The organism is Streptomyces sp. NPDC002092, from assembly GCF_053593775.1.
This window is the reverse complement of record NZ_JBSFDG010000007.1, coordinates 168420-225224: the sequence shown is the minus strand read 5'-3', so window position 1 is coordinate 225224 and position 56805 is coordinate 168420. Positions and strand designations below refer to the sequence as shown.

The window sequence follows — 56805 nt, the reverse complement described above, 5'->3', positions numbered from 1 at the left end:
CTTCCTGGTCCAGCACTTCCGTGGAGGGATGGACAACTGGGACCCGCTGCTCACCGACGGCTTGGCGGAAGGCCGTGAGGTCATCCTGTTCAACGGCCGCGGCGTCGCCTCGTCATCGGGCACGCCCCGTAATCGGATCGAGGACATGGCCGACGACATCGCCGCGGTCATCCGGGCACTGGGGCTGGAGCAGGTCGACCTGCTCGGCTTCTCGCTCGGCGGTTTCCAGGCGCAGGAAGTCACGCTGCGCCACCCCCAGCTGGTGCGCAAGCTCCTCCTGCTCGGCACCGGCCTCCGAGGCGGGGACCCGACAAGTGACCCCCAGGTGCCTCAGTACGCCCTGAACCCGGTCCCCACCCTGGAGGACTTCCTCTTCCTGTTCTTCGGCCGCTCGGAAGCCGCGAAGCAAGCGGGCAAGGCCTTCTGGGAGCGCCGTCACCAGCGGGTCGACCAGGACCCGCCGAGCTCGCCCGCGGTCGCACAGGCGCAGTTCGAAGCGACTATGGCCTACGCGGAACCGCTGCCGGGCGAGAACCCCTACGCCCACCTGAACGCGATCACCCAGCCGACGCTGGTCCTCAACGGCGAGAACGACGTGATGATCGCCTCGATCAACTCCTGGCACCTCGCCCAGAACATCCCCAACGCTCAGCTGCTGATCTACCCCGATGCCGGGCATGGAGCGCAGTTCCAGTATCCCGAGCGGTTTCTGAAGCACGCCATTCAGTTCCTCGACGAGTAACGCCTGCAGGGCTTCGGTGCAGTCGCTGACGCCTGGTCCGTGCGCGAGAATCCGGCAGGCCGGACCCCGGCCGCGGGAGCGGCTGGCTGAGGTAGGCGCATCCTTCGTGAGCGAGGCGGGGTGCGCCGTCGCCCGGCTGCCCTGCCCGCTCCCACGGTGTCCACCGCCGCGACCCTCCGGCCGGGACGGCTGATACGTGCCGCACGGGCGTCGAAGACGTGGGCGCCGGCCGCGCCGTCGGTGACCGCGACGAGGAGCGCCTGAGGTCCGGCCACTGGGCGGCGATCCGCTCGATCGTGGTATTCGGGCAGAGCCACTCGACGCCCTCGCTGCTGGCCTTGACGACGTGGGCGCCGCCGCTCCTTCCAGCGTGCCCCGGGCCGGTCCGCTGAGCGAGTCGGCCCCGGGGGCGGCAGGGAGAGCCGCCGGACCAGTCCCTGAGGCTCCGCTCGCCGAGACGAGGGCCGTACAGGGCCCGACCGCCGCCGCCGAACTGCCCGAGCTCGGTCATCAGCGCAACGCCGGTCTGGATCTCGTCCGCTGTCCAGCAGGTGATTCCTTGATCATCGGTAGTCGGCTGCGCGCTACGCCCGACGTCCTTTCGCACGCCAGGCGCCTGGGAGTGTCGGATTCAGGAGGGCCCGGGCGGCGCGGTCCTGCTGCGGTTGGCAGTGGAAGAACGGTGCCGCCGCTGTGCAGTGCGCCGATTTCGAGAGCCGGCCGGCGGATGGCCTCCTCATACAGAGCCAGAGTGCGCGCAGGTCGGGGTTCTCCTTCCGTGGTCGGCTCAGGTTGGCTTCCGTACGTACGTCGGGTCCGGAGGGTTGCGTCGGCGTCGCAGGCCGGCCCGGCGCCGGGATGCGGAGCCGGAAGCGCACGTCGACCAGGGCCGCGTAGTGCCGCGGCCGGCACTTGCCGCACCGTCGTGCCGCCAGCCCTGTCCCGCCACGGCGACCACACCGAAGCCCGCGCGCTGACGGATGGGATCGGCCCTGACGACGTCCTGCCCACAGGTAGAAGTCGTTGACCGTGGACACCTCCCGGTCCCAACTCGCCTTTCCGAACGAGGGCCACGCTCATCACGACGCCGCCGTCACTCGAACGCCGCTCGGTGGTCCATGGACGCGTCACGCCGGTCCCGCCTGCGTCGCGTGAACCACAGGAAGGCCACGTATGTGCGCAGGTCCCGGGCATGAGCGTGTCGGCGAACGTTCAGCTCGTCGCGCGCAGCAGATCGGGACTCGGCGCGGCGAGGTTGTCCTCGGCGAGGGCGTGCGGGCGCACTGGCAGGTGCGGTCATCGCGCTGACGTCCTTCGGGCTTCGACACCTCGAAGATCAGCCGATGGCCGTTCATCTGTGCGGGCACCGACCCGATGCCGGAGCAAACCCCGGATCAGATCGAACCCGTACACCACTTCCCTGGATGCAATCCAAGGCACTCGGGGCACGGGGCTCCGCAGACTGTTGCGGCCGCCGGCAGCCCTCGGATTCGGGGCCGGAGCAGAGGACGCCGTTGGACAACTCCCGTGTCCGTCATGAGCGTCGGGACACGCGAGCCGTCGATGGTGTTCCGCCCGACGCGGCGAGCGCCTCTCGCCCCTGCCGTCGTCGGCCCCGCGTGATCATGCCAGGAGGATGCCGTGTGACCGGCCTGATCTCAGTTGCTGTCGGGCGTCATCGAGACCACGACCTTGCCGGCCGTGGTGCGACCCTGCTCGACGTAAGCCATCGCCTCGAGCGTCTGATCGAACGGGAAGGTGCTGTCGATGACCGGGCGGAGCTTCCCGCTGTCGTAGAGGGCGCCGAGCTCGCGCAACTGGGAGCCATTGGCCTGCATGAAGAAGAACTGGTAGCGAACGCCCAGGGCCTTCGCCTGCTTGCGGATCTTGCGACTGAGCACGTTCATGACCAGCCCCAGGAAGGAGGGAGCGCCGAGCTGCCCGGCGAACCCGGCGTCCGGCGGGCCCACGACGCTGACAGCCAGGCCGCCGGGCTTCAGCACGGTCAGCGACTTCTCCAGGTTCGCCCCGCCCACGGCGTCCAGCACCAGGTCGTAGCCGGACAGCACCTTGGAGAAGTCCTCCGTCTTGTAGTCGACGACGATGTCGGCACCGAGGCTTCTGACCAGCTTCTCGGAATGAGCGCTCGCGGTCGTCGCCACGGTGGCACCGAGGTGTTTGGCGAGCTGGATGACCGTCGATCCGAGACCGCCGGCACCGGCGTGGACGAGCACTTTCTGACCCGGCTTCACATGGGCCTGGTCCACGAGGACCTGCCAGGCGGCCAGGGCCACCAGTGGGACCGCGGCCGCCTCCTGCGGGGTGAGCGAGACCGGCTTGGGCGCGGCGTCGTCCATGTCGATCGCGATGTACTCCGCGAAGCCTCCGATCCGCAGGTCGCGCGGACGGGCGTAGACCTCGTCGCCGACTTCGAGGCCGCGTACGGCGGAACCGACCCGCGTCACGACGCCGGCCACGTCATGACCGAGCACGAACGGAGGCTTGTACTTCAGCAGCTGTTTGAACTCCCCGTTGCGGACCATCTTGTCCAGCGGGTTGATGCTCGCGGCGCTCACCCTGACCAGAACATCGCGGTCACCGACGCTGGGCTCGGGTACCTCGGCGGCGCGTACGCCGTCCTTGCCGTACTTCTGGACGACGAATGCCTTCATGCCGGCCGCCTTTCCCTGTGATCTTCTCGGTCGCCTGCGTGCGGTCATGACGCTACTTGTTGAGTATGGAAAAGTAAACTCAGGTCGGGTTAGAATCACCCCCATGGATGCGAGGACGGAAGCTCTTCAGGACGCCGGCATGGACACCCGACTCGACCGGGACATGTCGAACTGCTCGATCGCCCGGACCCTTGAGGTCGTGGGGGAGAAGTGGACGATCCTGATCCTGCGCGAGGTCTGGTACGGCTCGTCCCGCTTCAGTGACTTCGAACGGGTCCTCGGCTGTCCCCGCAACCTTCTCGCTGCCCGGCTCCGGATGCTTGTCGAGGAAGGGATCCTTGCCACCGAGACCTACAAGGAGCCGGGTTCGCGCAGTCGGCCGAAGTACGTGATCACACCCAAGGGCGTGGACCTTGTCCCGGCCGTGATGGGGCTCCTGCAGTGGGGTGACCGCTACCGCGCCGACCCGGAGGGCCCGGCCGTGCTGACGCGACACCGCGGATGCGGTGCGCACGTCGATGCCCAGATCCGCTGCGAACGCGGCCACGCCGTGCAGGCGGAGGACATCGAGAGTGTCCCCGGCCCCGCATTTCGTCTGAGGCCCGCGGAGTGAGCTGAGCGCGGTGGCGGCAGGAGTCCAGGTGGGCTCAGTCCGCCGGGGTGCGCTCACTCCGTCTGGCTCGGGCCTGGTGGAGGCGGACTTTGGTGCGGTTGCCGCAGCGGGACATCGAGCACCAGCGGCGGTTGTGGGCGGGCGAGCGGGTCCAGGAAGCGCAGGGCGCACATGTCCGCGCTGCACACGCGTACGCGCCGGATCTCGGTCGACAGGAGCAGCTCTACGGCGTCCTGCGCGATCAGTGCCAGCGCGGTCGCGGAATCAGGTGCCATGGTCATGGTGCCGGCGGGCTCCAAGTGACCGCCTTTGATGGTGATTTGCGGCGCCGGCCGGGGCGCCTGTGCTGCCGATTCGTTGAGCAGCACGACGTCGCTGGAGGAGGGCAGTCGGCCGTCGGAGACCGCGAGTACGGCCCGGTCGACCGCCTCGCGCAGCCGTCGGCCCGATGCCAGGACGGCGGCATCCACGGGATCCGGGATGCCCGGTGTGAGCAGTCCGGCCCGCTGAAGCCAGAGGGTGAGATCACCCGGGTTCCGGAGCGTCTCCCCCGGCGTGGGCCGCCACCGGTGGCGGAGGGTGTTGGTGAAGTCCAGACAGACCCGCCCGCCGTCCCAGATCCACGTGTCGTCCGTTGCCACGGCCGCGGGGGACGCATCGGCGGGTGACCCGGTGCCTGGGCATCCAGGTTGGGCCCGCGGTGAATCTCAGGAAGCCGCGACGTGGGCAGCGCGCAAGGAGGCCTTGTCGATCTTCCCGACCGCGTTCTTCGCTATGGCCTCCACCACGAAGAACTCGGTCGGACGCTTGAAGCCGGTGAGGTTGCGCGCACAGAGCTCCCGCAGGGCCGTCGGATCCACGGTCATGCCTGGTCGCGGCTGTATGTAGGCCACGACCACCTCTCCCCACTTCTCGTCGGGTACGCCGATCACGGCAGCTTCGAGCACCGATGGGTCGCCTGTGAGGACGTCCTCGATTTCCTTGGGGTAGATGTTCTCCCCGCCGCGGATGATCATGTCTTTCGAGCGCCCGACCAGGGTCAGATAGCCCTCGGCGTCGAGGTGACCCACATCGCCCGTGTGCAACCAGCCGTCGACGATGACTCTGGCCGTTTCCTCGGGGCGGCCGAGGTAGCCACGCATGACGTTGGGGCCCTTCACGAGAACCTCACCGTCCGTGCCCGGCCCCACCTCGGTACCTTCGGCGTCGACGATCCGAATCTGCTGGCCGGGGAAGGGAAGTCCCACGGTGCCGGCACGTCGCGGGCCCGCGACGGGGTTGACGGTGGACCCGCAGGTTCCTTCGGACAGGCCGTACCCCTCGACAAGAGGGAACCCGTAGCGGGCTTCGAACCGGTTCAGCAGCTCGGCGGAGGCAGGTGCGGCGCCACAGACTCCGAACCTCAGCGACGATGTGTCGGGCCGCACGTCGTCCGGGAGTGCAGCGAGCATGCCGTAGATCGTCGGCACGGCGCTGAAGAAGGTGGGGCGCTCCTGCTCGACGAGGTCGAAGAAGCTGTGTGGGTCGAACCGGCCGCCCGCGATGACGACGCTCGCCCCCGCGAGAAGAGGCGTGAGAATGCTGACCACGATGCCGTTGACGTGGAAGAGCGGCAGGATCAGCAGGCACCGGTCGGCGGGCCCGATGTCCAGGGACAGGCGGCCCATCTCCGTCATGGCGTCGATGTTGGCGTGGTCCAGCATCACGCCCTTGGGCGTCCCGGTGGTGCCGCTGGTGTATATGAGGAGAGCCAGCGCGGACGGGTCCACATGCGGTGCGTGATCCGAACTCGCCCCTTCCTTGTGCAGTGCGCCGACGGCGAGTACGGCAGTACCGTCCGTGACGGGCGCCTCGCGGTCTTCGACCACCAGCAGACGCGCACCGGAGTCCTTGACCTGCCGGTCCACCTCGACGTCGGTCATGCTCGGGTTGACCGGCGTGATGGTGGCGCCGATCCGCCAGGCGGCGAACAACAGCAGCACGAACTCGATGCGGTTCGTCAGCTTGAGGGCCACGACATCGCCGGGACCGATGCCGAGGTCCTGGAGCTGAAGCGCTGCGGCACGGACGCGGTCCAGCAACTGGGCGTTGGTGAGTGACTGGCGCCCGTCCGAGACCGCTGCCCCATCGGGGTCGTGAGCGGCGCGGCGGTCGGGCAGTGAAGCGAAGTTCATGGCGGGCGTACCTGTCTCGGTGTTGTGCGGTCCGGTCAAGGAGTCGATGCCGACGCGGGGCGCAGCTGCCGGGTGAGGAACTCGATCTGGTCGCGGACCAGGGCCTCGAAGGTCTCGCCGGTGTAGAAGTCGAAGTGGCCGGCGTCGTACCTCTTGATCTCTCCCCGGGGTGCGGTGCGCGCGTACCTGAGGGTCTGGGCGGGAGGCGTGACGGAGTCGGTGTTGCTGACGCAGAAGAGGATCGGCATGGCGACCTTCTTCGCCGCACGCCCGGGCCGGTAGGTGGCGATGGTCGGAATGACCCGTGCCGCCACCTCGTTGCGGAACGTCCTCCCCGGCGGTTGCAGCGCCTGATATCCGGGCAGGGCGTCCGGAGCGTTCATGAGGGCCGGCGAACCGGGGGCGGAGGCGATGGGAACCATCGCGGGTGCCTTGCCGCGCAGTCTGGCCGCCGTGTCCCGGGCGAGCACGGGGGTCATCCTGAGCGAGGCGACCGGGCCGAGTGCGAGCGCGGAGGCGAGGCCATCGGTGAACGGGCACTGGGACACGGCCGCGCGCAGTTCGGGATGCCGAGAGGCGACGGTGATGGCGTGGCCTCCGCCGAAGGAGCTGCCCCACACCGCGATGCGGGAGCGGTCGATGTCAGGGCGGGCCTTGACGTAGGCGATGGCGGAGTCCCAGTCGGCGAGCTGACGCTTGATCGACAGGAGCTGGCGCGGGTGGCCGCCGCTGTCGCCGAAGTGCCGGTAGGTGAAGGCCACGGCGGCGATGCCGGCCTGGGCGAAACGCTCGGCGAAGGCGTCCAGGCGCATCTCGCGGGTGGCGCCGAGGCCGTGCCCGAGGATGACGACGGGAGGGGAGGTGACGCCGGTCGGGAGGTAGAGCCATCCGGCACAGGTGCTGTCGCCGGAGGGGAAGGTGATGTCGTGGCGGGTGACGGGGTGCGCAGTGGTCATCGTCGGCTCACCGCCGCGTCGTCTTCGTCGAGCGGTGCCCGGGCACGCTGCCCGAGGCGAGCGCCTGGGCGTAGGTGTCCGGGGCGTAGAGCGGGAGCTCGCCGGTGGCGTCCGTCGTCTTCATGTAGTCGAGCATCAGTTCCTGACCGTCCTTCGACATGACTCTGGTGAAGAACTCGGCGCGTTCGACGTGGAGTCCGTCCTCCAGGGACATCGAGCCGCCGAAGTACACCGACCTCTTGGCGGCCGCGACCGACCCCTTCGACCGCCGGCCGAAGTGCTCCGCGAGTTCGACCGCCTGCGCGACGACCTTGTCCTGGGGTACGACCTTGTCGACCGCCCCGTTGGCGAGCGCCTCCGCGGGCGTGAACGGCTTGCCTTCGAGGATCGCGGCCAGGGACCGGTGGGTGCCGATCAGGCGGGTCAGCCGCTGGGTGCCGCCTCCGCCCGGGATGATGCCGAGGAGGATTTCGGGCTGGCCGATGAAGAAGTCCCCGTCGGCCATGACCCGCAAATCGCAGGCCCAGGCGAACTCGGCGCCGAGGCCGAGAGCCGAACCGTTGAGGGCGGCGACGAAGAGGACACCGCTGGCGTTCATCCGCAGGAAGGTCGTGTGCAGGCGCTCCAGCTGGAGGGCTCCGCGCATCGGAGTCCTGCGCATCACGGGCCCGAGGAGACGGGACCGGTCCACGTGCTTGGCCATGCGTACGACGGCGGCGGCACCGCGCCGGCCGACCGTAGGGCTCGCGGCGCCCTCTTCCTGCAGCCACTGGACCGCGGCATGGCTGACGAACCGCTCGGGATGTGCCCCGGTGAAGACGACGGCACGGACGCTCGGATCGCGGTCGACCCGGGTCACCAGCTTGTCCAGCTGCCGGGCGATGTCGAGGCCGAACAACTGGTGCGGGCCGCCGTCGACCCGGACGACGAGGACGGCTCCGCGGTCCTCGATCTCCAGATGACCCTTGTCTTTGTATGGCATGGATTCTGCTCCCGTGCTGGGTTCATGGGGGAGTGCAAAGCGAGTGAGGGAGGGGCTGCCGGCGCCAGGAATCTGGGACAGTGCGTGAAAGCCCGTCCGGGGAGGCGCGCCCCGTGTCCGAAACGGCACGTCGCTCGAGATGTGTACTATTGCCGTGACGAGTTACATAACCAAGTTATTTCAAGAGTGTCAATGGTGGAGGCGCGAGAGGCATGGCAGGGCGGCCGAAGCTCGATGACGCACCGGAGCGGCTGGTGCGAGCCGCTGTCGGTCTGCTGGCCGAACAGGGGCCGTCGGCCATCAAGGCGCGTACGGTGGCGTCCGCGAGCGGGCTGTCGACGATGGTCGTCTACGGCCACTTCGGTGGGATCCCCGAGCTGATGCGCGCCGTCGCCGACCACGGCTTCAGGGAGCTCGCCGGGGCGTTCGCCGAGGTGCCGGTGACGGATGATCCGATCGCGGATCTCTTCGCCATGGCTTTGACCTGCCGCCGAGTGGCCCACGAGAACCCTCACCTGTACGACCTGATGTTCGGCCTGTCCACTCGTGCGACGTACCGGCCGCTGTCGGAAGCGGACCTTCGCTTGAGCGGACATTCGCCGGCCTTCCGGGATGCCCACGTCCATATCACCGCGGCATGTCGACGGCTCGTGGACTCGGGCAGGGCCGAGCGGCAGGAACCTGAAGTCATAGCCGCCCAGTTGTGGAGCCTGGTCCACGGGTACATCACCCTTGAACTGGCAGAGCACTTCGGAGAGTTCGAGGACCCCGTGACGCAGGTGATGCGGCCGATGGGCGTGAACTTCTCTGTCGGTCTGGGCGACGAGCGGGAACGGGCCGAAGCCTCGCACGAGGCGGGCGCGCGCCTTTACGACTCGATCGTTCAAGGTCGATGAGATTCGGTACGGCAGGTCGCTGTCTCGCGCGGGACACCTCATCTGCGGCTAGCGCGACTTGGTCTCGGCGGCAGAGGTACCGGTGCCCGGCGTGAGCTGGTCATGCCTCCCCAGCGCCGCGACCTCCCGTTCGAGGGACGGAACGGCACGGGCCGCGAAGCGCCTCGCCCATGGCCAGGCCAGTGGCGAATTCAGCGCTGCCTTGGCCCAGTTGGCCACGACGACCGCGCGCGGGACGTACACACGGCTGCGGCGGCGCACGAGCCCGTCGACGATCGCGGCAGCCGCCCGGTCGGCACTCGTGGTGACATTGCCCGGGTAGGGAAGCCGGTTGCGCAGGCCCTGGAACGAGGGGAGGTCCGCCTCGGCGCCCCGGACGAGATCCGTGTCGATCCAGGAGGGGTGCACCAGGCCGACCGTGACGCCGAGGTGCGCCACCTCCTGGCGGTAGGTCAGGGCGAGCAGCTCGGCCGCGGCCTTGCTGGCGCCGTAGGAGGCCATCGCCGCCAGCGGCATGAAGGACAGCGCGGACGCCACGACCAGTACGTGTCCCCGGCTGCGCTCCAGATGGGGCGTCACGTACTTGAGGGTCCGGAAGACACCGTTCAGATTGATGTCCAGGACCCGCTCGAACGACGCCTCGTCCGTCTGTCGCACGGTCCCGTACGCCACGACGCCGGCATTGGCGACGACCAGATCGATGCCGCCCATGACCCCCGCGGCCTCGTCGATCGCTGACCGCAGGACGGTGCCGTCGCGCACATCGGCCTCACGCCAGGAAGCGGCGGGGCCCAGCTCGCGGGCGAGGTCACGGAGCCGATCGGGTTCCAGTCCGATCAAGGCCACCTGAGCGCCTCGGGCGATGGCCAGGCGGGCCACCTTCTCGCCGATGCCGCGCGCCGCTCCGGTGACAACCAGTTTTCTGCCCAGCAAGTCACGTTTCATGGCCGCAACATAACTTCGTTATTTATTGAGCGCAAGATGTCGCGCGGATGAATTGTCACCGCTCCACCTGCTGGGTCTTACGACTGGACGAACCTATGCTGACGGTCATGAGGCGGACATCCTTTGCGCACTGGCCCTGTTCGATCGCGCGCACCATGGACCTGCTCGGGGACTGGTGGACGCCGTTGGTGCTGCGTGAGGCGTTCTACGGGATCCGGCGGTTCGACGCGTTCCAGGTGTCACTGGGGGTCGCGCGCAACACATTGACGGACCGGTTGCGTCGGCTGGTGGACGAGGGGCTGCTGGAGAAACGGCCGTACCAGACGGAGCCGGTTCGGTACGACTACGTGCTCACGGAGAAGGGGCGCGACTTCTACGGTGCGCTGCTGGTGATGAACCGGTGGGGGGACCGCTGGCTGTCCGGTGAACAGGGCCCGCCGGTGGCCATGCGTCACGAGATCTGCGGACAGGAAGCCCACGCCGAGGTGGTGTGTTCTTCCTGCGGTGAGCAGATGACCGCGGAGAACACCAGTCCTCGGATGGGCCCCGGCTATCCGCCACACCTGGCCGAACGGCCGGATGTGCGGGAGCGTTTCGCCGGCTGACTCAGCGGCTCTGCCGGGGCTGCGCTTTCCCTTGACAGGTGAGTCCATCTACGCAACTTTACTGGTCACGTCAGGTCATGGGAGTTCTCGGATCGGCATGGAGGCTGCAGGAAACATGGAGTGGACAGGCGCGCGCTATGCGGACAAGCCGACGGTGGAGGTCCGCACCTGGATCGCTGCTCCGCCCGAACAGGTGTGGACGCTCGTGTCCGACATCGAGTTGATGCCGCGGATGAGCTCCGAACTGCAGTCCGTCGAATGGCTGGACGGCAGGACCGCCCCTGCCCTGGGAGCCCGGTTCATCGGCCGGAGCAAGCACGAGGCACTCGGGGAGTGGGCCACCACCTCCCACATCGTCGAGTGCGAGCCGCCGAGGCTGCTTGCCTGGGCCGTCGAGAACCCGCAGAACCCGACGGCGATCTGGCGGTTCACGTTGGAGCCGCAGGGCGGTGGCACTCTGCTGAGCGAATGGATGCAGATGGGGCCGGCCCGTTCGGGCCTCTCCTTCGCCATCGATCGCATGCCGGAGAAGGAGCAGAAGATCGTCTTCGTGCGCATGCGGGAGTTCGAGGCCAACATGACCATCACCCTCGAAGACATCAAGAAGCTGGCCGAGAGGGCCCGGCCCGCGGGCGAGGCGAGGCTCTGATGCGTACCTCCACCACGATCGAGGCTTCCGGGGGCGACTGGCGGGAGAACGTCGCCTATGTCACCGAGGCGGAGAAGCTCGGTCTTGACATCTGCTGGGTGGCGGAGGCGTGGGGCTCCGAGGCCCCCTCGCCGTTGGGCTACCTCGCGGCGAAGACCGAGCGCATGCTCCTCGGATCCGGAATCATCCAACTCGGCACCCGCACGCCGATGGCCATCGCCCGCGCCGCGATCACACTGTCGCAGATCTCCGAGGGGCGCTTCCTTCTCGGCCTGGGCCCCTCCGGGCCGCAGGTGATCGAGGGCCTGCACGGCGTGCCCTTCGCCCGGCCGCTGGTGCGGATGCGGGAGACCGTCGAGATCGTGCGGGAGGCCGCCGCGGGCGGCAAAGTCTCCTACTCAGGAAAGGAGTTCCGGATTCCGCTGCCGGGCGGGCAGGCGAAGCCCATGCGTCTGTCGATGCGTGCCGAGCATGACATTCCGGTCTACCTCGCCACTCTCTCGCCGAAGATGCTGCACCTGACCGGTGAGATCGCCGATGGGTGGCTGGGCACCAGTTTCGTGCCCGAGGGCGCCAAGGAGGCGTACTTCGACCACCTGGACCAGGGCCTTGCCGCCGCCGGTCGCGCCCGTGCCGACCTCGACATCTGCCAAGGCGCCGAGGTCGCCTTCGCGGACGACGAGGACGCGCTGAGCGCGATGGTGGCCGGACGCAAGAAGGAACTTGCCTTCAGCCTCGGCGGCATGGGCTCCGCGACCACGAACTTCTACAACAACGCCTACAGCCGCCAGGGTTGGGCCGAAGTGGCGGCCGAAGTCCGCACACGTTGGCAGGCCGGGGACCGGGACGGCGCGGCCGGCCTGGTCACCGACGAAATGGTGCTGGCGACCACTCTGATCGGAACCGAGGGCATGGTGCGCCAACGGCTGCGTGTGTGGCGCGACGCCGGTGTGGACACCGTACGTTTCTATCCGGCCGGAGAGACCCTCGACGCTCGGCTCACCACTATCGGCCGGGCCATCGACCTGGTCCGTGACATCGAGGACGAGGCGGCACGGTAGCGGCACGGCCGGGTGCGGTCGAGGAGTGCTGTTGCAGGCGTTGGTCGACGTCAACCGTGCGCGCTGACGCCGTCCGCCGCCAGGCCCGACATCAGCAGGGTGATCGTGTGGAACGTCCTGGCCAGGGCGTCCTCCCGGTCCGCCGCGGCGGCGATGATCTGGTTGCCCTCGCACAGGACGGCCAACAGCAGGCGGGCGACGGTGGCGACCGGAACATCCGATTCCACGTCACCGCGTTCGGCCAGGACAGTCAAGAGCCGTTCGATCGGCGGCTGGGCCACCGTGTCGTTGATGTGCCGGTACTGCTCCACCAGCACCGAGGGCGCCTGTGCCATGAGCTCTCGATGCAGGGGATCGTCGATGGTCCGCCGCAAGAAGGCGTGCGTGAGGTTCGACACGGCGGTCAACGCAGGCTTGCCCGGTGTCGCACGGATCGCCTCGGACGCCGCGTCGGCGAGCGCTCCGACCGGCTGGAGCAACTCCGTGTAGAGCTCGGCGAACATCGCCTTCTTGTCCGGGAAGTGGTGGTAGAAGGTGCCCTTGCTCACTTGCGCCGCCGCGGTGATGGCCTCCACCGACGTGTCCGCGAACCCGTTGTCGACGAAGAGTTTGCGCGCGGCCGCCACCAGGTCCGCCCGGGTCTGCTCCGCATACAGCTGTCGTCGGTTTGGCCCTCTCATGTTGACCATCGTATATTCAATGACCTGAAGTCAGTGAATGACTCGTGGTCGGTCAGTGGTCGTCGTGACAGTGCCCTCCGGAAGGCAGACGTAGCCGTGGAAAAGCGCAGAATCCTGTTGCTGGGTGCGACGGGCTACACGGGGCGGCGGGTTCTCAGGGAACTGCTCGCACGAGGTGAGAAGCCGACCTTGGTCGGGCGAAGCCGAACGAAGATGCTGACCCTGGCCGACCGCTTCGAGGCGGAACTGCCGGTGGCGGAAGTGGACGTCACCTCTTCCGCCCGCCTCACGCGCCTTCTGGGCCCCAGCGATGTGGTCGTCTCCACGGTCGGGCCGTTCATGCAACTGGGCATGGCCACGGTCACGGCCGCCGCGCGGGCGGGAGCGCGCTACTGCGACTCCACGGGGGAGGGCCCCTTCGCCCGCCGGGTCCTCCTTGAACTGGACTCCGTCGCGGCCGCCCGGGGAGCGACTCTCGTGCCCGCGTTCGGCTACGACTACGTGCCCGGCAACCTCGCCGGCGCCCTGGCCCTGGAACAGGCGGGCGAGCGCGCATGCCATGTCGAGATCGGCTACTTCATCACCCGTTCGGGGCGCGGGAGTGAGCTGCATTACCGGAGCACCCTGCGCGACTCCTGGGACCTGACCACGGGTGGCACGCGCCAGACGCTGGTCGCCGCGGCGGCCGAGGACGGGTTCGCCTACCGCTCCCCACGTCCTGGAGCCTCTTCCCGACTGGTCGACGAGCGGGCCGCCAAGCGTGTCCTCACCTTCCGCTACGCCGGTGTGCGACGCCCGGCCATGACCGTCCCGGGCACGGAGCATCTCGGCCTGCCCGAGGTCTTCCCTCGGCTGGAGAGCGTCGAGGTGGGGATGGGCTGGCTCGGGCGGTGGACGCGTCCGGTACAGATCGCCGCCATGCTCCAGGCGCCCTTGCTGAGGTCGGCGAAGGTGCGGGCTGCTCTGACGCGGTGGTCCGGGCGGCTCCCGGGAGCACATCGTGAGCCGGACACCGACGGCCGTTCCCTGGTGATCGCGGTCGCCCGCGACGGCCACGGTCGTCCCCTGGCCACGACGGCCCTCACCGGACCCGATCCCTACGAGATGACGGGCTCCCTCCTGGCGTGGGGTGCAGTCCATGCGGCGGCGCCGGATGCCGTCCTGAAGCCCGGTGTGCACGGTCCGGTCGCGGCCTTCGGGCTCGACACCCTCAGGCTCGGCGCCGCCGAGGCGGGAGTACACGAAGTCGACGGGGCCTCGGCACGTCGGTGATCGCTGCGCGGGCATGGATCACGGCATCGGGGCGTTGAACCACAGCGACTGAGTTGACGAACAAGTTGTGCGATCGGGAGCGAGTCGGCCACCGACGTGGAGTCGACCGTCCCAGTGGAAAGGAATGGTCCATGGACGAGCAGGGTGAGCACTTCGACGTCGTCGTACTCGGCGCGGGCCCGGGCGGGTACGTAGCCGCCATCAGGGCCGCCCAACTGGGCAAGCGCGTAGCAGTCGTCGAGGAGAAGTACTGGGGCGGCGTCTGCCTGAACGTGGGCTGCATCCCCACCAAGGCCCTGCTGCGCAACGCCGAACTGGCGCACGTCTTCACGCGCGAGGCGAAGACCTTCGGCATCAAGGTCGACGGTGAGGTCTCCTTCGACTACGGGGAGGCGTTCCGCCGTAGCCGTAAGGTCGCGGACGGCCGGGTCAAGGGCGTCCACTACCTGATGAAGAAGAACAAGATCACCGAAATCAGCGGACGCGGCTCGTTCCTCGACCCGCACACACTCCAGGTGGCCGACTACGACGGCAACACCCGCACCATCGGCTTCGAGAACTGCATCATCGCCGCCGGGGCGACACCCAAGCTGCTGCCCGGCACCAAGCGCAGCGCGCGCGTGGTGACGTACGAGGAGCAGATCCTCGCCGAGGACCTGCCGCAGTCGATCGTGATCGCCGGCGCCGGGGCCATCGGCGTCGAGTTCGCCTATGTGCTGCACAACTACGGCGTCAAGGTCACCGTCGTCGAGTTCCTGGACCGTATCGCCCCGCTGGAGGACGCCGAGGTCTCCGCCGAACTGGCCAAGCAGTACCGGAAGTTGGGCATCGACGTGCTCACCTCGACCCGCGTCGAGTCCATTGACGAGTCCGGCCCGCAGGTCCGGGTCACCGTCACCGGCAAGGACGGCACCCAGCAGGTGCTGGCGGCCGACAAGGTTCTGCAGGCCATCGGCTTCGCCCCGAACGTCACCGGATACGGCCTGGAGAACACCGGCGTCCGCGTCACCGAGCGCGGCGCGATCGACGTGGACGGCCGCTGCCGCACCTCCGTACCGCACATCTACGCCATCGGCGACGTCACCGCGAAGCTGATGCTCGCGCACGCCGCCGAGGCGATGGGCGTGGTCGCCGCCGAGACGATCGCGGACGCGGAGACCATGGAGCTGGACTACGTGATGATCCCGCGATCCACCTTCTGCCAGCCGCAGATCGCCAGCTTCGGCTACACCGAGGCGCAGGCGAGGGAGAAGGGGTACGACGTCCAGGTCGCCAAGTTCCCGTTCACCGCGAACGCCAAGGCCCACGGCCTGGGCGACGCGGGCGGCTTCGTGAAGCTGATCAGCGACGGCAAGTACGGCGAACTCCTCGGCGGCCACCTCATCGGCCCCGACGTCACCGAACTCCTTCCCGAGCTGACCCTGGCCCAGCAGTGGGACCTCACCGTCCATGAGGTCGCCCGCAACGTCCACGCCCACCCCACCCTGGGCGAGGCGGTCAAGGAAGCCGTCCACGGCCTCGCGGGCCACATGATCAACATGTAACAGGGCGCTGCCCCCTCGAAACGAACAGGTAGATGCCGGCGAGCGCGTTGTCATACACGTTGCGGTGACGCAGCTCTGCGCTTGGGGTGGCCGGTGGTGCCGGACGTGTAGGGGACCACCGCTGTGTCGTCTTCGTCGCGTTCGACCGTCCGGAACGTCAGGGGCTGCTCGGCTACGACCGAGGTGTAGGATTCCGGCGTCTCGTTCCCGGACTACAGCGCGCCGCCGCTCTCGATCAGGAAGAACTGGGTGCAGTCCGCCCTCTCGCGGAATCCCTTCCAGGCGGCCTTTCCGATCGGCAGCTCCGGGGGGCCCTCGAAGGCGAAGTACGCCCTTCGCGTCGGAGTCGGTGAGGTGGTAGGCGACCTCGCGGCCCTGCAACAGCGCGTTCAGCGGCACGACCGCGGTGCCGGCCTTGAGGATGCCGAAGTAGATGCCGGAGAATCGGGGCAGGACAGCGCGACCTTGTCCCCGGGCTGGATCCCGCGCGAGACGAGCAGGTTCGCCCCCCGGTTGGCCGCGGCGTCGAGGGCCTCGTACGTGATGCGGTCGTCGCCGAAGACGATCGCGGTGCGTTCCGGGTAGCGGGACGCGAATCCGTCAGCAGTCGTGACGCGTTGCGGCTCAAGCCGTGCATCGTCGTTCTTCGGGGTCTTCGGGCGGGTGGTCAGGGTCCAGTGGTGGGGGTCTGGACGAAGGCCGGAGGCGGCACGAAGCCGTCTACTTCCCGGCCCAGCAGGGCGGCGAACTCGATGGTGGTGAGATCGCCCCCGCTCGGGCCCATGGCCTGCAGACCGATGGGCAGTCCGCTCCTGCCTCGGCGCACCGGGATGGTCGTCGCCGGCCCCCCGGAGACGTTGGCGACGGCGCTCCACTTGACCTGGTCCCAGTAAGGGCGTCGCACACCTTCGACTTCGAATGGCCGCCCGAACCAGTCGATCAGCTTGTTGTGGTGGGCGGGGGCGGCCGTCGGGGTGACCGGCATGAGCACGATGTCGAAGTCCTGGAAGAACTCGAACCATCGCTGCCGGATCTCGTTGCGCACCATGTGGGCCTGCAGCCAGTGATAGTGGGACTGGAAGGTTCCGAGCAGGGCGGGACCGGCGTCACCCCGCGGGTGCTGGACGAACCGGGCCAGCACCGCGGCGCTGGAGGCAGGAGCGAGGCCGGTGCGGTCGCCCGCGCCGAAGAGCAGGGGCTGGAAAGCCTTCCCGTGATTCGTCGCGATGTCGACAGGGAGGCCGGCGGGCTGGACCGTGATCTTCGCGCCGGCCGCCCGCAGCACAGTGACTGCATCGTCCACGGCTGCCGCGACGTCGCTGTCGACGGGACACGCGGGATCCTCACTCCAGACGGCTACCCGGAAGTCGGCGAGCTTGGTCGCGCGCGGCGGTGCGAGTGTGTAGCTGAAACCGCCGTCGTAGTCGGCGGGCCCGACCGTTGCCCGCAAGATCGGGACGAGGTCACGGGCGTCGCGGACCTGCGCGCCGCCGCAGCCCATGTCGGCCTCGGTCCATCGTCCCGGGCCCGGGCCGTAGGGCACATGCCCGATGAGGGGTATGGACCGCCAGGTCGACTTGTGCCCGTACAGGCCGTTGAAGTGGGACGGGATCCTGGTCGATCCGCCGATTTCCGAGCCGAAGTCGAACGCCGTGAGGCCCGCGGCGGTGGCGACGGCGCCGCCCCCGGCGGATCCGCCCGAGGTACGGGTCGTGTCCCACGGGTTCGATGTAGGACCGAACACCGGGTTGTCGGCCTGGACGTCCTGGTTGCCCGGAGGCATGTTGCTCTTCCCCATGATCACGGCACCGGCCGAACGCAGCCGTTTGACCGCCTCGGCGTCGTGGTCGGGCACGTAGTCCTTGAGGTCTGTTCGCCCGCAGACGGTGCGCATCCCGGCTGTCTCGAAGCTGTCCTTGACCGTGATCGGCACACCGTGCAGAGGACCGAGGTCTTGCCCGGCCGCCCGCGCGGCGTCCGCTTCCGCGGCCTCGCGACGGGCCCGCTCGGGGTCAAGGGTCACCACCGCGTTCAACGCGGTGTTATGGGTGGCGATCCGCTCAAGATAGAGCTCGACGAGTTCCCGGCTCGAGATCTCACCCGCGGCCAGCGCGCGTGACTGCTCCACTGCGGGCTGGAAGGGGACGTCACTCACGGCATGCCTCATCTCTGACTCTGACGGCGCCATCAAATGTGAGTCATAGCATTACATTCGACAGACCATAGGCTCGGGATGACGTGCAAGGCAATGGCCCTGCGGAATGAACGGAGGATCCTGTGGCGTCAGAGGATCCTGTGGCGTCAGAGGATCCTGTGGCATCAAGGGGCCGACCTCGTCGCCAACGTCGTCGTAGAGGAGCTACGCATGCAGGCGGCGCGGCACGGCACTCTGCGGCCCGGCGGCCCGGCGGCCCGGCTGCCCAGCTTCGAGGATCTCGTTCTCGGCTATCTGTCGCCCGAGCACCGGGACCAGTGCGGCGTCGGATGTCCCTCCGCGCCCTGATCGACTAGTTCGACCGCTGCGAAGGCCTGGGTCGCTGCAGCTGTCCCGCGCCGCCTTCGACTCGAAGCTCGCCGATGAGGTCCTCGAGAAGGGCATCGAGAACGCCCTCGCGTTCATCGACTGAGCAGTGTGGGATCAGGCCGGATCGACGAATATGTCGAGCGCGAGATCGCCTTCGAAGTCGGCAGGGCTGTAGACGGACAGGTCGGTGACGCCCTCGTCCGACAGGACCTCGTCGTCGATGAACAGGTTGGCGGTGCACTTCCGCGCGTCACGCGTGAGGATGGCGTACGCGGCGTCCGCCATGATCCGCGGACTACGGGCTTGTCCGGCGCCGCCGACCACGTTGCGCACGGCGGCCGTGTCGATCAGGGTCCGCGGCCACAACGAGTTGGCGGCGATGCCGTCGGCGGCGAGCTCCTCGGCGAGCCCGATGGTGCACAGACTCATGCCGTACTTCGACAGCGTGTAACCGAGGTGCTTCCCCACCCAGTGCGGCGCGAGGTTCAACGGCGGGGAGAGCGTGAGGATATGCGGGTTGCCCGCTTTGCGCAGGTGCGGGACAGCGGCCTTGCTCAGTAGGAACGTGCCGCGCGTGTTGATGTCCTGCATCAGGTCGTACCGCTTCATCTCCAGCTGCTCCGACGACGACAGGTCGATGGCGCTGGCGTTGTTCACCACGATGTCGATGCCACCGAAGGCGCTGACCGCCGCGTTGACAGCGGTGCGCACATCGTCCTCGTCGCGGACGTCACCGACGACGGCCAGCCCCTTGCCGCCCGCGCGCTCAATCTCGTCAACGGCGGTGTGGACCGTGCCTTCGAGCTTCGGATGCGGCACGGCGGTCTTGGCGAGCATCACCACGTTCGCACCGTCGCGAGCCGCGCGCAGAGCGATGGCGAGTCCGATGCCGCGGCTGCCTCCCGACATCAGGATGGTCTTGTCGGCCAGCGTCTGTGTCATGGTCGAACCTCCAAAATAGATTGTCGGACTAATGGTACGTGGTGCTAATGGTATCTTCCCCGTATGACTTCCACTCCCACACGCCAGATCGACCGGCTCTACCACGAGCTCCTCGCCCCCGAAGAGACACAGTCCGTTCGCGCTGCCGTGCGCCGGATCGCAGAGCACGAAGTGGCTCCCCACGCCGTGGCGATCGCGGGGGGCGACGAGCGCACGGACGGCTTTCCCCGGCATGTGTTTGACGCGCTTGCGTCGGCGGGCGTCTTCCGGATCCCCTTCCCCAGCGAGGTCGGCGGCGACGGTCTGACCCATCCGGCGAGCGCCACCGCCGCGGCCATCGAGGAACTGGCCTACTACTCCAGCAGCGTCGCGGCCGTCTTCGACGTGCACTGCATCCTGGCGGGCAACGCCCTGCGGCAGGGCACCGAGGAGCAGCAGCAGCGATGGCTGCGAAAGGTCGCGGAGGGCTCAGTGGTCGGCGCGTTCGCCACCACCGAGCCGAACGCCTCAAGTGACCTGTCCCCGCAGGCGGTTCAGACCGAGGCGATACGCACCGAGGCCGGCTGGGTGCTGAACGGCCACAAGCGGTGGATCTCCAACTCGCCCGTCGCCGGGTTCGTGGTGGTTCTCGCCCGCACCGGCACCCGGCTGAGCATGTTCATCGTCGACACGGCACTTCCCGGAGTGGAAGTCGGCCTTCCAGACCGCAAGATGGGCAACCGCGGCCAGCTCACCGCGGACATCCGCTTCACGGATGTGCACCTGACCGACGACGACCTTCTCGGTGGCGCCGAGGGACACGGACTACGCCATGCGCTGTCCACTCTGACCTACGGCCGGATCGGTATCGCGGCTGCCGGGGTAGGCATGGCGCAGGCCGCCTTCGACCACACCGTGGCCCACCTGTCGACGCGACACGCCTTCGGCAAGCCGGTGGCCGCCAACCAGCACTGGCAGTTCCTGCTCGCCGAACGGGCCACCGAGATCGAGAACGCCCGCACCCTCTACACCAAGGCCGCCCTGCGCCTGGACGCGGGCAACCCGTCCCCGGAGCCCGAGGCCGCGATGGCGAAGTACTATGCCACCAAGCTGTCGGTGGACATGGCGCGCGACGCCGTCCAGGCCTTCGGAGGCCTCGGCTTCGCGCGCGAACTGGGTGCCGACGGCAGCCCCGGACCCGTCGAGGCGATCTACCGGGACAGCAAGATCGGCGAAATCTATGAGGGCACCAACGAGATCCAGAAGTGGGTCATAGCCCGGCAGATCTTCGGTCGGGCCATCGTCGGCTGACCACCCAGGACGCACCGGCCGTAAGCCGGCGGAAGGTGGGGAATCCCGCCGGCCTGCAGTGGTCCTGGTGCCTCGGGCGTTCTCGTACGATGGACAGGACCATACGTACGACTAACCATGGGCGGGATAAACAATGTCCGAGGCTCCGCTGGTTCCGGGGACAGTGGCCGAACACACCATCTGCCTGCTGGTCAAACTCGGGCAGGTGGCGTTCAGGATCGCCGAGGACGGCATCGGCGGGACCGGCTTGCGGGTGCGGCATTACAGCGTCCTGCAGGCTTTGGCGGACAACGGTGCCATGCCGCAACTGGCACTTGGCTCGTTCCTGCGCATCGACCCCGCGACGATGGTGACGAGTCTCGACGACCTGGAGCGCGCCGGATACGCGGAGCGGACACGAGATCCGCAGGATCGTCGCCGCTACGCCGTGGACATCACCGCCGAAGGGCGCAAGGTCCTGGCCCGCCTCAACCGCACGCTTGTCGATCTCGACGCCGAAATCCTCGCAGACCTGGGCACCGCGGACCGACAGTCGCTTCACGTCCTGCTGGACAGTCTCGCCGGAAGTCCCGCTCTGACCTCCCTGTTCGACACCGTCCGGGAGCAGAACGGTGGGAAACGGGCTTAACGGCTCTAGGGGATCGCCCCGGGGTATAGCGCTATGCCCCGGTTCTGGCGAAGTCGGCTTGCCGGGCCGTATGCCATCTGGCGGTCTCCGGCGGACTCGTTGTGGTGGGCAGGGGGCGCCCTGTTCGTAGGCCATGCGTCAATTGGGTCGAGCATGGGGCAACACCCGAGTCGCTGACCGTGATCGAGGTGTTCGTTCCCGGCAGGTGCGTCACCACGTTCGCCGAGCGGTTTGTGTGGTGGGCTCGGAGGGTTGGGCGACCGGGCTCCACGAAAAGTGCGCCGGTCGGCAGACTGAGTCTGGAGGGGCACGCGCTCGTCCCCGTCGAGGGGGGACGTCGTCTACAACGGCGTGCACCTCTCGCTCGCGGAATCCGAGGGTGGTGGCCGCGACGCGCGAAGGGCACCCCGCCAAGTGAAGGCGCTCGGAGTGGAGTTCGTGGTGGCCGGCCACCAAGACCCGGCTGATGAGGCTCCTTGAAAATCCCCAGCCTCGTTCTTCGTCGCCACTTTGTTGCGGCCTCAACCAGGTGGCGGGTGGGGTGCCGGACGTAAGTGGGCAGCGACTGGGAGTTGCTGGCCAACCAGCTTGGCGGGAGCCGCCTTCGGTTCGTGCGATGGTGGCCTGTATGACCGAAGCGGTGAGATTCGAGTCCAACCTGTACCGGGGCACCGCCGGGTACTACGACCGGTTCCGGCTCCCCTACCCCGACGCGATGATCAACGATCTCGTACGGCAGGCAGCCCTGTCCGGGGACGGACGCCTGCTCGACCTCGCGTGCGGCACCGGCCAACTCGCCTTCCCGCTCCGCGACTGCTTCGCAGACGTATGGGCGTTGGACGCCGAACCGGATATGACCCAGGTGGTCCGCGCCAAGGCGATCGCCGCCCACGCAGACCACATCCTGACCATCACCTCGAGTGCAGAGGATCTGCACGCCGAGCCAGGCAGCTTCGAGCTGATCGTCATCGGCAACGCCTTCCACCGGCTCCGCCGCACGGTTGTCGCCGAGTTCGCCCACGCCTGGCTCAAGCCCGGCGGCTGCCTGGCACTGTGCTGGTCAACGTCCCCATGGGCAGGCCCCAAGGACTGGCAACACGCGCTCGACAGCCTGCTCCGCAGGTGGCAAGACGCCCTCGGCGCGGCGCACCGCGTCCCGCCCGGCTGGGATCAGGCACGGCAGGAGGAACCCGACCACGTGGTGTTGTCCCGTGCCGGGTTCGAGCCCGCCGGACGCCACGAGTTCCCCACCGAGCACCACTGGACGATCCGTGAACTCGCGGGCCACATCCGGTCGACATCGTTCCTGCCGGCCTCAGTGCTCGCGGAGCACGCGGCCGAGTTCGATGCCGCGCTCTCCGCCGAGCTCGGCCCCTACGCGGCCGACGGCTGGCTCACCGACCCGGTCAGCTTCGCCTACGAATTGGCCCGAAACCCCGGTCCAGCGTGACCGCCAAGAGGCCTTCACGGGGTGGAGAACAAGAGCAGGTGTGGGGACCGGTCCGAGCACGGGCGGGGAATTTCAAGAATCCTCATCACCGCCCGGACGACGCGGCCCACGTCGGCCGCACGAGGCGCTACCTCGACGCTGCGGACCGGCAACTGAAGAACTCCACCACAACGATGGAGTTCTTTGAGGGGATGACGGGTTTCCACCCCGAGTGCATCAACCCGGGCGTGCTGTGGTCGGGAGCCCTCACGCTTTTGTCCGGCGACTAGGTTCAGCAGTGCTGATACCCCAGTCCCTCACCTACTCGGCCAACCGTTCCTGCCCAGGAGGTCGAAGACGCGCGTTGTCCCTCTAGGCGGACCAGGCCTTCCGTGAGCGCAGCAAGGTCCTTGACAGGGTACCGCAGCCCGGGTCAAGGGGGACTCCACGTTGGCAGGTCATCACGCAGCACCCTTGCTGGGCGGTCTCAGGGAGATGTCCCGAGGTGCTGAGCCCCCCCCACTGATCAAGTCCAGCAAAGGCTGACGGTCCAACCAGGGGGCGCGTAGGCCGGAGGTGAGTCGCCATATGGCAGTGATCTGAGCGGGGAAGAGCGGAGGCCTCCGCGACACGCTCACCCGAGCAGCGTCGTCGGCAGATAGAAGACCGCCGCCCCGTTTTCGAGGGACTGATCCAGCGGCCCTCTGGGAAGGATGCCGACGTGACGTCGTGGTTGGGGATGGGCCATTGGAGGCAACCGGAGGAGGAAGGGGCGTCGTCGGTGCAGGCAGGGAGGCCTTCGAATCTGTACCGATGTGCCAAGAATCCTCGGCAGACAGCTCCCCATACTGCTGAAGGTGGTTGGCAAAAGTGCAGGTCAGCGTAGTGCTCCGGAGACACCTAGCGTCTGTGGTCACACCTGCAGAGGTGACGGACATACAGGCAGGCGATCCCGGGCTCTTCGGGCCGTCCTCGGTGACCTGGCAGATGCACGGCGACCCGATGATGTGGGTCGCCGGAGTCCGTGCGCTCTACCTCCAAGCACTGCACCCGCGCGCCGTACGAGGCGTCATGCAGAACTCCGACTTCCGCACCGACGCGTGGGGCCGGCTGATGCGCACCGCCAATTTCGTCGGCACCATCACCTACGGCACCACCGACGCCGCCGAGCGGGCCGGCGCCCGCGTCCGGAAGATCCACACCATGCTGTCGGCGACCGACCCGGACACGGGGGAGCGGTACGGCGTCGACGAACCCGAGCTGCTGCTGTGGGTGCACTGCGCCGAGATCGACTCCTATCTTCAGATCGCGCGCCGCTCCGGCTTCCCGCTCACCGACGCGCAGGCCGACCGCTACATCGATGAACAGCGCGCCGGCGCCCGCCTGGTGGGCCTCGACCCCGACGCCGTACCGGCCGACCAGGAGGAGATGGCCGCCTATTTCGAGAAGGTGCGGCCCGAACTCGCCGTCGGACCGGAGGCACGCGAAGTGGACGACTTCCTGCTCCGCCCGCCGACGCACCCCCTGCTCGTCCCCGCGCGCGAGGCGCTGTGGCGGCGCGTGGCCCGACTGGCGTACGCCGCCCTGCCGCCGTACGCCCACGAGCTGTACGGCAGACCCGCCCCGAAACCCGACACCGTCACCCTGCAACTGCGTGCCACAGGCAACCTGCTTCGCTGCATTCCCGCACGTCTGCGCTGGCAACTCCCGCCCAAACACATCCTGCGCGCCATGTCACGGCTCGGCCCCGGCTCCCGCCCGGCACCGTACAAACTCGGACGATAGCTCGCCATACTGGACGAGCCAGGGGTGGGCGGGACGAGAAGTTACGGGGGCGATCGCAGCAGATGGGGGACAGCAGGCTGATCCAGGGCCGGTACCGGCTGCTCGACCTGATCGGGCGGGGCGGCATGGGCGAGGTGTGGCGATCGCGCGACGAGTCGCTGGGCCGGCATGTCGCCGTGAAGTGCCTCAAGCCCCTCGGTCCGCACCACGACCAGTCCTTCACCCGGGTCCTCAGGGAACGCTTCCGCCGTGAGGCCCGCGTCGCCGCAGCCCTCCAGCACCGCGGGATCACCGTCGTGCACGACTTCGGGGAGTACGACGGCATCCTCTACCTGGTGATGGAACTCCTGGAGGGCCGCAACCTCTCCCAGCTCCTGGAGGACAACAAGCACCACCCGCTGCCGGTCGGCGACGTCGTCGAGATCGCCGACCAGGTCGCCTCCGCCCTCGCCTACACCCACCAGCAGGGCATCGTCCACCGCGACCTGAAACCCGCCAACATCATGCGGCTGGCCGACGGCACGGTGAAGATCTGCGACTTCGGCATCGCCCGCCTCGGCCACGACATCGGCTTCACCTCGCGGCTGACCGGCACCGGCATCGCCATGGGCACCCCGCACTACATGTCGCCCGAGCAGATCGGCGGCTCGGAGGTCGACCAGCGCAGCGACCTGTACTCGCTGGGCTGCGTTCTGTACGAGATCGCCACCGGGGCCCCGCCGTTCGACCTCGACGACGCCTGGGCGATCCTCGTCGGCCACCGCGACACCCCGCCGCGGCCGCCGCGCAGCCGGCGGGCCGAGCTCCCCGAATACCTCGAGAAGATCATCCTGGACCTGCTGGCCAAACTCCCCGAGCAACGCCCGCACGACGCCCGTGAGTTGGGCCGACGTATCACTGCCGGCCGTACGACACCGGCGTACGTACCGACCGTCGTGACCCCTCAGCCGGTGTTCCGACCGCCGGAGCAGGTCCCTTCCCGCGAGCCCCGCCTGCCCTCCTGGACGCGCGGCATGACCACCGGCCACAAGGCCACCGGCACCGGCCTCGGCACCGCGCCTCCGGACGCCGGAGCGGGTCTCACCGGCGAATGGATTCCCCGGCCCGCGGGCGGTCGGAGCGAGGACCCCGCTCCCGGCCGGCCTCCCGCCCCCTCCGCGCAGGCACTCGCCGCCCTGGCCGGACGGCACAACGCCGGGCTCAGCCTGGGACGCCTCGGCCGCTGGGCGGAGGCCGGCGAGGTGCACCGCGCGGTCGCCGCCGAACGCGCCCACCTGCTCGGCCCCGACCACCCCGACACCCTCGCCAGCCGCTACGAGGTCGCCTTCACCCTCAGCCGCGCCGGACGCGCCGCCGACGCCCTGCAGGAGTACAAGTTCGTGGCCGCCGCGCGAACCCGCGCCCTGGGCGCCGACCACCCCGACACGCTCGCCGCCCGCCAGGAAATGGCCTACGTGCTGGGCCAGTTGGGCCGCCACTTCGACGCCCATCAGGTGTACACCGCCGTGCTCGCCGCACGGGAGCGCGGCATGGGCCCCGACCACCCCGACACCCTGCGCTGCCGCCACAACCTCGCCTTCAACCTCTCCCGCCTCGGCCGCCTGGAGGACTCGTACCGCATGGCCTGCGAGGTGGCCGCCGCCCGCGCCCGCGTGCTCGGCCCCGAGCACCCCGACACCCTCGTCACCCGCTACGAAGTCGCCTACGCACTCGGCCAGTTGGGCCGCTGGCCGGAGGCCCTGCAGACCTACCGCGAGGTCGCCGAGGCCCGCGCCCGGGCCCTCGGACCCGACCACGCCGACACCCTCGCCGCCCGCTACGAGGTCGGCATCAGCCTCGGCCGCCTGGGCCGCAGCGCCGAGGCACTCACCCTCTACCGCGACCTGATCGACGACCGCACCCGCGTCCAGGGCCCCACCCACCCCGAGACCCTGCGCGCCCGCCACGGACTCGGCGTCAACCTCGGTCGCCTCGGCCGCTGGGAGGAGGCCCTCGCCGAGTCCCGCGACGTCTGCGCGATCCGCGAACGCGTCCTTGCCCCCGAGCACCCCGACACCCTGGTCAGCCGCCGCGAGGTCGCCGTCGGCCTCGGCTGGCTGGGCCGCTGGTCCGACGCCCTCACCGAATACCGCCGCGTGGCCGCCGCCCGCGAACGCGTCCTCGGCCCCGACCACCCCGACACCCTCGCCAGCCGCAACGACGAGGCCCACTGCCTGGAACAACTCGGCCGCGGCGCCGAGGCCGTCGACCTGTACCGCCGGGTGGCGGCACTGCGCCAGCAGCGGGCGTCGGGCGGGCGCTGACGGGGGCGGGGTCTTCGTGGCTGGTTGTCGATGGGTATCGGGGCCGCCGTGCGCCTTGGCCGGCCGGGTCGGGGCGCGGTGGGTGGGCCGTGCACCGTGGTGTGGCTGCCGCCCGCGGAGGTGTCCGGGGGCCCGGCCGCCTAGCCGGCGGCAACGATGTTGCCGGCCACCTGGAGCAGCTTGGCCGCGGCGCGGAGGCCGTCGACCTGTATCGCCGGGTGGCGGTACTTCGTCGCCAGCGCACGTCCGGTGGGCGCTGACGGGGGCGGTGGGTGGTCGGGAACCGTGGTGTGGCTGCGGCCCGCGGACGTGTCCGGGGGGCCGGCCGCCTCGCACGCTCGTCGGCCGCGACGAGGTGACCCGCTGTCTGGAGCAGGTCCGTCGGGGTGTGGTACTGCGCCAGCAGCGGGCGTCGGGCGGGCGTTGACGCGCGTGGGGAGCTCCGCTGCCGGTTGTTGACCGGCGCCTCGGTCGGCCGGAGTCGCGGGCCGATGGGTGGGCCGTGGTGGTGTGGCTGCCGCTCGCGAACATGCCCAGCGCCCGGCCGCCCCGCACGTTCGCCGCCCCAACGACGTGGCCCCCCTGCCTGGAGCCGCGCGGCCGCGGCGCCGACCCCGTCGAGCTGTGCCGCCGGGTGGCGGTACCGCGTCGGCAGCGCGCCGCCGGCGGGCGCTGACCCCGTCGCCGTATACCTCTGGCCGCTGACGATCATCGCGTGTTACCAAGAACCATGGCTGCACACGAGGGACACCGGACATACGACGCCGTGATCGTCGGCGGGGGTCACAACGGACTGGTCGCCGCCGCCTACCTGGCCCGGGCCGGACGGTCCGTGCTGGTTCTGGAGCGGCTGGACCACACCGGAGGCGCCGCGGTCTCCACCCGCCCCTTCGCCGGCGTCGACGCGCGGCTGTCGCGCTACTCCTACCTGGTCAGCCTGCTGCCGAAGAAGATCGTGCGCGACCTCGACCTCGACTTCCGCATCCGCGCCCGGACCATCTCCTCGTACACCCCCGTGGAACGGGACGGCCGCCCCACCGGACTTTTGGTCGGCGGCGGCGAGAGGCGCACCCGGGAGGCCTTCGCCAAGCTCACCGGCTCCGGCCGCGAGTACGAGGCCTGGCAGCGCTTCTACGGCATGACCGGCCGCGTCGCCGAGCGGGTCTTCCCGACCCTCACCGAACCGCTGCCCACCCGCGACGAACTGCGCCGCCGCATCGACGACGAGGAGGCCTGGCGCACGCTCTTCGAGGAGCCCATCGGCACCGCGGTCGAGGACCGCTTCGCCGACGACCTCGTGCGGGGCGTCGTCCTCACCGACGCCCTCATCGGCACCTTCGCCGACGCCCATGACTCTTCATTGGCTCAGAACCGCTGCTTCCTCTACCACGTGATCGGCGGCGGCACCGGCGCCTGGGACGTTCCCGTCGGCGGCATGGGCGCCCTGACCGACGCCCTGGCCACCGCGGCCCGGGACGCGGGCGCCGTCATCGCCACCGGCCACGAGGCCGTACGCATCGACACCGACGGCCGAACCGCCGAGATCACCTACCGCACGGCGGACGGGGAAGGCGTCGCAGCCGCCCGCCACGTCCTGGTGGGTGCCTCCCCGCAGGCCCTCGCCGAGCTGACCGGCGACACGCCCCCGGCCCCCGCCGAGGGCGCCCAGCTCAAGGTGAACATGCTCCTCAAGCGGCTGCCGAGGCTGCGCGACAGCTCCGTCGACCCGCGGGAGGCGTTCTCCGGCACCTTCCACATCGGCGAGGGCTACCAGCAACTCGCCGCCGCCCACGCCCAGGCCGCCTCCGGCCGGCTCCCCGCCGCGCCGCCCTCCGAGATCTACTGCCACTCCCTCACCGACCCGACGATCCTCGGCCCCGCCCTCGTCGAGCGGGGCTACCAGACCCTCACCCTCTTCGGCCTGCACACACCCGCCCGGCTCTTCGAACACGACAACGACGCCGTACGCGAAGAACTCCTGAAGTCCACCCTCGCGCAGCTCGACGCCCACCTCGCCGAGCCGCTCGCCGACTGCCTGGCGACCGACGCGGACGGCCGCCCCTGCATCGAGGCGAAGACCCCGCTCGACCTGGAGCGCGACCTGCGCCTGCCCGGCGGCAACATCTTCCACCGCGAACTCGCCTGGCCCTACGCTCAGGACGGCACCGGTCGCTGGGGCGTGGAGACCCGGCACGCGAACGTGCTGCTGTGCGGGGCGGGCGCGGTGCGGGGCGGGGGAGTGAGCGGAGTGCCGGGGCACAACGCGGCGATGGCAGTGCTGGAGGCATCGGGCAAGTGAAGGACTCGGCACAGGACTTCTACGACTCACTCGCCGCCGACTACCACCGCATCTTCCCGGACTGGGATGCGAGCATGACCCGCCAGGCCGCGGTCCTGGGCGCTCTCGTGCGCAGGGAACTCGGCGCCGAACCGCACCGGTTGCTCGACTGCGCCTGCGGTATCGGCACCCAGGCGATCGGGCTCGCACGCGCCGGACGTCAGGTCGTCGGCAGCGACCTGAGCCCCGTCGCCGCCGCGCGGGCCGCGGTCGAGGCCGCGGCCCGCGGCGTCGCCCTGCCCGCCCTGGCGGCGGACATGCGCCAACTCCCTTTCGCGCCGGGCGCCTTCGACGTGGTCGTGTGCGCCGACAACTCGCTCGCCCACCTGCTGTCGGCGCGGGACGTGGCGGCGGCCCTGCGCGAGATGCGGCGGGTGCTGACCCACGACGGCCTGCTCCTGCTCACACTCCGGGACTACGACGACCTCCGCCGAACCCGGCCCGCCTGCACACCGCCCCAGGTCACGCACGGCTCGGACGGCCGGTCGATCACCTTCCAGCTGTGGCACTGGCACGACGACGGCGAACGTTACGACCAGGAGTACTTCCAGCTCGTGCCGGAAGGAGGAGGCTGGGAGGTGCGGGTCCGCCGCATCACCTCCTGGGCCCTCACTCGCAGCGAGGTGACCCAAGCCGCGACCGCGGCCGGGTTCACCGACGTCACCTGGCACATGCCGGACAGCAGTGGTTTCTACCAACCCGTGCTGACTGCAAGGGCGTCGGCACCGAAGCCCCGCTGATCAACCGGGTCGGCCGGCGGTCACCCACACGGTCGCGCTCCCCGACGATCTCCGCCCCCGCTTGTGCCGCCGGTACGCGCGGGGGCAAGGCGTCGGGCCAACGGGAGCGGCCACCCGGGCGTGGATCTGCTCGTCAGGGGCGGGCGTGAACGCCGATGCCGCCGGAGACGGTCAGATTGTCGCCGGTGATGTAGCCGGCGGCGTCCGAGGCGAGGAAGGCCACGGCTTCGGCGATGTCGGCGGGAGCACCGACGCGGCCGAGCGGGACGTCCCGAGCCCAGGAGCCGATCATTTCCTGGGAGACACCCATCTTGCCGTAGGCAGGGGTGTCGATCAGTCCTGGGCTGACGGCGTTGACACGGATACGGCGGGGGGCGAGTTCGAGCGCGAGGGACCGTATGAGGGGCAACAGTGCTCCCTTGGCGGCTGTCATGGCGGCTCCGACCCCCTCACCGGCGCCCACGGTGATCACGACCGAGGCGCCCTCGCCGAGGAGTGGGAGTGCCTTTTGCAGTGTGAAGAAGGTGCCCTTGACGTTGATGTCGAAGAGGGCGTCGAAGGCGTCTTCGTCAGTTGACTCGATCGGGCCGGGGCGGGAGATGCCCGCGTTGAGGAAGAGCAGGTCAAGGGAGCCCAAGTGTCGGCGTGCCTGGGCCATTGCACGGTCGATGTCAGGCAGGGACCGTGCATCGGCCCGGACGACCAGGACTCCTTCGGGAAGTTCGGCGGTGGCGACATTGCCGACGCCGGTGACCATGACGCGGTAGCCGCGGGAGTGGAGCAGTTCAGCGGTCGCCTTGCCGATACCGCTGGTTCCGCCGGTGATCAAGGCTGCAGGTGCAGACATGGTGCGTTCCTTTGCGTGCTCCGGGGAGGTAGGGGTGGTCGCCGAGCGGTCCGGCCCGTGGAGCCTCGGCCCCGTGCTCCGACGACCATGTTTGGCAGCGTACGCCTATCTGGCAGTGACTGCCAGACCTCATGTGAGCGCCAACCTGGCAGCGCTGGGCTAGCCTGGTGTGGTGAAGCAGGAAGCCAGGACAACGACGGACGCACCGGCCACGCTGTGGGACCGGACACGGCAGCTGGCCTCCCAGGAGATCCTTGAGACGGCTCTGCGCCTGTTCACCGAGCAGGGCTACGACGAGACGACCATCGCTCAGATCGCCCGAGAGGCCGGCGTCTCCCAGCGAACCCTCTTTCGCTACTTCGGCACCAAGGAAGACCTTCTCGGCGGCGACCAGGACCGGTTCGGGCAGGTCCTGACGGACACGATCAGCGAACAGCCCGCCGAAGTCGGCGTCTGGGAGGCGCTGCGCGCAGGGATCGCGGCTGTGCTGTCACTGCACGACAGTCGCGAGCAGGCCCTGGAGCGGTTCCGCCTCCTGCACAACACCGCCTCGCTGCGTGCCGGTTGGCTCGAAAAGCGGCTGCGGTTCCAGGAGGACCTGGTGCCGCTCGTCGAGGTGCGCATGGACGCCGCCGGCGGCAGCGCGGATGCGAGGGCCCGCGCGATGATCGCGACGGCGTTCGCGTGCCTCGATGCCGCATCGATGACGTGGGTCGCGAACGAGGGCAAGGGCGACATCATGGACCTGTACGACGAGTGCCTGGCCGCAGTGCGGGGCTGACCCCCGGCGACCAGCCGGCCGGGAAACGTTGGACCGACGGCACCAAGTCATCGGCGTGACCCCTATCACCATCGGCGCTGAGACGGGTCAGCACCCCGGGTGATGGTTTCCGACCCCAGTACAAGGTAATGCTCCGCCCCCCGAGGCCGGGCGTTCCGGCTCCGGTCGGCGGCGCGGTGACCACGGCGGCGGCGGGCTTGGCGCTTCGCCGGGTCAGGCAGTGCCGACCGGCGGCGGGACTGCCGGCCCTGACGCGCTGTTGATCATGAGTGTGTGAGTGAGATCTCGTTGTCCGTGGACAGCGGATCTGCCTAGTCTCCGGGGGTCCGTCCCGGACGGCCTTCGCCGCCGGAACGCCGCGGCTTGCGGGACACGACAGCGGTCCGCCCAGGACAGCTCACCTCGCAGGCGCTTTTGAGAAAGCCCCCACTATGCGCCACTCCCTCTCCCCTGCCCGCCTGGGCATAGCCGGAGCAGCAGCCGCGCTGTTGCTCCTGCCGTTCGCTCCCCAGGCCTTCGCGGCCCCCTCCGTCACCCAGGACAGCCTGACGCCGTCCACCATGACCGCGGGCGTCGCCGCGTCGGCCAAGCTGACCGTGCACTCCTCCAGCTGCTTCACGGCCAAGACCCTCGGTGTCGGCGTCCGGGACGCGGCCGGGAAGAACCTGGACTTCCCAGGTAACGCCTCGAATGTCCGAATATGCCCGAGCGGTGCGAAGTTCACCAGCGGCTCGCGCACCCTGCTGGCAGGCACGTACACGATCTTCGGCTTCTGGCAGGAGTCCGGCGGAGCCTGGCACAACCTGCCCTCGCACAAGCTGACTGTCAACAAAGCCTCGACCGCCACGTCGAGCAGCAGTGGCTCACCGGTCTCCGGCCAGTCCCTGGTCTGGTCCGACGACTTCTCGGACAGCATCGCCTGGGGTTCGAAGTGGGTCGGCGACAGCAGCTCGTCCTACGCCTACGGCAACCACAACCCGGACGACAACAAGCTCGACTGGCTGGACCAGAGCAAGGTCACCACCTCGGGCGGTGTCGCGACCTTCACCGCCCAGCCCTCCTCGCACACGCTGGAGAACGGCAAGCAGGCCTGGGACACGGGCCTGCTCACCACCGAGGGCTCCAGCGGCGGCTTCCAGGTGAAGACCGGTGACTACGCCGAGACCCGGGTCAAGATGCCCTCCGGCTCCGGCGCCTGGCCCGCCCTGTGGACCTGGAAGGACGGCAACGGCGAGATCGACTCCTTCGAGTACCACCCGGACAACCCGAACCTGCTGGAGCTGACCAACCACGTCACTTCCGGCTCCAAGTACTACACCGACTCCGCCGCGGTCGCGCCCGGCCAGTGGGTCACCATCGGCACGCACTACGGTGCGAACTCGGTGGACTGGTACGTCAACGGCAAGAAGGTCTACTCCGACGGCCACGGCGTGGGCAGCAACTTCACCGCGTATCTGATCCTCAACCTGTCGGTCGGTGCCGGCGAGTACCACCCCGCACCCTCCGGCTCGACGCCGCTGACCATGCAGGCGGACTATGTGAAGGTCTACCGCTGATCAGCAGTCGACGGACAGGGTGAACGGCGTACGGTCGTTGCGCGGATCGCGGTCGTCGACGCTCACCACCTGGACGTGCCCCTCGGCCTTGGTGCCGGGGGGCACATCCGCGTCCACCCGGACCGTCACCAGCGCGGTGGCCGTCCGCAGCCGCGCCAGACCCGCCCCGAAGGTGCAGCGCACCAGGCGTCCCCGGGCCTCGGCACGGCACTCCTCGGGGAAGTAGGGCCCCTGAGCGGTGAAGCCCGCCGGCAGCCGCACGACCACGGTGAACGGCGACGCGGTCTGCTCCGGCCCCTGGTTGGCCACGAAGGCGTGCACCACGGTACGGCCGCCGGGTGCCGCGGCGGCCGGGTCGAGCCGGACCACCTCCAGGTCGGAGTTCGAGGGCGCGGTCGCCAGAGCGGACACGCACATCACCGCCACGCCCACCACGAGGGCGGTCGCCACCCCTCTGACCATCCGACGCCTCCCACGTTCCGTGCGCTGATCACCACTCACGGTAGCGGGGTGATGTGGGATTCCCCGTGAGGGGCGCCGTCAGTCGGCCGACTCCACCCACCCCGCCGCGACGATCCGTGCCGAGTCCGCGGGACGCGCCCCGTCGAACAGGACGGTGTCCGGCGTCTCGACGCGGATTCCGTCGACGTATGCACCGCGGCCGACATAGAGCTGGTCGGTCGTGTACCGCCAGCGCAGGGTCAGCTGTGTGTGCGCCGGGAGATCGGCTGCCAGGCGGTGCCAGACGCGGCCCGACCAGCCGGTGACCGAGCCCGACGGGTGCTCCTGCGGCTCCTCGCCGGAGCGCCCGGTCGTGAAGGGGAGCGGCTGCCAGGTCGTGCCGCCGTCCGTCGTGGCCTCCAGGGCGAGGACGTCCGATGCGGGTTCGGTGTCCCACCACAGGGCGGAGGTCAGCCGTACCCCGCCGTCCGTCGCGTCGAGCTGGGGCAGGGTGAGCGTGGCGGTCGTGGCGTTCGCCATGCCCGAGAACCATGCCGTACGTCCGTGCGCCAGGCGTACCGGTACGGCGCGTGCCAGGTTGTTGCCTGCGGCGACCCGGGGAGCGGATCCCGAACGCCAGGTGCGCACCGGGTGAACCGAGTTGCCGAGCAGGACGAGGAAGGAGTCGGTGGTCGGGTCGAGCACCAGGGAGGTGCCGGTGAAACCGGTGTGCCCGGCGGTGCGTGGGGTGGCCATGGCGCCCATGTACGAGTGCTGGTAGAGCTCGAACCCGAGGCCGTGCTCGTGGCCGGGAAACGCGGTGTTGAAGTCGGTGAACATCAGCTCCACGGACTCCGGCCGCAGGATGCGCGCCCGGCCGTAGCAGCCGCCGTTGAGCAGCGTCCGGCCGAGCACGGCCAGGTCCCAGGCGCAGGAGAACACCCCGGCGTGTCCGGCGACCCCACCGAGGCTGTAGGCGTTCTCGTCGTGCACCTCGCCCCACACGAGCCCCCGCTCAAGACCGGACCACGGTCCGCGCTCGTCCTCCGTGGCCGCGATCTTCGGCTTCCAGGAGGCGGGCGGGTTGTAGCGGGTGCGGTCGAGGCCGAGCGGCCCTGTGATCTCGTCGCGCAGGAGGGTGTCGAGCGTGCGGCCGGTGATCCTCTCCAGGACCAACTGGAGCGAGATCAGATTCAGATCGGAGTAGAGGTACTTGGTGCCGGGCGGATTGATCGGGGCCTCGTCGAAGACGAGCTGAAGTCGCGCCTCGTGCGTCGGCGCCTTGTACAGCGGGATCCAGTCACGGAACCCCGAGGTGTGGGTGAGGAGCTGCCGGATCGTGATGTCCTGCTTGCCCGCCGCGCCGAACTCCGGGAGGTACGAGGCGACCGTCCCCTCCAGCTCCAGAGCGCCCCCTTCCAGCTGCTGCACCGCCAGCAGCGAGGTGAACAGCTTGGAGACCGAGGCAAGGTCGAAGACGGTGTCCTCGGCCATGGGGATCTGCCGGTCGGGCGGGAACTCGATGCCGGTGTCGGTCTTCTCGTCGTACGCCGCATAGCGCACCGCCATCCCGATGGGCCGGTGCAGTGCCACGGTGCCGCCCCGCCCGGCGAGCAGCACGGCGCCCGCGTACCAGGGGTGCTTGGGGGAGGGGCCGAGGAACGCCTCCGCGTCTACGACCAGTTGACGCAGGTGGGAGGGGAGCAACCCGGCACGTTCCGGGCTGCCGTGGCGCAGCGTGGGGTGGTGCCTGGAGTCCGTGGCCGCCGCGGCCGGCCCCGCGGGGAAAGGGGCGATGGCGAGGGCGCCGCCCATGGCCAGGGCTGCTCGTCCGATCTGGCGACGCGTGGGCATCCGGCGGTCGCTCGCGTCTCTTTCCGCTGCGTCGTCGGTCACCCGGGAAACACTCGTGTCGGTTGTGGAGCATGTCAACAAGGCCTGCCGTGCAATAAATCTGACGGTGTATCAGAAAAGCTCTTCCGTCGGCCGGAGGACTGCGGCATTCTGCGCCCATGCAGACGGAGCTGAGCAAGAAACTGGGAGTCGAGCACGCCATTTTCGGCTTCACGCCGTTCCCCGCCGTCGCCGCGGCCATCAGCCGGGCCGGCGGGTTCGGAGTGCTCGGCGCGGTCCGCTACACCGCCCCCGACGAGCTCAAGCGCGACCTCGACTGGCTCGAGGCCCACGTCGACGGCAGGCCGTACGGCCTCGATGTCGTCATGCCCGCCAAGAAGGTGGAGGGCGTGACCGAGGCGGACGTCGAGGCGATGATCCCCGAGGGGCACCGGCAGTATGTGAAGGACACCCTCGCCAAGTACGGCGTCCCGGAGCTGGCGGAGGGCGAGGCATCCGGCTGGCGCATCACGGGATGGATGGAGCAGGTCGCTCGCAATCAGCTCGACGTCGCCTTCGACTATCCGATCCGGCTGCTCGCCAACGCCCTCGGATCCCCACCCGCCGACGTGGTCGCCCGTGCCCACGAGCGGAACGTGCTCGTCGCGGCCCTGGCGGGCAGCGCCCGGCACGCCGTCAAGCACCAGGAAGCCGGCATCGACATCGTCGTCGCGCAGGGCTACGAGGCCGGCGGCCACACCGGCGAGATCGCTTCCATGGTGCTCACCCCGGAGGTCGTCGACGCCGTCGATCCACTGCCCGTCCTCGCGGCCGGCGGCATCGGCAGCGGGCAGCAGGTGGCCGCCGCGCTCGCCCTCGGCGCCCAGGGCGTGTGGCTGGGTTCCCTGTGGCTGACCTGCACCGAGGCCGACCTCTCCTCGCCCGCGGTGACGCGGAAACTCCTCGCTGCCGGCTCCGGCGACACCGTCCGCTCCCGCGCGCTGACCGGGAAGCCCGCACGCCAGCTCCGTACCGAATGGACCGACGCGTGGGACGACCCGGCGGGACCCGGCACCCTCCCCATGCCCCTGCAGGGCCTGTTGGTCGCCGAGGCCCTCACCCGCATCCAGAAGTACGAGGTCGAACCCCTGCTCGGCACCCCGGTCGGCCAGATCGTCGGCCGCATGAAGAGCGAACGCACCGTTCAGGCCGTCTTCGACGACCTCACCCGTGGCTTCGAGCAGGCCGTGGACCGCATCAACCGCATCGCCGGAAGGAGCGGCAAGTGACGAGTACGCCCCCCGCCGGATTCTGGGCCCAGGCCGCCGCCGATCCCGACCGCACGGTCCTCGTCGCACCTGACGGAGAGCAGTGGACCGCGGGACGTCTGCACGCCGCCGCCAACCGTCTGGTGCACGGCCTGCGCGCCGCCGGACTGGAACGCGGCGACGCCTTCGCGGTCGTGCTGCCCAACGGCATCGAGTTCTTCACCGCGTATCTGGCCGCCAGCCAGGCCGGTTTCTATCTCGTCCCGGTCAACCACCACTTCGTCGGCCCGGAGATCGGCTGGATCGTCGCCGACTCCGGCGCCAAGGTGCTCATCTCCCACGAACGGTTCGCGGGGCCCGCGCGTCACGCCGCCGAGGAGGCCGGGCTGCCGGCCACCCACCGGTACGCCGTCGGCACGGTCGAGGGCTTCCGCCCGTACGCCGAACTCCTCGACGGGCAACCGGAGTCGCCGCCCTTTGACCGCGAGCTCGGCTGGGTCATGAACTACACGTCGGGCACCACCGGCCGCCCCCGTGGCATCCGCCGCCCGCTCCCCGGCAAGGCCCCCGAGGAGGCCTATCTCGGCGGCTTCCTCGGCATCTTCGGCATCAAGCCGTACGACGACAACGTCCACCTCGTCTGCTCCCCGCTCTACCACACGGCCGTACTCCAGTTCGCGGGCGCGTCCCTGCACATCGGCCACCGTCTCGTCCTGATGGACAAGTGGACGCCCGAGGAGATGCTCCGGCTGATCGACCGGGAGAAGTGCACGCACACCCACATGGTCCCGACCCAGTTCCACCGCCTGCTCGCGCTGCCGGAGGACGTGCGTCGCTCGTACGACGTCTCGTCCATGCGGCACGCCATCCACGGCGCCGCTCCCTGCCCGGACCATGTGAAGCGGGCGATGATCGACTGGTGGGGCCACAGCGTGGAGGAGTACTACGCGGCCAGCGAGGGCGGTGGTGCCTTCGCCACCGCCGAGGACTGGCTGAAGAAGCCCGGGACCGTCGGCAAGGCCTGGCCCATCAGTGAACTCGCCGTCTTCGACGACGAGGGAAACCGGCTGCCGCCCGGCGAACTCGGCACGGTCTACATGAAGATGCACACCGGCGGCTTCGCCTACCACAAGGACGAGGCCAAGACGAAGAAGAACCGCATCGGCGACTACTTCACCGTCGGTGACCTCGGCTACCTCGACGAGGACGGCTACCTCTTCCTCCGCGACCGCAAGATCGACATGATCATCTCGGGCGGGGTCAACATCTACCCGGCCGAGATCGAGTCGGCCCTGCTCGCCCACCCCGCCGTCGCCGACGCCGCCGTCTTCGGCATCCCGCACGACGACTGGGGCGAGGAGGTCAAGGCGGTCGTCGAACCGGCCCCCGGCCACGAGCCGGGCCCCGCGCTGGCCGCCTCGGTCCTCGACCACTGCGCCGAGCAACTCGCCGGTTACAAGCGACCCAAGAGCGTCGACTTCATCACCGAGATGCCCCGCGACCCCAACGGGAAGCTGTACAAGCGGCGGCTGCGCGACCCGTACTGGGAGGGACGCACCCGTCCCGTGTGACCCCGGGGAACGACCGGTGGCGGACGCACCGAACGCGACGCGGAGCCGACGCGTCACAGGAACGGCACCGCGTTCGTCACCGTCAGCCCCGGGGGCCATGCGCAGGCACACCGGACGCGCCGTCGGTTGCGGCATCGAGCAGGCCGCCGGTCACGCCGGCTCGCGGGTCCGGGCTCGTGCGGTCTCCGACGCCGGGCACGGTTCCCGGGCCGCGGAGGTGTGGGCGAAGGGCTACCGCCCCGTGGGCGATGTGATCCAGCTGCCCGACGGCGGCTTCCGCACCGAGGCGGGCCAACGCACGTAATGGGCGATCAGTCTCCGAGCGACGAACTGCGGCCGATCCAGGGGCTGGTGGGGGTGGGCGATGACGGCCGGACCGTCACCGTGCGCATCGCGCACGGCACCTGCGACGACGGTCCCGCAGTGGACGTACCGGAGACACACGACAGCGTCGTGCTGTCCGCGTCGATCGTCGGGACCAAGGACGGTCCCTGCACTGAACAGTTGCTGGGCGAGGAGGAGACGGTGAAACTGGGCCGGCCGCTGGGCGAGCGGATCCTCCTGGACGCGTTCACGGGTGGGGCGGTGCCTCCGGGGGCGTGGGCTGGACCCTGTCCCGCGCGGGATGCGCGGGACAGGGCTGCGGGGTCAGCGGTGCTCGCTGACCCGGAGCACCCGCAGTGCGGGCGAGGACAGGATGTCCTTCTCGCAGAAACGGGCCGTCACCCACTTCTCAGCGGACAGCAGCCGGGTCTGGTCGCTGTAGTGCGGCGAGTTCGGGTTCGACGACTGGGAGTACGTCAGCAGGGTGCGCGCCACCGGGCAGCCGCTGCCGTCCCAGCCGACGGCCTGCAGATGGCTGGAGCCGAACGGCACCTGCGTGTACGCCCCGCTCGCCGCGTCCCACGTCGGCTCGACCACGTTCCACACGCCGAGCCTGTTCGAGCCGCCTGGTATCGCGAGGCGTTCGCCGCCTCGTACGACGTACTGGTGGTCACCGAGCCGGGCGTCCAGCGGCGTACCCGAGTCGCGCAGTTCCGCCACCGTGTCGGCGAGGGCCGTGGCGAAGCCGGGCACGGCGGTGTCGAGCGTGTTCGGCGTGTGGACCGGGTCCGCGGCCGAGAACGGCACCTTCCAAAGCCGGCCCGCGGGCACCGCGGCGGTCAGCCTTCGCCAGAAGCGGTCGAAGAACAGGGCGCCCCGGCTGTCGGTGTCCATGGTCCGGTCCCAGGCGGCGAGCACCTTGCAGGCCCCGCTGACGTCGATGGATTTCCCGTCGCCCGCGGTCGCCGTGCCACCGGGCAGCGCGGCACACGCCTTCGCCACGTCGGCCGCGGCCAGCGCGCCCGCGGGCGCCCGGTTCGCGAACTGCTGCTTCTGCAGGTCGCGGACGGTCAGCCCGCCGCGCTCGGCCATCGCCGCCACATCCTCGATCGCGCCCCTGGTCCGCAGCGAGCGCGGTGTCCCGACGTCGCCGAAGATCCGCTCGTAGCCCGTGAGCGGCCGGTCGGTGTTGGCCAGCCAGGCGCTGTCGTTGGAGTTCTCGGCGTACGGTGCGTCCTTGAGCGTGGGCATGCGGGCGGGCCCGAAGACGCCGGGTTGCACGGCGTCCGGGTCGCTGCCGATCGCGCAGTCGCCGCGCGAGCCGTCGAGGACCGCGAGACCCGCCTGCGGGTAGGTGAGTCTGCCGAGGTCGGTGGAGCAACGGGCCGCCAGGTCGTCGGTGATCCGGGGCAGCACCTGCGACTGGGTGTACAGGGAGTGCCCGGCGGAGTCCGCGGCGATGGTGTTCACCCACGGCAGGCCCTGATGCCGGTCCAGGGAGGTCAGCAGGTCCGCCGTGGAGCGCGCCTCGGCGAAGCCGAGCGAGGTGTCGGCGAAGCGGAAGTTGGCGGCGTTCGGGTCGTTGAGCGCGTACGCCGTCGTGGCCGTCCACGGCAGCGGCGGATCACCCTTGGGGTCGGCCACGACCGGGCCGTAACGCGTCCACCACTGGGTGCGCGTCACCGGGGCGCCGTCCTGGACCGCCACGGTCACCGTCCGCCTCGTCATCCGTTCCCGCTTGCCGTCCACCAGATAGACGGTGGGGTCGGCGGGGTCGAGGGTCAGCCGGGTCAGGCTGAACGGGACGCCGGTGGCGACGGTGTGGCTCCACGCCACACGGGAGTTGTAGCCGATCGAGACGACCGGCGAGCCGAGGAGCGAGCCGCCCGCGACGTCCAGCTCGCCCGGGATGGTCTGCTGCGACTGCCAGAAGCGGCGCCCGCCCTGCCACGGGTAGTGCGGGTTGCCCAGCAGCAGACCGCGGCCGTTCGCCGTGGTGGCGCCGCTGAAGGCGACCGCGTTGGAGCCCATGTCCGCGCTCGCGGACCGCTGGCGCACCGCCCTGATCAGGGCCTTGGCGTCGACCTCCGTGCCGGGTGCCGTGGCGCCGGTGGGAGGCTGCGCCCCGGTGATCTCGTCCACGGAGCCGCCCTGGCCGCCGAGGATCACGATGGCGTAGAAACGGGCGGCCACGTCGGTCGAGGAGATCGGCCGCACCCAGGGCTTGCCCTGGCAGGACGGGTCGGTGATCCGGTTCTGCGCCAGCCAGGCGTTGTAGCCCGCGGCGAAGCCCCGGAGCATGTCCTTCACCTGGCGGCTCGGGCCCTGGGGCGCCGGTTCCGCGAGGAGCTTCTCCACGGTCCGGGACTGTCGTACGCCCCGGAAGTACAGGTCGCTGGAGAGATTGTCGGAGGCCGACGACAGCGAGCGGTCGGTGGCCGCGTCGGGTCCGAAGTAGCGTGAGCGTTCGCCGCGCACGGTCACGAAACCGTCGGCGAGCAGGCACACCTGGTCGGCGGCCTGCGCCCAGCCGGTGCCGAATCCGAGGTCCGCGTAGTCCTTCGCGACGATGTGCGGAATTCCGTACTCGGTGTAGCGGATGACGGCGGACAGATCGCCGTGCGCGGGACGGTCCTGGCGGCTCGTGCGCTCGGCCGCGGCGGCCTGCAACGCGGACGAGGCGGTGAGTAACGCGACGGCCGCGAGAACCAGTCGTCTGAAACGGGTACGCAAGAGTGCCTCCCAAGGTCACGGGGGGGAAGGAGCGGTTGAGGGTGCGACGGGCGGGCGCGTGAGCCTCCCGGGTGCTTGACCTGCCCCGGCCACGCGCCGAGGATCATCAGTCATGACGCAGGGACACGGCAGCACGGTTGACGGGGTGCTGCGGCGCAGCGCCCGACGCACCCCCGCGCGTATCGCGGTGGAGTACGGCGACCGCAGGTGGACGTACGAGGAACTGGACGAGGCCGTCTCCCGCGCGGCGAGCGTCCTGCTCGATGAGGGACTCGCCCCGGGCGACCGGGTCGGCGCCTACGGCCACAACTCGGACGCCTATCTGATCGGCTTCCTCGCCTGCGCCCGTGCGGACCTGGTCCATGTGCCGGTCAACCAGAACCTGACCGGCGACGACCTGGCCTACATCGTCGAACAGTCCGGCAGTTCGCTGGTCCTCACCGACCCCGGCCTGGCCGGTCGACTCGCCGACCACGTACGGACGTTGCCCCTGCGGGACGCCAATGATTCACTACTGGCCCGCCTGGCGGCGGCCCCCGCCTACGACGGGCCCGAGCCGCGCACCGAGGACCTGGTACAGCTGCTGTACACCTCGGGTACGACGGCCCTGCCCAAGGGCGCGATGATGACGCACCGCGCCCTGGTGCACGAGTACCTGAGCGCGATCACCGCCCTCGACCTCAGCGCCGGCGACCGCCCCGTGCACTCGCTCCCGCTCTACCACTCCGCGCAGATGCACGTGTTCCTGCTGCCCTACCTCGCGGTCGGCGCCACGAACATCATCCTCGACGCGCCCGACGGCGACCGGCTCTTCGACCTCATCGAGAACGGCCGCGCGGACAGCCTGTTCGCTCCGCCCACGGTGTGGATCGGCCTGTCCAACCGTCCCGACTTCACCACCCGCGACCTCGGCGGACTCCGCAAGGCCTACTACGGCGCGTCGATCATGCCGGTGCCCGTCCTGGAACGGTTGCGCGAACGACTTCCCAAGCTCGCCTTCTACAACTGCTTCGGCCAGAGCGAGATCGGCCCCCTGGCCACCGTCCTGGCACCCGACGAGCACAAGGGCCGCATGGACTCCTGCGGCCGCCCCGTCCTGTTCGTCGACGCCCGCGTGGTCGACGAGGACGGCAAGGACGTCCCCGACGGCACACCCGGCGAAATCGTCTACCGCTCCCCGCAGTTGTGCGAGGGCTACTGGGACAAGCCCGAGGAGACCGCCGAAGCCTTCCGCGACGGCTGGTTCCACTCCGGCGACCTCGCGGTGCGCGACGCGCACGGCTACTACACGATCGTCGACCGCGTGAAGGACGTCATCAACTCCGGTGGTGTACTGATCGCTTCACGCCAGGTGGAGGACGCCCTCTACACCCACGAGTCCGTCGCCGAGGTCGCCGTGATCGGCCTGCCCGACGAACAGTGGATCGAGGCGGTCACCGCGGTCGTCGTCCCGCGCGGCGAGGTGACGGAGGACCAGCTGATCGCCCACGCCCGCGAGAAGCTCCCCCACTTCAAGGCCCCGAAGCGGGTGGAGTTCGTCACGGAACTGCCGCGCAACGCCAGCGGAAAGATCCTCAAGAGGGAACTGCGGGACCGCTTCTCCGGCTAGCGCGACCGCCACAGGTCGCGCAGGAGCGCGATCTCGGCCATGTGGTGGATGAACTCGAGGTTGGCGCCCCACAGCACGCTGATGAACGGGTCGTCGGGGTCGGAGCCGTACGGATACTGCGAGAAGCCGACCGTGTCGAGTTGCGCGTCGGTCGTCGCGGCGACGCTGTCCCGCCAGCGGTCGATCAGCGCCCAGAACCGCTCCAGGGCCAGGGCGGCGGAAGGGGTGAAGTCGACCAGCAGCTTCGGCTCCTGCCGCCGCTCACCGAAGGTCCACTCCCACTGGCCCGCGAAGCAGAAGTGCAGGTGCCCCAGCCGCCACGCGATGGTGGGGACCGGCACCTCGTCGGGCTCCGCCGGCCCGGTGTGGGCGAGGACCTCCTGGACCCGTTCGACGCTCACACTCCAGTCCTCGGCGATCTTGGCGACGGACATGCCGGCGGCGGCCTGCCGGGCCACCTCGTCGTACTCGTTCGCCGGGATAGTGGGGGCGCCCTGGTCGAGCACCCACTCGCCGGGCCCGAACGCCCTGGGCGTCTTCGCCTCGCCCCGTCGCCGGATCGACCAGCCGCCGGGCGCGGGTTCCCACAGGTACTCCTCGTCGCCGAGCCCCGTCAGCCGCACCTGAGCCATCTCCCTGGCGCGGTCGAACTGGTCGATGAGCAAGCCCAGACGGTCGGTCCGCGCACCCGGGATCTGCATACCGGCTCCCCTCGTGGTCGCATGGCGTGCCTTCGTCGTGCGGCCGGATCCTAACGACGCGGCTCATGGCGGGCGAGCGATTTACGCTGCGGTCCGGCAGCGCTCCTTCCGGGTTCGTTGCGCGCTCCCGTCAGCCGTGCTTGGCTCGCCCGATGAACCTTCTGCTGACGGCGAGTGGCCTGCGCAACGAGACACTGCGGGATGCGCTGCGGGACATGCTGGGAAAGCCGTTCGGATCGGCGAACATCGTGTACGTGCCCACGGCATCGGTCGCCGAGCCCGGGGACCACGGCTGGTTCGTCGAGGGCATGAACCGGCTGTACGGCCTCGGCTGGCGGGAGTTCGACGTCCTGGAGCTGAACGGCCTGCCCCGCCGGCTGGTGCTCGACCGGCTGCTCCACGCCGACGTCATCTACGTCGAGGGCGGCAGCCACTACCACCTCGCGCGCAGCATCACCGGCAACGGCCTGGCCGACGGCTTCCTTGAGGCGCTGGAGAGCCGCGTCTATGTGGGGGTCAGCGCCGGATCAATGATCTTCACCCGCAATCTCACCGCGCACTCCGCCGACGTCATCGGGGACACCAAGGACCTCCACCTGCTCGGCGCGACGACCGTGGAGCCGCCGTTCGGCCTGTTCGACTGGTATCTCAAGCCCCACCTGTACTCGCCGCATTTCCCCGAGCGGGACGACGCCTGGGCTGATCGCATCACCGCTCGGGCGGACTTTCCGATCTACTTCATCGACGACGAGACGGCCGTCCGCGTCAGGGACAGCAAGGTGGATGTCATCTCCGAAGGCCGGTGGCGGTTCCATCCGTGACGCAACGCGTGGCGGACCCTACGGCGAGCCGCATGACGGGCACCACCAGCGGACCGCTACCGCAGGTCCACGATCCGCCTGATCTTCCCCACCGACCGCTCCAGCGACTCCGGCTCCACGATCTCCACCGCGACCGACACCCCGATACCGTCCTTCACCGCCGTCGCGATCGCCTGCGCGGCAGCCTCCCGCACCTCGGGTCCGGCGTCGGGCCGGGCCTCCGCGCGCACGGTGAGGGCGTCGAGACGGCCCTCGCGGGTCAGGCGCAGCTGGAAGTGCGGCGCGACACCGGGTGTGCGCAGCACGATCTCCTCGATCTGCGTCGGGAAGAGATTCACGCCCCGCAGGATCACCATGTCGTCGCTGCGCCCGGTGACCTTCTCCATCCGCCGGAACACCCGTGCCGTGCCCGGCAGCAGCCGCGTCAGGTCACGCGTGCGGTACCGCACGACCGGCATCGCCTCCTTGGTCAGCGAGGTGAAGACGAGCTCGCCCTCCTCGCCGTCCGGGAGGACCTCACCGGTGACCGGATCGACGACCTCGGGGAAGAAGTGGTCCTCCCAGATGTGCAGCCCGTCCTTGGTCTCCACGCACTCCTGAGCCACCCCCGGGCCGATCACCTCGGACAGCCCGTATATGTCCACCGCGTCGATCGCGAACCGCTCCTCGATCTCCCGCCGCATCTCCTCGGTCCACGGCTCGGCCCCGAAGATCCCGACGCGCAGGGAGGTGCCGCGCGGATCGACGCCCTGGCGCTCGAACTCGTCGAGGAGCGTGAGCATGTACGACGGCGTCACCATGATGATCTGCGGTTGCAGGTCCTGGATCAGCTGGACCTGGCGGGCCGTCATACCGCCGGAGGCGGGGATGACCGTACAGCCGAGCCGTTCCGCCCCGTAGTGCGCGCCGAGGCCGCCGGTGAACAGGCCGTAGCCGTACGCCACATGCACCTTGTCGCCGGGCCGGCCACCCGCCGCCCGGATCGAGCGAGCCACCATGTCGGCCCACAGGGAGAGGTCGCCGTCCGTGTAGCCGACGACCGTGGGGCGCCCGGTGGTGCCGCTGGAGGCGTGGATCCGGCGGATGCGGTCCCGTGGCACGGCGAACATGCCGTACGGATAGTTCTCGCGCAGGTCCGCTTTCGTGGTGAACGGGAAACGGGCCAGGTCGGCCAGGGACCGGCAGTCGTCCGGGTGGACGCCGGCCTTGTCGAAGGACTCCCGGTAGAAGGGGACGTGCTCGTACGCGTGCCGCAGCGAGGCCCGCAGCCGCTCCAGCTGCAGCGCCCGCAGCGCACCGGCGTCGAGCCGTTCCCCCGAATCCAGCAGCTCCGTCGCATCCACCATGGGGACGTCTCCTTCGCCAACCACATCAATACGGGCGACCGATCATTCGGTCGAGCTGTTCGGGATCAGTAATTCAGGCCACGTCGGGGCAGGCAAGAGGGCGGCCCGCACTTTCTGCCGCACCCCCACAACTGCGTTGCGCCACCGTGCCGTGAAACAGGAAGATCGGCGCATGCCGATCTTCACCGCAGCCGACGGGACCCAGCTCGCCTACCACCTCCGGGGCGAGGGCGAGCCGCTCGTCGTCCTGCCGGGAGGCCCCATGCAGGCCTCCTCCTACCTCGGAGACCTGGGCGGGCTCGCGAACCAACGCCGGCTGGTCCTGCTCGACCTGCGCGGCACAGGCGACTCAGCGGTCCCGGAGAATCCGGCCACCTACCGGTGCGACCATCTCGTGGACGACGTGGAGGCGCTCCGCGCCCACCTGGGCCTGGAGCGGATGGACCTGCTCGCCCATTCGGCCGGTGGCAGTCTGGCGATGCTGTACGCCGCCCGGCACCCGGAGCGTGTGGCGCGGCTGGTCCTGGTCACCTGCACCCCCTGGGCACTGGGAAAGCAGCCCAGCGCCGAGGACCGGCTGGCCGCGGCACGGCTGAGGAGCGGCGAGCCGTGGTTCGAGGACGTGTTCCCGGCATTCGAGGAGTGGGTGGCGGGCAAGGCCGACTTCGACCCGGCGTTCGCGCCCTTCTTCTACGGCCGCTGGGACGAGGCGGCGGCGGAGCACGATGCCCGCGTCGAGTTCAACGACGAGGCCGCCGACGTCTACGGCTCCGACGGCGTCTACGACCCGCCGGCGACCACCGCCGCACTCGCCCGAGTGGCCGCACCGGTCCTCGTCCTCGCCGGCGAGCTCGACGGCGGCCCCCGCCCCGAGCTGGCGCGCACGACGGCCGACGTGTTTCCGAACGCCGAATTCACCGTCCAGCCAGGTGCGGGGCACTATCCGTGGGTGGACGACCCCCAGTGGTTCGCACGCCGGGTCGCCGCATTCTTGGACCGGGACGAGGCCTTGTTGTCGCCGGCCGAGTAGGCGATCGGCCCCCAGGAGCGGCGCTCGAGTTGCGGGATGCACCGGCGGACGTGACATTTGAGGCGGAGTGAAGAGTGCGAGGGGCCCTGTTCTCCCCCGAGAGGACAGGGCCCCACGCACGTCCGCTTCGCTCAGCGGTACGAGCTGCAGGTGAGACTTCTGCCGGAAGAGCCGTAGGCGTCGGCCGGGCGTGGTGGAGGCGCAGTGCCTGCTGCGACGGCGCGGGTGGTTCGACAGCGGGCGGCTCGACGGGGTGTACGGCGAGAAGACCGGGCGTGCCGCGCGTGCCTTGCAGGAACGGTACGGGCTTGCGCCGGACGGCATCGTCGGTCCCGGCACCTGGAAGAAGCTGCGCACATGAGCCAGGAGACGGAGCAACCGGCCGGGAGCACGCGTGTGCCTGGTGTCGGCCGATGACCGGCCCCCGTGCTTCACCGGCAGGTGAGCAGCGTGGCGGCCGGGGTCACGGCTTGCGCGGCCCGGCTGCGGCAGCGCTTCGACGCTGCCGCAGCACGACATGACCGCCGATCAGACTCAGCGCGAGGAGGGTGAGTCCGGCCCCGCCCGCCACCTCGTAGCCGGCCGGCCCCGTGCCGCCGCCGACGCCCGCGTTCACCCCTCGCTGCGGAACCGGCGTGGAGGTTGCCGGCGCCGGGGTGAGCGTGGCGGGGGTGACTGCGGTGGAGGTGACCGTGGGCGAGGGTGAGGGCCTGTGCGGCAGGTCCTCGCAGGCGATGCCGTCGTGGTCCGCGTCCAGGCGGAACGGATCGCTCGGATTGGCGTTGAGTACCGCCTGCGCCTGTTCCTGGAACGCGAAGTCGCGGCAGTCCACGTCGGTCTGTGCATGGGCCACGACGGCCGTCGGACCGGTGGTCACGAGGAGAGCCAGTGCTGCTGTGCTCAGCACGCGCGTCGCTATGTGCATGTGGGGTCCCCTTCAGGGCCGGTGATCCGCTCACCGTCACTGCGACCCTAGGGACGGCACTCCGCCCCCGCGCGTCGTGCTGAGCCGTCCGAAGGACCCCCTGCCGAGCCGTCGTCGGTCGGCCGGCTCACCCGCCCTGCGGCCCGTATGCCGTCATGAAGCGGTCCCGGAACTTGTTCATGGTCCACTCCGGGGCGTTGTCCGCGGGCTTGATCCCGTCGGTCCAGCCCCAGTTCGAGACGCGGTCCAGGACCTTCGGGTCTCGGGCGACGATGGTGACCGGTACATCCCGGTTGGCGGTGCCCCCGGTGACCGTCGGGACGGGCTGATGGTCGCCGAGGAAGACGAGGACGGTCTTGTCGTCGCCGTAGCGCTGCATCCACTCGGTCAGGCTGTCCAGGGAGTACTGGATGGCCTTGCGGTACTCGGTGCGCACGCGCTGGGCGCTCTTCCAGACCTCCGTGGGGTTCGTGCCCTCCTTCTTGATCTTGTAGAAGACCTTCCCGTCCCCGAGGTCCTTCCAGTCGATCATGTGGGCGATGGGCGACCAGGGGTTGTGACTGGAGGCCAGGATGATCTCCGCCATGATCGGGTCGCGGTTCTTCTTGCCGTGCTCCAGTTTCTGGAAGGCCTCCAGGCTGAACTGGTCCGGCACCGGCGTCCAGCTGAAGTACGGGCCCTGGTAGCCGAGGTGCGTGGAGTCGTAGATGTGGTCCAGGCCGAAGTACTTGCCCTCGGGCCACGTCTTGCGGACGCCCGGCACGATGCCGACTGTGCGCCAGGCGCCGGTCTTCTGGAAGTAGCTGGTGAGGGTGGCGCGGTTACTGGTGGTCAGGGTCCGGTACCGCTGCTGGTTCTTGATCCACAGCCCGGACAGGAACGTCGAGTGGGCGAGCCAGCTGCCGGCGCCCGTCACCGGTGACCTGAGCCAGCCGCTGCGTGCCGCGAAACCGGCTGCCTTGAGCCGGGCGTCGCCCGCCTTGAGCGTCGCGTCGACCTCCGGTCCCATCGTCGGGTCGTCGATCGCCACCCGTCCGTAGCTCTCGATGAAGGTGAACATGACGTCCTTGCCGCGCAGCCCGGTGAGCAGCTGGCCGGCCGGGGTCTTCGCGTAGGCGTCGACCGCCATCTGCTTCTTGAAGACGTCGGCGTCACCGAGGCCGTCGCGGACGTACTGCACACGGTTGGCGAGGTACTGGGCGTAGCCATTGGTGGCGAGCGTGACACCACCGAACTGCACGCCCAGGGTGAAGCAGAGGATCCACACGACGCCGAGGACCAGCGTGGAGCGTACGGCAACGGGCCGGTGCCGGGCCAGCACGTCGGCCAGCCGCACCATGGCCAGCGCGCTCAAGGCGAGCACGGCGATGACCAGGACGATCACCCCGACCACCGCGAGCACCTCACCCGAGCGCCCGAACGAGTCCTTCACCCAGTCCGCGCCGTCACTCAGCAGCACCCAGTCGAAGACCAGGTCGAACGGCCGGGCCAGGGTCTGACGGAACCCCATGTCGAGGCACTTCAGAACGCCGGACAGCCCGACGAACACCCCCAGGAGCACGGCCGTGATCCGCCGCCCCTTCGACGGCAGCACGAGCAGGACGGCCGCGAGGAAGACCGCCTCGACGGGGAGACGGAAGAAGGACTGGACAGTGATCCAGTCGAGGCGGTTGGGCACGAGGAGCACGACGAACACCAGCACAGCGGCCAGGACGGTCGTGCCCACGTGTACGCCAACCGCCGTGCGGGGGTAGCGGCGGCGCCAGCCGAACCAGCCCGGGCGGGTGGGGGAGGCGGCGGCGCCCGTCGGGTCGGGCTCGTCGGAGGTCGTGGACGTGGAGGCGTCCGCTTCCTCGTCGGTGGAACCTTCGCTGCTCGAAGCCCCGTCCGGGACGACGGCCTCGGCCGGCTCCTTCTCGTCCTTCGCGCCGCCGCCGGTCTCCTCCGCCGGAGAGTTTCCGGCCGGCTCGTCCGCCTCCTTCGTCGCCGCCACGGGAGCGGTCGAGGCCTCCTCGGCTCTGGTCGTGTCCGGTGCGTCCGCGTCCGTCTCCGGCAGTTGACGAGGGGGCGTGAGGTGCGACACCCGTGGGTCCTTCCGTGCGAAACCGCTGCTGGCACGGCGGACCGGGCCCGCAGGGCCGAGCCGCCAACCTCGCGTACGGCCCTACGCCACCCTCCGTTCAAACACCCGGGTCAACCGCGCGCAAAGAGTACGCCCGCCGCCCCGGACGGCCCACCGCCGGCCCCGGCCTTCCGCCTAGCGGTCCGCCGCGACCGCCACCTCCCGGGCCCACCGGTAGTCGGCCTTGCCGCTGGGCGACCGCCGTATCGCCTCGGTGATCACCAACTGCCGCGGAACCTTGTAACCGGCGAGATGGGTACGGCAGTAGGACTGTACGTCCTGAAGCGAAGGCCGTGGCGCGCCCTCGCGCAGTTGCACCACCGCCGCCACGTGACTGCCCCACTTCGCGTCCGGCACCCCGGCCACCAGCGCGTCGTACACGTCGGGATGGGACTTCAGGGCCTGCTCGACCTCCTCCGGGTACACCTTCTCGCCTCCGGTGTTGATGCACTGCGAGCCACGGCCGAGGACCGTGACCACGCCCTGCTCGTCCACCGTCCCCATGTCGCCGAGCAGCACCCACCGCTCGCCGTCCTTCTCGAAGAAGGTCTCGGCGGTTTTCTTCGGGTCGTTGTAGTAGCCGAGCGGGACGTGGCCGCATTGTGCGACCCGGCCCACCTCGCCCGCGGCGACCGGCTCGTGGGTGGCCGGATCGACCACTTGCGTACGGGAGTTGACGCGGATACGGAAGGACTGCCCGGCCCCGGAATCGGCCGTCGCCGTGCCGTTGAAACCGGACTCGGACGAACCGTAGTTGTTCAGCAGCATCGCGTTCGGCAGCAGCTCCTGGAACTGTCGGCGTACCGTCTCGGAGAGCACCGCGCCGGACGAGGACACGCTGAAGACGGACGAGCAGTCCGTGCCCTTCATGGGTCCGGCCAGGGCGTCGACCAGCGGCCGCAGCATCGCGTCGCCGACCAGCGAGATGCTGGTGACCTTCTCCTTCTCGATCGTCCGCAGCACCTCCTCGGGCACGAACTTGCGGTGGATCACGACCCGTTGCCCGAAGTTGAAGCCGATGAACGAGGTGAGGGTGGAGGTACCGTGCATCAGCGGGGGAGTGGGGAAGAAGGTGATTCCGGAGCCGCCGGCCGCGACCCGCTCGGCGAGCTCCTGAGGCTTCCTGACCGGCTCACCGGTCGGCGCGCCCCCGCCCAGACCGGAGAAGAACAGATCCTCCTGACGCCACATCACGCCCTTGGGCATCCCGGTGGTGCCGCCGGTGTAGATGATGAACTGGTCGTCCCCCGAGCGCGCCGGGAAGCCGCGCTCCGGCGACCCGCCCGCCTCGGCCTCGGCGAACGACACGGCAGCGATCCCGTCCTGCGTGCCGCCCACCCGCACCAGATGCCGCAGCTTCGGACACTGCGGCAGCGCCGCCGCCACCCGCTCGTCGAACTCCGCGTCGAAGACCAACGCCACCAGATCGGCGTCCCGGTAGAGATACACCAACTCATCTTCTACGTAGCGGTAGTTGACGTTGACCGGGACGATCCGCGCCTTCAGACACCCGAACACCGTCTGCAGATACTCGATGCCGTTGTAGAGGTGCAGCCCGAGGTGTTCGCCGGGGCGGATCCCGGCGTCGATCAGATGGTGGCCGATACGGTTCGCCGCCGCGTCCAGCTCCTCGTACGTCAGGCGCCGCTCCGCGCCCGTGCCCGGGTGGTCGACATAGACCAGGGCCTCGCGCTCCGGCACCACGTCGACGACCGACTCGAACAGGTCGGCAAGGTTGTACTCCACCGCTCCTCCTGACCCCGGCAGCCATGACGCGGAACAGCCATGACGAAGAAAGGCGCATCCGTCGGTTCGCCGGTCATCAGAGCAAAGGGGGCGACAACTGTGAAGGGTCCGCGCGAAGAAATCTGACTGTCTGTCAGAAAACTCTTGAAGTGGCTCCCCGCCTACTGCAACCTGTTCTCGTTCTTTGAGAGGGGAGATGGGTGATGGGTGGGACCGAACACCTCACCGTGCAGCGCGAAGGCGCCACACTGGTGCTCACGCTCAACCGGCCGGACGCCAAGAACGCGCTCTCGCTGTCCATGCTGGTCGGTCTGTACGACGGCTGGGTCGAGGCCGACGAGGACGACGCCGTCCGCTCGGTCGTGCTGACCGGCGCGGGTGGCGCGTTCTGCGCCGGCATGGACCTCAAGGCCCTGGCCGGCCAGGGCATGGAGGGAGAGCAGTACCGGGACCGCCTCAAGGCCGATCCGGACCTGCACTGGAAGGCGATGCTGCGCCATCACCGCCCCCGCAAACCGGTGATCGCCGCCGTCGAGGGCTACTGCGTCGCGGGCGGCACCGAGATCCTCCAGGGCACCGACATCCGCGTCGCGGGGGAGTCGGCGACGTTCGGGCTCTTCGAGGTCAAACGGGGGCTGTTCCCGATCGGCGGCTCGACGGTGCGCCTGCAGCGGCAGATCCCGCGCACCCACGCCCTGGAGATGCTGCTCACGGGGCGCCCCTACACCGCACGGGAGGCCGCCGACATCGGCCTGGTCGGCCATGTCGTGCCCGACGGCACTGCTGTTGCCAAGGCCCTGGAGATCGCCGAACAGATCAACGCCTGCGGTCCGCTCGCCGTGGAGGCGGTCAAGGCGTCCGTCTACGAGACCGCCGAGATGACGGAGACGGACGGGCTTGCCTCCGAACTCAAGCGGGGGTGGCCGGTCTTCGACACGGCCGATGCCAAGGAGGGTGCCCGCGCCTTCGCCGAGAAGCGGCCGCCTGTTTATAGGCGCGCGTAGTTATTTCGCTGGAGGTGCGTCGGTAACTGCGGGCCGTCGGTGGCTGGTCGCGCAGTTCCCCGCGCCCCTGGGGTAGCTGGACTCGCCGTGCCTGCTCAGCCACCGCCCGGCCGGCTCACGCCCGCCGGTCCCGAAGGAGGCATGCTCCCGATGCCCGAAGTCCTCAAGGCTCCCCTAGCCGTCGAATTCCCCTTCACCCGCTCCCTCGGGCCTGTGCAAAGTGCCTTTCTGACCGGTCTGCGAGAGCGCGTCGTCCTCGGGGTGAAGACCGTCGACGGGCGCACTCTCGTCCCGCCCGTCGAGTACGACCCCGTCACCGCCGAGGAGATCCGCGACCTGGTCGAGGTCGCCCCCACCGGCACGGTCACCACCTGGGCCTGGAACCACGAACCCCGCCGCGGACAGCCCCTCGACACCCCCTTCGCCTGGGTCCTGGTCCGCCTCGACGGAGCCGACACCGCCCTGCTGCACGCCCTCGACGTCCCCGGGGCGGACGCCGTACGCACCGGCATGCGTGTACGCATCCGCTGGGCCGAAGCACGCGAAGGTGCCATCACCGACATCGCCTGTTTCGAGCCGTACGACGGCGGACCCGCCCGAACCACCGGGCACACCGGCGAGTTCGAGGACGCGATCACCGGCATCGTCGCCCCCGCCCGCCTCGACTACACCTACTCGCCGGGCCGCGCCCAGACCGCCTACATCAATGCCCTCTCCCAACGGCGGACCGTGGGCGAACGCTGCCCCTCCTGCCGCAAGGTGTACGTGCCGCCCAGGGGTGCCTGCCCCACCTGCGGCGTCGCCACCTCGGAGCAGGTCGAGGTGGGGCCGCGCGGCACGGTCACCACCTTCTGCATCGTCAACATCAAGGCGAAGAACCTGGACATCGAAGTCCCGTACGTCTACGCCCACATAGCCCTCGACGGCGCCGGCCTCGCGCTGCACGGCCGTATCGGCGGCATCCCCTACGACCAGGTGCGCATGGGGCTGCGCGTGGAGCCGGTGTGGACCGAAGGGGCCCGCTACCCCGACCACTACCGGCCCACCGGCGAACCCGACGCGGAGTACGAGACGTACAAGGAGCTGCTGTGATGCGTGACATAGCACTGGTGGCCTTCGCCCAGACCGACCACCGGCGCACCAGCGAGGAGCTCTCCGAGGTGGAGATGCTCATGCCGGTGCTGCACGAGGTCCTCGACCAGACGGGTCTGAAGACCGCCGACATCGGCTTCACCTGCTCCGGCTCCAGCGACTACCTGGCCGGGCGCGCGTTCTCCTTCACCCTCGCCCTCGACGGCGTCGGCGCCTGGCCGCCGATCTCCGAGTCGCACGTGGAGATGGACGGCGCCTGGGCCCTGTACGAGGCATGGACGAAACTCCTCACCGGGGACGCCGACACCGCGCTCGTGTACTCGTACGGCAAGTCCTCGCCCGGCTCCGTACGCGACGTCCTGACCCGGCAGCTCGACCCGTACTACGTGGCACCCCTGTGGCCCGACTCCGTCGCTCTGGCAGCTCTTCAGGCGCAGGCCCTCATCGACGCGGGCGACACCGACGAGCCCGCGCTCGCGGCCGTCGCCGCCCGCAGCCGTGCGGACGCCGCCGCCAACTCCCATGCCCAGCTGCGGGGTTCGGTGCCGCAAGGGGACTACCTCGTACGGCCCCTGCGAACCGGCGACTGCCCGCCGATCGGCGACGGCGCGGTCGCCGTGATCCTCGCGGCGGGGGAGCGGGCCCGGGAACTGTGCGAACGGCCCGCCTGGATCCGCGGCATCGACCACCGCATCGAGGCGCACGGCCTCGGTGTCCGCGACCTGACCGACTCACCCTCCACCCGCCTGGCCGCCGAGAAGGCCGGCGCCTTCGAACGGCCCGTCGACACCGCCGAGTTGCACGCGCCTTTCACCTCGCAGGAGGTCGTGCTGCGCAAGGCACTGCGGCTGGGTGACGACGTGCGGGTCAACCCGTCCGGCGGGGCCCTCGCCGCCAACCCGATCATGGCCGCCGGGCTGATCCGCATCGGCGAGGCCGCCGCCGGCATCCACCGGGGCGAGTCCGACCGGGCGCTCGCCCACGCCACCTCCGGGCCCTGTCTGCAACAGAACCTGGTCGCCGTACTCGAAGGGGATCCGCGATGAGCAAGGAGCCCGTGGCCGTCGTAGGAGTCGGCCAGACCAAGCATGTGGCGGCGAGGCGGGACGTGTCGATCGCCGGGCTGGTCCGGGAGGCCGCCCAACGTGCCCTCGAAGACGCCGAGTTGACCTGGGCCGACATCGACGCCGTGGTCATCGGCAAGGCGCCCGACTTCTTCGAGGGCGTGATGATGCCCGAGCTGTACCTCGCCGACGCGCTCGGCGCGGTGGGCAAACCGATGCTGCGGGTGCACACCGCCGGATCCGTCGGCGGCTCGACCGCGCTCGTCGCCGCCAGTCTGGTCGCGGCGCGCGTCCACGGCACCGTGCTGACGCTGGCCTTCGAGAAGCAGTCCGAGTCCAACGCCATGTGGGGCCTGTCCCTGCCGATCCCCTTCCAGCAGCCGCTGCTCGCCGGGGCCGGCGGTTTCTTCGCCCCGCATGTGCGCGCGTACATGCGACGCACCGGCGCGCCCGACACGGTCGGCTCCCTGGTGGCCTACAAGGACCGGCGCAACGCCCTGAAGAACCCCTACGCCCACCTGCACGAGCACGACATCACCCTGGAGAAGGTCCAGGCCTCGCCCATGCTGTGGGACCCGATCCGCTACTCCGAGACGTGCCCGTCCTCCGACGGCGCGTGCGCCATGGTGCTGACGGACCGGACCGGTGCGGCCCGCGCGCCCCGGCCGGCCGCGTGGATGCTGGGCGGCGCCATGCGCAGTGAGCCCACTCTCTTCGCCGGCAAGGACGCCGTGTCGCCGCAGGCCGGCAAGGACTGCGCCGCCGACGTGTACCGGCAGGCCGGGATCGCCGATCCGCGCCGCGACATCGACGCCGTCGAGATGTATGTGCCGTTCTCCTGGTACGAGCCCATGTGGCTGGAGAACCTCGGCTTCGCCGACGAGGGCGAGGGCTGGAAACTCACCGAAGCCGGGGTGACCGAGCTGGACGGGGACCTGCCCGTCAACATGTCGGGCGGCGTCCTGTCGACCAATCCCATCGGCGCCTCCGGCATGATCCGCTTTGCCGAGGCGGCGCTCCAGGTGCGCGGACAGGCCGGAGAACACCAGGTGGAAGGGGCCCGGAGGGTCCTCGGGCACGCCTACGGGGGCGGATCGCAGTTCTTCTCGATGTGGCTCGTGGGGAGCGAACCGCCGGAGTCGTAAAAGGACTCCGGAAAGGTCCCCCTCACGTGGCCTGTCGGCATCAGAAACCGATCGCTAGGCTGGCCGCGGACGACGAATCGGGAGGAGCACGGACGTGGCCGAGAGCACCATCCAGCAGCACCCGCTTGCGGGCTGGGACAAACCTGAGCTGGACCTGAGCAACGCCGATTGGCACTCGAGCAGCCGTGGCCGGGGGGATGTCCAGATCGCTTTTGTCGAGGGATTCATCGCGATGCGCAACAGCGGCCGCCCGGAAAGCCCTTCCCTGATCTTCACGCCCGCGGAATGGGGCGCGTTTGTGTCGGGGGCGCGGGAAGGAGAGTTCGACCTGACCTGACCCGGCGGCCGTACGGCTGAGCCGACGGGCCGATCCGGGGGTGTTCCACCCGTCTTTGCGGACACGCGACCTTGAGCGCCCTTCCCGGGCGGACGCCTGAGCGAGGCTGGCCCAGGGAAGGGAAGGCCGTCTCCCGGAGATGAGGAACCCATGAGCAGCACCCTGCCGGTCATCGCGGCGGTCGACGGTTCGGACGACAGCGTGCGCGCCCTGGACTGGGCCCTCGACGACGCCCGTCGGCGCGCGGTGCCGCTGCGGGTGGTCCATGTGCGGCAGTACGCCCCCTGGGTGCAGCCCGACGTCCTTGCCGCCGGGCCGCCGGAGCCGGGCGACGACCCGGTGCTCGGCCAGGTCCGCACGTATCTGCAGGGGCGGACCGACCTGCCGGCCGTGGAGTACCACGGCCTTGAGGGGGTGCCGGGCGCCCTCCTGCCGGAACTCGGCGCCGGCGCCCAGCTGTTGGTGCTCGGCTCCCGCGGGCGCGGCGGCTTCGCCAGTCTGCTGCTCGGCTCCAACGGCATGGCCGCCGCCCGCGACGCCGAGTGCCCCGTCGTGGTGGTGCCACGGCCCGGCCGTGAGGTGCACGGCGACGTACCGGTCGAGCCCGGCCCGCGCGTGGTCGTCGGCCTGCAGGTGGACAGCCCCGACGAGGCGACCCTGGCGTTCGCCTTCACCGAGGCCGGGCTGCGCGGCGCCCGCCTTCATGTGGTCGCCGCCTATATGTGGCCCGTGCAGACCT

Annotated in this window: 50 protein-coding genes and 2 pseudogenes (2 of these 52 running past the window's edge); 31 read left to right on the top strand and 21 right to left on the bottom strand. The window is 69.8% G+C overall.

The features are described from left to right. A protein-coding gene (locus ACWCRD_RS18245; RefSeq protein ID WP_217236359.1) for an alpha/beta fold hydrolase crosses the window boundary here: on the top strand, window positions 1–742 show its 3' portion. 98 nt of this gene lie to the left of the window's left edge; the window shows 742 of its 840 coding nt (coding positions 99–840); its start codon lies off the left edge, out of view; the stop codon is at window positions 740–742. 1658 nt (window positions 743–2400) lie between these two features. Here ACWCRD_RS18245 and ACWCRD_RS18240 read toward each other — a convergent pair. Continuing rightward, entirely contained in the window at window positions 2401–3414 is a 1014-nt protein-coding gene (locus tag ACWCRD_RS18240) for an NADP-dependent oxidoreductase (protein ID WP_450966823.1), read from the bottom strand. A 139-nt stretch (window positions 3415–3553) separates the two neighbouring features. Here ACWCRD_RS18240 and ACWCRD_RS18235 point away from each other — a divergent pair, with 139 nt between their 5' ends. Further along, entirely contained in the window at window positions 3554–4027 is a 474-nt protein-coding gene (locus ACWCRD_RS18235; protein WP_031143657.1) for a winged helix-turn-helix transcriptional regulator, read from the top strand. Window positions 4028–4061: 34 nt separating this feature from the next. On the opposite strand, the pseudogene ACWCRD_RS18230 reads toward ACWCRD_RS18235, so the two are convergent. The 5 genes and pseudogenes from ACWCRD_RS18230 to ACWCRD_RS18210 form a co-directional block, all read right to left on the bottom strand. After that, window positions 4062–4160 (bottom strand): annotated as a pseudogene (locus ACWCRD_RS18230) (CGNR zinc finger domain-containing protein); the annotation flags it as partial. Window positions 4161–4299: 139 nt separating this feature from the next. After that, window positions 4300–4668: pseudogene (locus tag ACWCRD_RS18225) on the bottom strand (ABATE domain-containing protein); the annotation flags it as partial. A 66-nt stretch (window positions 4669–4734) separates the two neighbouring features. Then, on the bottom strand, window positions 4735–6201 hold the full coding sequence (locus ACWCRD_RS18220) for a class I adenylate-forming enzyme family protein (RefSeq protein WP_450966822.1): 1467 nt from the start codon (window positions 6199–6201) through the stop codon (window positions 4735–4737). A gap of 35 nt (window positions 6202–6236) precedes the next feature. After that, window positions 6237–7157 carry an alpha/beta hydrolase gene (locus ACWCRD_RS18215; RefSeq protein ID WP_450966821.1) on the bottom strand — a complete coding sequence of 307 codons (921 nt, stop codon included), beginning with the start codon at window positions 7155–7157 and terminating at the stop codon, window positions 6237–6239. 7 nt (window positions 7158–7164) lie between these two features. After that, entirely contained in the window at window positions 7165–8139 is a 975-nt protein-coding gene (locus tag ACWCRD_RS18210; protein WP_269464576.1) for an enoyl-CoA hydratase/isomerase family protein, read from the bottom strand. Window positions 8140–8351: 212 nt separating this feature from the next. On the opposite strand from ACWCRD_RS18210, the gene ACWCRD_RS18205 reads away from it, so the two are divergent. Then, a complete protein-coding gene (locus tag ACWCRD_RS18205) occupies window positions 8352–9035 on the top strand; it encodes a TetR/AcrR family transcriptional regulator (protein ID WP_450966820.1) in 684 nt (227 codons plus the stop codon). 48 nt (window positions 9036–9083) lie between these two features. Here ACWCRD_RS18205 and ACWCRD_RS18200 read toward each other — a convergent pair whose 3' ends face one another. Then, window positions 9084–9980: an SDR family oxidoreductase gene (locus tag ACWCRD_RS18200; protein WP_450966819.1), complete on the bottom strand. Its 897-nt coding sequence runs from the start codon at window positions 9978–9980 to the stop codon at window positions 9084–9086. Between the two features lie 107 nt (window positions 9981–10087). On the opposite strand from ACWCRD_RS18200, the gene ACWCRD_RS18195 reads away from it, so the two are divergent. The 3 genes from ACWCRD_RS18195 (at window position 10088) to ACWCRD_RS18185 (ending at window position 12295) form a co-directional block, all read left to right on the top strand. Continuing rightward, window positions 10088–10585, top strand: a complete 498-nt coding sequence (locus ACWCRD_RS18195) for a winged helix-turn-helix transcriptional regulator (RefSeq protein ID WP_450966818.1) — start codon at window positions 10088–10090, stop codon at window positions 10583–10585. Window positions 10586–10700: 115 nt separating this feature from the next. Next, window positions 10701–11234 carry an SRPBCC family protein gene (locus ACWCRD_RS18190; protein WP_450966817.1) on the top strand — a complete coding sequence of 178 codons (534 nt, stop codon included), beginning with the start codon at window positions 10701–10703 and terminating at the stop codon, window positions 11232–11234. Further along, a complete protein-coding gene (locus ACWCRD_RS18185; protein ID WP_450966816.1) occupies window positions 11234–12295 on the top strand; it encodes an LLM class flavin-dependent oxidoreductase in 1062 nt (353 codons plus the stop codon). Before ACWCRD_RS18190 ends, ACWCRD_RS18185 begins: the two co-directional genes overlap by 1 nt. Window positions 12296–12345: 50 nt before the next feature. On the opposite strand, the gene ACWCRD_RS18180 is transcribed toward ACWCRD_RS18185, so the two are convergent. Further along, on the bottom strand, window positions 12346–12975 hold the full coding sequence (locus ACWCRD_RS18180; protein ID WP_387861810.1) for a TetR/AcrR family transcriptional regulator: 630 nt from the start codon (window positions 12973–12975) through the stop codon (window positions 12346–12348). Window positions 12976–13071: 96 nt separating this feature from the next. On the opposite strand from ACWCRD_RS18180, the gene ACWCRD_RS18175 reads away from it, so the two are divergent. Both ACWCRD_RS18175 and lpdA read left to right on the top strand, forming a co-directional pair. Continuing rightward, window positions 13072–14247 (top strand): saccharopine dehydrogenase NADP-binding domain-containing protein, encoded by a 1176-nt coding sequence (locus ACWCRD_RS18175; RefSeq protein ID WP_450966815.1) that lies wholly within the window; start codon window positions 13072–13074, stop codon window positions 14245–14247. A 131-nt stretch (window positions 14248–14378) separates the two neighbouring features. Further along, window positions 14379–15791, top strand: coding sequence for a dihydrolipoyl dehydrogenase (gene lpdA / locus ACWCRD_RS18170; protein WP_450966814.1), 1413 nt, complete (start codon window positions 14379–14381; stop codon window positions 15789–15791). A gap of 50 nt (window positions 15792–15841) precedes the next feature. On the opposite strand, the gene ACWCRD_RS18165 is transcribed toward lpdA, so the two are convergent. From ACWCRD_RS18165 to ACWCRD_RS18155, 3 genes are all read right to left on the bottom strand, one after another. Beyond that, window positions 15842–15952 (bottom strand): AMP-binding protein, encoded by a 111-nt coding sequence (locus ACWCRD_RS18165; RefSeq protein ID WP_324613857.1) that lies wholly within the window; start codon window positions 15950–15952, stop codon window positions 15842–15844. Between the two features lie 228 nt (window positions 15953–16180). Then, a complete protein-coding gene (locus tag ACWCRD_RS18160; protein WP_450967021.1) occupies window positions 16181–16462 on the bottom strand; it encodes an AMP-binding protein in 282 nt (93 codons plus the stop codon). Then, window positions 16459–17946 carry an amidase gene (locus ACWCRD_RS18155; protein ID WP_450966813.1) on the bottom strand — a complete coding sequence of 496 codons (1488 nt, stop codon included), beginning with the start codon at window positions 17944–17946 and terminating at the stop codon, window positions 16459–16461. The genes ACWCRD_RS18160 and ACWCRD_RS18155 overlap by 4 nt, the downstream gene beginning before the upstream one ends. A gap of 210 nt (window positions 17947–18156) precedes the next feature. Between ACWCRD_RS18155 and ACWCRD_RS18150 the strand changes: the two genes are divergently transcribed. Beyond that, window positions 18157–18294, top strand: coding sequence for a hypothetical protein (locus ACWCRD_RS18150; RefSeq protein ID WP_450966812.1), 138 nt, complete (start codon window positions 18157–18159; stop codon window positions 18292–18294). A 135-nt stretch (window positions 18295–18429) separates the two neighbouring features. Here the strand turns inward: ACWCRD_RS18150 and ACWCRD_RS18145 are convergent, their stop codons facing one another. Continuing rightward, window positions 18430–19257: an SDR family oxidoreductase gene (locus ACWCRD_RS18145; RefSeq protein ID WP_450966811.1), complete on the bottom strand. Its 828-nt coding sequence runs from the start codon at window positions 19255–19257 to the stop codon at window positions 18430–18432. Between the two features lie 63 nt (window positions 19258–19320). Between ACWCRD_RS18145 and ACWCRD_RS18140 the strand changes: the two genes are divergently transcribed. From ACWCRD_RS18140 to ACWCRD_RS18110, 7 genes are all read left to right on the top strand, one after another. Beyond that, window positions 19321–20547, top strand: coding sequence for an acyl-CoA dehydrogenase family protein (locus ACWCRD_RS18140; RefSeq protein ID WP_450966810.1), 1227 nt, complete (start codon window positions 19321–19323; stop codon window positions 20545–20547). 133 nt (window positions 20548–20680) lie between these two features. Next, complete coding sequence (locus ACWCRD_RS18135) at window positions 20681–21175, top strand: MarR family winged helix-turn-helix transcriptional regulator (RefSeq protein WP_055705456.1); 495 nt, start codon at window positions 20681–20683, stop codon at window positions 21173–21175. Window positions 21176–21803: 628 nt separating this feature from the next. Beyond that, window positions 21804–22625 carry a class I SAM-dependent methyltransferase gene (locus ACWCRD_RS18130; RefSeq protein ID WP_450966809.1) on the top strand — a complete coding sequence of 274 codons (822 nt, stop codon included), beginning with the start codon at window positions 21804–21806 and terminating at the stop codon, window positions 22623–22625. A 966-nt stretch (window positions 22626–23591) separates the two neighbouring features. Then, window positions 23592–24389 carry an oxygenase MpaB family protein gene (locus ACWCRD_RS18125; protein ID WP_450967020.1) on the top strand — a complete coding sequence of 266 codons (798 nt, stop codon included), beginning with the start codon at window positions 23592–23594 and terminating at the stop codon, window positions 24387–24389. A gap of 62 nt (window positions 24390–24451) precedes the next feature. After that, complete coding sequence (locus tag ACWCRD_RS18120) at window positions 24452–26692, top strand: tetratricopeptide repeat protein (RefSeq protein ID WP_450966808.1); 2241 nt, start codon at window positions 24452–24454, stop codon at window positions 26690–26692. Between the two features lie 730 nt (window positions 26693–27422). Then, entirely contained in the window at window positions 27423–28991 is a 1569-nt protein-coding gene (locus ACWCRD_RS18115; RefSeq protein ID WP_450966807.1) for a phytoene desaturase family protein, read from the top strand. After that, on the top strand, window positions 28988–29770 hold the full coding sequence (locus ACWCRD_RS18110; protein ID WP_450966806.1) for a class I SAM-dependent methyltransferase: 783 nt from the start codon (window positions 28988–28990) through the stop codon (window positions 29768–29770). Before ACWCRD_RS18115 ends, ACWCRD_RS18110 begins: the two co-directional genes overlap by 4 nt. Window positions 29771–29903: 133 nt before the next feature. On the opposite strand, the gene ACWCRD_RS18105 is transcribed toward ACWCRD_RS18110, so the two are convergent. After that, on the bottom strand, window positions 29904–30617 hold the full coding sequence (locus tag ACWCRD_RS18105) for an SDR family oxidoreductase (RefSeq protein WP_450966805.1): 714 nt from the start codon (window positions 30615–30617) through the stop codon (window positions 29904–29906). A 172-nt stretch (window positions 30618–30789) separates the two neighbouring features. Here ACWCRD_RS18105 and ACWCRD_RS18100 point away from each other — a divergent pair, with 172 nt between their 5' ends. Both ACWCRD_RS18100 and ACWCRD_RS18095 read left to right on the top strand, forming a co-directional pair. Further along, window positions 30790–31398 carry a TetR/AcrR family transcriptional regulator gene (locus ACWCRD_RS18100; RefSeq protein ID WP_450966804.1) on the top strand — a complete coding sequence of 203 codons (609 nt, stop codon included), beginning with the start codon at window positions 30790–30792 and terminating at the stop codon, window positions 31396–31398. A gap of 431 nt (window positions 31399–31829) precedes the next feature. Continuing rightward, window positions 31830–32954, top strand: coding sequence for a glycoside hydrolase family 16 protein (locus ACWCRD_RS18095; RefSeq protein ID WP_450966803.1), 1125 nt, complete (start codon window positions 31830–31832; stop codon window positions 32952–32954). Here ACWCRD_RS18095 and ACWCRD_RS18090 read toward each other — a convergent pair whose 3' ends face one another. Both ACWCRD_RS18090 and ACWCRD_RS18085 read right to left on the bottom strand, forming a co-directional pair. Beyond that, window positions 32955–33404, bottom strand: a complete 450-nt coding sequence (locus ACWCRD_RS18090; RefSeq protein ID WP_450966802.1) for a hypothetical protein — start codon at window positions 33402–33404, stop codon at window positions 32955–32957. It lies immediately after the preceding gene. A 90-nt stretch (window positions 33405–33494) separates the two neighbouring features. Continuing rightward, window positions 33495–35249, bottom strand: coding sequence for a serine hydrolase (locus tag ACWCRD_RS18085; protein WP_450967019.1), 1755 nt, complete (start codon window positions 35247–35249; stop codon window positions 33495–33497). A 158-nt stretch (window positions 35250–35407) separates the two neighbouring features. Here ACWCRD_RS18085 and ACWCRD_RS18080 point away from each other — a divergent pair, with 158 nt between their 5' ends. The 3 genes from ACWCRD_RS18080 (at window position 35408) to ACWCRD_RS18070 (ending at window position 38371) form a co-directional block, all read left to right on the top strand. Continuing rightward, the gene (locus tag ACWCRD_RS18080; RefSeq protein ID WP_450966801.1) at window positions 35408–36517 is read left to right on the top strand and encodes an NAD(P)H-dependent flavin oxidoreductase; all 1110 of its coding nucleotides are present in this window, start codon (window positions 35408–35410) and stop codon (window positions 36515–36517) included. Next, the gene (locus ACWCRD_RS18075) at window positions 36514–38067 is read left to right on the top strand and encodes an acyl-CoA synthetase (protein WP_450966800.1); all 1554 of its coding nucleotides are present in this window, start codon (window positions 36514–36516) and stop codon (window positions 38065–38067) included. Before ACWCRD_RS18080 ends, ACWCRD_RS18075 begins: the two co-directional genes overlap by 4 nt. 97 nt (window positions 38068–38164) lie before the next feature. Continuing rightward, a complete protein-coding gene (locus ACWCRD_RS18070; protein ID WP_450966799.1) occupies window positions 38165–38371 on the top strand; it encodes a hypothetical protein in 207 nt (68 codons plus the stop codon). Window positions 38372–38715: 344 nt separating this feature from the next. Here the strand turns inward: ACWCRD_RS18070 and ACWCRD_RS18065 are convergent, their stop codons facing one another. Beyond that, window positions 38716–41124 (bottom strand): penicillin acylase family protein, encoded by a 2409-nt coding sequence (locus tag ACWCRD_RS18065; protein WP_450966798.1) that lies wholly within the window; start codon window positions 41122–41124, stop codon window positions 38716–38718. A gap of 112 nt (window positions 41125–41236) precedes the next feature. Here ACWCRD_RS18065 and ACWCRD_RS18060 point away from each other — a divergent pair, with 112 nt between their 5' ends. Further along, entirely contained in the window at window positions 41237–42733 is a 1497-nt protein-coding gene (locus tag ACWCRD_RS18060) for an acyl-CoA synthetase (RefSeq protein WP_450966797.1), read from the top strand. Here ACWCRD_RS18060 and ACWCRD_RS18055 read toward each other — a convergent pair. After that, entirely contained in the window at window positions 42730–43434 is a 705-nt protein-coding gene (locus ACWCRD_RS18055; RefSeq protein WP_450966796.1) for a DinB family protein, read from the bottom strand. The two genes, ACWCRD_RS18060 and ACWCRD_RS18055, sit on opposite strands and share 4 nt — an antisense overlap. Window positions 43435–43586: 152 nt before the next feature. On the opposite strand from ACWCRD_RS18055, the gene ACWCRD_RS18050 reads away from it, so the two are divergent. Beyond that, window positions 43587–44255 (top strand): Type 1 glutamine amidotransferase-like domain-containing protein, encoded by a 669-nt coding sequence (locus tag ACWCRD_RS18050; protein WP_450966795.1) that lies wholly within the window; start codon window positions 43587–43589, stop codon window positions 44253–44255. 56 nt (window positions 44256–44311) lie between these two features. Here ACWCRD_RS18050 and paaK read toward each other — a convergent pair whose 3' ends face one another. Next, complete coding sequence (paaK, locus tag ACWCRD_RS18045; RefSeq protein ID WP_450966794.1) at window positions 44312–45601, bottom strand: phenylacetate--CoA ligase PaaK; 1290 nt, start codon at window positions 45599–45601, stop codon at window positions 44312–44314. Window positions 45602–45773: 172 nt separating this feature from the next. Here paaK and ACWCRD_RS18040 point away from each other — a divergent pair, with 172 nt between their 5' ends. Continuing rightward, a complete protein-coding gene (locus ACWCRD_RS18040; protein WP_450966793.1) occupies window positions 45774–46631 on the top strand; it encodes an alpha/beta fold hydrolase in 858 nt (285 codons plus the stop codon). A gap of 190 nt (window positions 46632–46821) precedes the next feature. Next, entirely contained in the window at window positions 46822–46992 is a 171-nt protein-coding gene (locus tag ACWCRD_RS18035; RefSeq protein WP_450966792.1) for a peptidoglycan-binding domain-containing protein, read from the top strand. Window positions 46993–47094: 102 nt separating this feature from the next. On the opposite strand, the gene ACWCRD_RS18030 is transcribed toward ACWCRD_RS18035, so the two are convergent. The 3 genes from ACWCRD_RS18030 to ACWCRD_RS18020 all read right to left on the bottom strand — a co-directional run bounded on the left by ACWCRD_RS18030 (window position 47095) and on the right by ACWCRD_RS18020 (window position 51424). After that, on the bottom strand, window positions 47095–47556 hold the full coding sequence (locus ACWCRD_RS18030) for an excalibur calcium-binding domain-containing protein (protein ID WP_450966791.1): 462 nt from the start codon (window positions 47554–47556) through the stop codon (window positions 47095–47097). Between the two features lie 127 nt (window positions 47557–47683). Next, window positions 47684–49639 (bottom strand): sulfatase, encoded by a 1956-nt coding sequence (locus tag ACWCRD_RS18025; RefSeq protein ID WP_450966790.1) that lies wholly within the window; start codon window positions 49637–49639, stop codon window positions 47684–47686. 174 nt (window positions 49640–49813) lie between these two features. Continuing rightward, entirely contained in the window at window positions 49814–51424 is a 1611-nt protein-coding gene (locus tag ACWCRD_RS18020) for an acyl-CoA synthetase (RefSeq protein ID WP_450966789.1), read from the bottom strand. 203 nt (window positions 51425–51627) lie between these two features. On the opposite strand from ACWCRD_RS18020, the gene ACWCRD_RS18015 reads away from it, so the two are divergent. From ACWCRD_RS18015 to ACWCRD_RS17990, 6 genes are all read left to right on the top strand, one after another. Continuing rightward, window positions 51628–52428, top strand: a complete 801-nt coding sequence (locus ACWCRD_RS18015) for a crotonase/enoyl-CoA hydratase family protein (RefSeq protein ID WP_450966788.1) — start codon at window positions 51628–51630, stop codon at window positions 52426–52428. A gap of 150 nt (window positions 52429–52578) precedes the next feature. Continuing rightward, window positions 52579–53520, top strand: coding sequence for a Zn-ribbon domain-containing OB-fold protein (locus tag ACWCRD_RS18010; protein ID WP_450966787.1), 942 nt, complete (start codon window positions 52579–52581; stop codon window positions 53518–53520). Next, window positions 53520–54566 (top strand): thiolase domain-containing protein, encoded by a 1047-nt coding sequence (locus tag ACWCRD_RS18005; RefSeq protein ID WP_450966786.1) that lies wholly within the window; start codon window positions 53520–53522, stop codon window positions 54564–54566. Before ACWCRD_RS18010 ends, ACWCRD_RS18005 begins: the two co-directional genes overlap by 1 nt. Then, complete coding sequence (locus tag ACWCRD_RS18000; RefSeq protein WP_450966785.1) at window positions 54563–55729, top strand: thiolase domain-containing protein; 1167 nt, start codon at window positions 54563–54565, stop codon at window positions 55727–55729. The genes ACWCRD_RS18005 and ACWCRD_RS18000 overlap by 4 nt, the downstream gene beginning before the upstream one ends. Before the next feature lie 94 nt (window positions 55730–55823). Then, complete coding sequence (locus tag ACWCRD_RS17995; protein WP_115912217.1) at window positions 55824–56066, top strand: DUF397 domain-containing protein; 243 nt, start codon at window positions 55824–55826, stop codon at window positions 56064–56066. 150 nt (window positions 56067–56216) lie between these two features. Next, window positions 56217–56805: the 5' portion of a universal stress protein gene (locus ACWCRD_RS17990; protein ID WP_450966784.1), read on the top strand. Its footprint extends 317 nt past the window's final position; 589 of the gene's 906 nt are visible here — the first part of the coding sequence; its start codon is at window positions 56217–56219; its stop codon lies off the right edge, out of view.

Coding starts and splice junctions, on each gene's coding strand:
- ACWCRD_RS18120 (WP_450966808.1), top strand. CDS start 24,452: ATGGGGGACAGCAGGCTGATCCAGGGCCGGTACCGGCTGCTCGACCTG.
- ACWCRD_RS18115 (WP_450966807.1), top strand. CDS start 27,423: ATGGCTGCACACGAGGGACACCGGACATACGACGCCGTGATCGTCGGC.
- ACWCRD_RS18220 (WP_450966822.1), bottom strand. CDS start 6,201: ATGAACTTCGCTTCACTGCCCGACCGCCGCGCCGCTCACGACCCCGAT.
- ACWCRD_RS18135 (WP_055705456.1), top strand. CDS start 20,681: ATGTCCGAGGCTCCGCTGGTTCCGGGGACAGTGGCCGAACACACCATC.
- ACWCRD_RS18185 (WP_450966816.1), top strand. CDS start 11,234: ATGCGTACCTCCACCACGATCGAGGCTTCCGGGGGCGACTGGCGGGAG.
- ACWCRD_RS18140 (WP_450966810.1), top strand. CDS start 19,321: ATGACTTCCACTCCCACACGCCAGATCGACCGGCTCTACCACGAGCTC.
- ACWCRD_RS18150 (WP_450966812.1), top strand. CDS start 18,157: ATGCAGGCGGCGCGGCACGGCACTCTGCGGCCCGGCGGCCCGGCGGCC.
- ACWCRD_RS18010 (WP_450966787.1), top strand. CDS start 52,579: ATGCCCGAAGTCCTCAAGGCTCCCCTAGCCGTCGAATTCCCCTTCACC.
- paaK (WP_450966794.1), bottom strand. CDS start 45,601: ATGGTGGATGCGACGGAGCTGCTGGATTCGGGGGAACGGCTCGACGCC.
- ACWCRD_RS18055 (WP_450966796.1), bottom strand. CDS start 43,434: ATGCAGATCCCGGGTGCGCGGACCGACCGTCTGGGCTTGCTCATCGAC.
- lpdA (WP_450966814.1), top strand. CDS start 14,379: ATGGACGAGCAGGGTGAGCACTTCGACGTCGTCGTACTCGGCGCGGGC.
- ACWCRD_RS18200 (WP_450966819.1), bottom strand. CDS start 9,980: ATGAAACGTGACTTGCTGGGCAGAAAACTGGTTGTCACCGGAGCGGCG.
- ACWCRD_RS18190 (WP_450966817.1), top strand. CDS start 10,701: ATGGAGTGGACAGGCGCGCGCTATGCGGACAAGCCGACGGTGGAGGTC.
- ACWCRD_RS18015 (WP_450966788.1), top strand. CDS start 51,628: ATGGGTGGGACCGAACACCTCACCGTGCAGCGCGAAGGCGCCACACTG.
- ACWCRD_RS18085 (WP_450967019.1), bottom strand. CDS start 35,249: ATGCCCACGCGTCGCCAGATCGGACGAGCAGCCCTGGCCATGGGCGGC.
- ACWCRD_RS18130 (WP_450966809.1), top strand. CDS start 21,804: ATGACCGAAGCGGTGAGATTCGAGTCCAACCTGTACCGGGGCACCGCC.
- ACWCRD_RS18145 (WP_450966811.1), bottom strand. CDS start 19,257: ATGACACAGACGCTGGCCGACAAGACCATCCTGATGTCGGGAGGCAGC.
- ACWCRD_RS18210 (WP_269464576.1), bottom strand. CDS start 8,139: ATGCCATACAAAGACAAGGGTCATCTGGAGATCGAGGACCGCGGAGCC.
- ACWCRD_RS18030 (WP_450966791.1), bottom strand. CDS start 47,556: ATGCACATAGCGACGCGCGTGCTGAGCACAGCAGCACTGGCTCTCCTC.
- ACWCRD_RS18040 (WP_450966793.1), top strand. CDS start 45,774: ATGCCGATCTTCACCGCAGCCGACGGGACCCAGCTCGCCTACCACCTC.
- ACWCRD_RS18125 (WP_450967020.1), top strand. CDS start 23,592: ATGCACGGCGACCCGATGATGTGGGTCGCCGGAGTCCGTGCGCTCTAC.
- ACWCRD_RS18235 (WP_031143657.1), top strand. CDS start 3,554: ATGGACACCCGACTCGACCGGGACATGTCGAACTGCTCGATCGCCCGG.
- ACWCRD_RS18050 (WP_450966795.1), top strand. CDS start 43,587: ATGAACCTTCTGCTGACGGCGAGTGGCCTGCGCAACGAGACACTGCGG.
- ACWCRD_RS18095 (WP_450966803.1), top strand. CDS start 31,830: ATGCGCCACTCCCTCTCCCCTGCCCGCCTGGGCATAGCCGGAGCAGCA.
- ACWCRD_RS18215 (WP_450966821.1), bottom strand. CDS start 7,157: ATGACCACTGCGCACCCCGTCACCCGCCACGACATCACCTTCCCCTCC.
- ACWCRD_RS18240 (WP_450966823.1), bottom strand. CDS start 3,414: ATGAAGGCATTCGTCGTCCAGAAGTACGGCAAGGACGGCGTACGCGCC.
- ACWCRD_RS18005 (WP_450966786.1), top strand. CDS start 53,520: ATGCGTGACATAGCACTGGTGGCCTTCGCCCAGACCGACCACCGGCGC.
- ACWCRD_RS18105 (WP_450966805.1), bottom strand. CDS start 30,617: ATGTCTGCACCTGCAGCCTTGATCACCGGCGGAACCAGCGGTATCGGC.
- ACWCRD_RS18180 (WP_387861810.1), bottom strand. CDS start 12,975: ATGAGAGGGCCAAACCGACGACAGCTGTATGCGGAGCAGACCCGGGCG.
- ACWCRD_RS18080 (WP_450966801.1), top strand. CDS start 35,408: ATGCAGACGGAGCTGAGCAAGAAACTGGGAGTCGAGCACGCCATTTTC.
- ACWCRD_RS18205 (WP_450966820.1), top strand. CDS start 8,352: ATGGCAGGGCGGCCGAAGCTCGATGACGCACCGGAGCGGCTGGTGCGA.
- ACWCRD_RS18195 (WP_450966818.1), top strand. CDS start 10,088: ATGAGGCGGACATCCTTTGCGCACTGGCCCTGTTCGATCGCGCGCACC.
- ACWCRD_RS18070 (WP_450966799.1), top strand. CDS start 38,165: ATGCGCAGGCACACCGGACGCGCCGTCGGTTGCGGCATCGAGCAGGCC.
- ACWCRD_RS18000 (WP_450966785.1), top strand. CDS start 54,563: ATGAGCAAGGAGCCCGTGGCCGTCGTAGGAGTCGGCCAGACCAAGCAT.
- ACWCRD_RS18060 (WP_450966797.1), top strand. CDS start 41,237: ATGACGCAGGGACACGGCAGCACGGTTGACGGGGTGCTGCGGCGCAGC.